This is a genomic window from Paenarthrobacter sp. 10L420, assembly GCF_056395385.1.
Genome location: NZ_JBFTJK010000001.1, coordinates 681,020 through 737,735, shown reverse-complemented (window position 1 = coordinate 737,735; position 56,716 = coordinate 681,020). Strand labels below are relative to the sequence as shown.

Below are 56,716 nucleotides of genomic sequence, written 5' to 3'. Positions count from 1 at the left end.
GCCGACATCGTCGAATCCCTCGCCGACGCCGGCATTACCCACCCCTTCCCCATTCAGGCCATGACGCTGCCCGTAGCCCTCAGCGGCCACGACATCATCGGCCAGGCCAAGACCGGTACAGGCAAGACCCTCGGTTTCGGCATTCCGGCATTGCAGCGCGTGGAAGGCCGGGATGACCCCGGCTACGCCAAGCTGGCCGTCCCCGGCGCACCGCAGGCCCTGGTCATCGTTCCTACGCGTGAGCTTGCGGTACAGGTGGCTAATGATCTCCAGACGGCATCCCGTAAACGCAACGCCCGAATCGCCACGATCTATGGTGGCCGCGCCTACGAGCCACAGGTTGACGCCCTGCAGAAGGGTGTCGAGGTAGTTGTCGGCACCCCAGGCCGTTTGATTGACCTCTACAAGCAGAAGCACCTCAGCCTGAAAAACGTCAAAATGGTGATCCTGGACGAGGCTGACGAAATGCTGGATCTCGGCTTCCTGCCGGACGTGGAAACACTCATCGCAGGTACGCCGGCCGTGCGCCAGACCTTGCTCTTCTCCGCCACAATGCCTGGCCCGGTCATCGCGATGGCCCGCCGCTACATGACGCAGCCCACCCACATCCGCGCTGCCGATCCGAACGACGAAGGCCTCACCAAGCGCGACATCCGCCAGCTCATCTACCGTGCCCACAGCATGGACAAGACCGAGGTAGTGGCCCGCATCCTCCAGGCCCGCGGACGCGGCCGCACCATTATCTTCACCAAGACGAAACGCACAGCTGCCAAGGTCGCCGAGGAACTGGTCGACCGCGGATTTGCCGCTGCTGCGATCCATGGTGACCTTGGCCAAGGCGCCCGCGAGCAGGCTCTCCGCGCGTTCCGCAACAACAAGGTGGACGTCCTGGTTGCCACGGACGTTGCCGCCCGTGGCATCGACGTGGACGACGTTACGCACGTTATCAACTACCAGTGCGTGGAAGACGAAAAGATCTACCTGCACCGAGTGGGCCGTACCGGCCGAGCCGGCAACAAGGGAACCGCCGTCACCTTCGTCGACTGGGACGACATGCCCCGCTGGGGCCTGATCAACAAAGCACTGGGGCTCAGCGTTCCCGAGCCGGTTGAAACCTACTCCTCCTCCCCCCACCTCTACAGTGACCTCGACATTCCCGAGGGCACCAAGGGCCGCCTCCCGCGCAACAAGCGTACGCTTGCCGGTGTCGATGCCGAGGTCCTCGAGGACCTGGGCGAAACAGGCAAGAAGAACTCCCGTTCCGGCGGTTCATCCCGTGACGGTGGACGCGATGGTGGCCGTGGCAGGGACGGCGGCCGTGGCCGTGGAAACGCAGCCAAGTCCAGCGAAGCCAACTCAGAATCCAACGGTGAAGGCGGACGCAACCGTACCCGCCGCCGTCGTACATCCGACGCCGATGCGGCGCCTGCTGCCGGTTCCTCCGAAACCCGCACAGCGACCGGCGAAAACGCCGAGAAGCCGGCCCGCACGCGCCGTACCCGCACGCGCCGTCGTAACGGCGAAGTGGTTTCCGGCGAGACCGCTGGCGCCCAGCCCGGCAACTCCGAGGCCTAAAGTCCTCAATGACTGATACTGTTTGGGCGCCGGACGGCGGCAATCTGGTGGTGCACGCGGACAACGCGGAATTCCTCCCGACGCTGCCGGACGGCGCCTTCACACTCATTTACGTGGACCCGCCCTTCAACACAGGCCGGGTCCAACGCCGCCAGGAAACACGCATGGTCCGCAACGCGGACGGCGACGGCGACCGCGTGGGGTTCAAAGGACGCTCCTACGACACCATCAAGGGTGCCCTTCACAGCTACGATGACGCCTTCAGCGACTACTGGTCCTTCCTGGAACCCAAGCTCGTAGAGGCCTGGCGGCTCCTCGCTGACGACGGCACGCTGTACCTGCACCTGGACTACCGCGAGGTGCACTACGCCAAGGTGATGCTGGACGCCATTTTTGGCCGGGAGTGCTTCCTCAACGAGATCATCTGGGCCTACGACTACGGCGCCCGGGCCAAGAACCGCTGGCCCACCAAGCACGACAACATTCTGGTGTATGTAAAGAACCCTGCGAAGTATCACTTCGACAACGCTGAAGTGGACCGCGAACCCTACATGGCCCCCGGTCTGGTCACGCCTGCCAAACGCGAGCGGGGCAAACTTCCCACGGACGTCTGGTGGCACACCATCGTTTCGCCCACCGGCAGGGAAAAGACCGGCTACCCGACCCAGAAACCCGAAGGCCTGGTGCGCAGGATCGTCTCTGCCTCAAGCCGTGAGGGCGATTGGTGCCTGGACTTCTTTGCGGGATCAGGAACCCTCGGCGCCGTTGCCGCCAAGCTGGGGCGCAACTTCGTCTGCGTAGACCAGAACGAGCAAGCCATCGACGTCATGCGGAAACGCCTTGGCACCAAGGCCGTCTTCCACAGCAGGGAGCCTTTGCCGGCAGGCGCGGTGGACCAGCCGGAAGGCACCCTGGATCAGGCAGTGCCCTTCACGAATGCCTGAACAGCCCCGACGATCCTGACCAACGGCACAACCATCAGCGAACAACCGTGCTGCCGGTGGCGAGTTCCTCGATCCTTGCCAGGACGTCCGGGGATGTCAGGTACTCTCCCAGCCGATTCGGTTTTCCGGCTCCGTGATAGTCCGATGATCCTGTGATAAGCAGCCCATGCTCGGACGCCATGTTGCGAAGGAACCCGCGTCCTTCTTCCGGGTTGTCGCGGTGTTCAATTTCCAGGCCAAGAAGTCCGGCGTCGATCATCTCCCGGTACGTCCGCTCCCCCACGATCCGTCCCCTCGCCGAAGCCACCGGGTGCGCGAAGACCGGCACACCACCAGCGGCACGGACAAGCTCGACGGCGATAGCGGGGTCAGGGGCGTAGTGCTGCACGAAGTATCGCGAATGCGATGTCAGGATGGACGTGAAGGCTTCGGAGCGGTCCGCGACCACGCCAGCAGCAACCAAGGCATCAGCGATATGCGGGCGCCCTACTGTAGCGCCGGGAGCCACATGGTGAATGACGTCATCCCACGTCAGAGGGTAATCCTCGGACAGCAGGGTGACCATGCGCTCAGCGCGCGTGAGCCGGGCGTCCTTTGACTTGGTGATCTCTTCAAGAAGCCCAGGGTGGGAAGGGTCATGCAGGTAGCTCAACAGGTGCACGCTGATCCCCTGCTCCGTCCGGCATGAGATCTCCATGCCGGGAACAAAAGTGACTCCGTGCTCCTTGGCAGCGGCGGCAGCAAGCTCCCACCCATCAGTGGAATCGTGGTCCGTCAACGCAATGACATCCAGGTCTGCAGCTGCGGCCGAAATGATCACCCCGGCGGGGGTCTCGGTTCCATCGGAAACATTCGAGTGCGTATGCAGGTCTATCCTCACTTTCCCAGCCTATGGGATGAGGACCGCCTTGGGGTGTTGCGCCGTTGGCCTCCTCACGAAACTGGTGGGACGATGTAACGGTGAATGATGCCGAAAACACCCCGTACGCGGAATCCACAGATTCCCAACCCCTGCAAGAACGCGTCAACAACCGTTCCCAGCGGCCCACATCCGATGCCTTCAAGGCATTCATGGCCAGCAACTGGGCGCCCGCACCGCAGGTAACCCCTGCTCGTGACGCCGTCGCAGACCACGCTGCCCGCCGCCGTCGTGCCATTTCCGAACTGTTCAAGGGCGAACGGCTCGTTATCCCGGCCGGTCCGCTCAAGGTCCGCTCAAACGACTGCGACTACCGCTTCCGCCCGCACTCCGGATTCGCCCACCTCACCGGGTTGGGCCTGGACCACGAGCCGGATGCCGTTTTGATCCTGGAACCGGTAGCTGAAGGAAAGGGCGACGACGGCGGTCACCACACTGCGACGCTGTACTTCCGTCCCTTGGCGGGCCGCGATACCGAGCAGTTCTACGCCGACTCCCGGGCCGGTGAATTCTGGATTGGCGCACGGCCCACGCTGGCAGAATTCAAAGTACGCCTGGGTCTGCCCACGGCGCACATTTCCGAACTTGAACTGGCCATCACCAAGAACGTGGGCGCCCCCGAAATCGGCGGCATCTCCATCCGCCTGGTCCGCAAGGTAGATGAGAACATCGATGCTTTGGTGGACACTGCCCGTTACAACACGGCAAAGGATCCTGAGAACCTTGACCTGGGCGAGCTCGATGCTCTGGACGAAAAGCTCAGTGAAGCACTCTCCGAACTCCGCCTGATCAAGGACGAGTGGGAAATCGAGCAGATGAAGATCGCCGTCGCCGCCACCGTGGAAGGCTTCGCCGACGTCGTGCGGGCCCTCCCACGTGCTCTGACGCACAAGCGTGGCGAACGCGTGGTTGAAGGCGCCTTCTTCGCCCGTGCCCGCGAGGAAGGCAACGAACTCGGCTACGACACCATCGCGGCCTCAGGCAACAACGCCACAGTGTTGCACTGGACCCGCAACTCGGGTGCCGTCAATGCTGGTGAACTCCTGCTGCTTGACGCAGGAGTGGAGGCTGATTCGCTGTACACAGCGGACGTCACGCGGACCCTGCCGGCAAACGGCACCTTCACAGAGGTGCAGCGCAAGGTCTATGAAGCTGTCCTGGATGCTGCTGACGCGGGGTTCGCCGCCGCACGGCCGGGCGTGAAATTCCGGGACATACACACGGCAGCCACCACGGTCCTTGCTGAGCGCCTCGCTGAATGGAGTCTGCTGCCTGTCTCTGTTGAGGAAGCCATCAGCCCCGAAGGCCAGCAGCACCGCCGCTGGATGCCGCACGGCACCAGCCACCACCTCGGCCTGGACGTACATGACTGCGCCCAGGCCAAGCGCGAACTTTACCTTGATGGAATCCTCACGGAGGGCATGATCTTCACGATCGAGCCAGGCCTGTACTTCAAGAACGAAGACTTGGCTATTCCCGCCGAATACCGTGGCATCGGTGTCCGCATCGAGGACGACATCCTCATGACGGCAGACGGCCCCGTGAACCTGAGCGCGGCATTGCCACGCAAGGCCGACGACGTCGAGTCCTGGATGGCCGGCATCTATCAGGAAGCCGCGGGCTAGCCTCCGCAAAGGCCCCCTCAGGCGACAACAGCACAAAGGGAAGGCCACTGGATCGATATCCGGTGGCCTTCCTCTTTGCGCTTCTTTTGAAGTTATTGCTTCTGGGAGTCGTCCTTCCCAGGCTGCTGTTCCTCGTGCCGTGGGGCATTCTGGCCCTCCGTGACCCGGACGCCGTACTGGGGGCGGCCATCGGGCAGGTCCGGATAGCGCACCGGTGACGGCGTAGGGTTCTGTACAGGCTGCGCTGCCTGCGCAGCAGGAGCCTGCGCGCCGGAAGCATCGGATTCGGTGGCCTCCGGTCCGCGCTGGCCATAGGGATCGTTCCAAGTGGCAGGACGGTCAGGTGCCTGGCCGGGCTGCTGGAAGGGCGCGTTTGGCGGACTGTAATTTTGTGCTTGTCCGGTGGCAGCCTGGGCGGAATTCATGGGCAGTTGGTGGAGCAACCGGCGGGCTTCGTGGGCTGCCTCGATGGCAACAATGACATCGTAGTTGGTGGCGACCACCTGGCTTGTGGACGTGAAGTCGCGCTTGCCGCGCTGAGTGGCGTAGGTGGCGATGCCGAACAGCATGAAGAACGCTGCACCCATGAGCACGGAGGTGATGATCGAGAACGTGCCGCCACCGGGCGTGAAGAAGGAGAGCATGACGCCGACGAAGAGGCCGAACCACATGCCGCTCAAAGCACCGGACAGGGCAACGCGTGGGTAGCTCAGCCGACCGGTTACCCGCTCCACCATCTTGAGGTCGTTGCCCACGATCGACACCAAGTGGACGGGGAACTGCTGGTCCGCGAGGTAGTCCACCGCCTTTTGGGCATCCAAATATGAGGTGTACGAGCCAACAGTGTCACCTTGGGGTACGCTGCGGGATTCCTCAACGGCTTTGGGAGCACCAAAAATGTTAGACATAGCCCCATTGTGTCGCATGTAGATGTGAAGCGGCTGGAATTCAGCTAAAAGAGAGCAGACTCGGTAGCCTGTAGACATGAGCACACATCCCTCACGCGTCTTTGTCGCGCGTCTGCTCGGCTTGGACGTTTTCGACCCCCTGGGCGATCGTTTGGGCCGGTTGCGCGACGTCGTCGTGCTCTCCCGGGGGACCCGCGGCGCCCCGCACGTTGTTGGCATCGTGGTGGAAGTGCCGGGCAAGAAGCGGGTATTCGTACCGATGACCCGCATCACCTCCATCGACCAAACCCAGATCATCTGCACGGGCCTGGTGAACCTGCGTCGTTTCGAACAACGGGGCGCTGAAACACTCGTGGTAGCGGAAATGTTTGATCGCCGCGTCACCCTTGCCGATGGCAGCGATGCAACGATCGAGGACATCGCGATGGATCAGCATCGGTCCAAGGACTGGTTCGTCAGCAAGCTCTTCGTCCGTCGCGGGCATTCCTTGTCGCCCCTGAGCAGGCTCCGCCGCAACGAAACCCTCATCATTGACTGGGCGGACGCGCAGACAGGCGGGCATAACGAGCCTCAGGCGGCCACGCAGTTTGTTGCAACGCACGAAGACCTCAAGCCCGCCGACTTCGCCGAAGCCCTGCAGGAGATGAGCGACAAGCGCCGTTTCGAAGTGGCCAGCGAACTTCAGGACGAACGGTTGGCAGACGTACTCCAGGAGCTCCCCGAGGACGATCAGGTGGAGATCCTCTCCGCGCTGGACGTGGAACGGGCCGCCGACGTCCTGGAGGAAATGGATCCCGACGACGCAGCCGACCTCCTCGCCGAACTCCCCTCCGCCCAAGCGGAAGAACTGCTCCAACTCATGGAGCCCCAGGAAGCCGAAGACGTCCGGCGTCTTTTGGAGTACGACGAAGACACTGCAGGTGGCCTCATGACACCCGTGCCCGTCATCCTGCCTCCTGAAGCCACGGTCGCCGAAGCGCTTGCGCACGTTCGCCGCGAGGAACTCTCCCCTGCCCTGGCGTCCTCCATCTTCATCACACGGCCTCCGCTGGAAACCCCCACCGGCCGGTTCCTGGGCGTCGTCCACATACAACAACTCTTGCGCTTCCCTCCGCCTGAACCGCTGGGCAACCTGGTTGATAAGAACCTTGAGCCGTTGTCGGACCAGGCGCACATCAGCGAAGTAGCCCGCACACTGGCCACGTACAACCTGAACTCGCTGCCCGTCGTCGACGACGACGGCCGCCTTGTGGGGGCGGTGACTGTTGATGACGTGTTGGATCACCTGTTGCCCGATGACTGGCGCGCTCACGAGGACGACGCCCCTATAAGGAAACTTGGAGGCCGCATTGGCTGATATCAACGTCACCCGATCCCCCAGGTCCACTGGACGCACAAACAATCCCGGCAGCCTTGACACGCCGCTAAGCGGGCGTCAGCGCATACTGCCCAAGTTCTCGCCCAACCCCGATGCTTTCGGCAATGCCACCGAGGGTTTCGCCCGGTTCATGGGCACGCCGCAGTTCCTCGTCTACATGACGATCTTCTGTCTCTTCTGGCTGGCCTGGAATACGTTTGCGCCCACGGAGTGGCAGTTCGACCGCGTGGAACTGGGCTTCACGCTCTTGACGCTCATGTTGTCGCTTCAGGCCTCCTACGCCGCACCGCTCCTGCTGCTGGCCCAAAACCGTCAGGACGACCGCGACCGCGTTTCGCTGCAGCAGGACCGCCAACGTGCCGAACGGAACCTCTCTGACACTGAATACTTGACCCGGGAATTGGCTTCCCTGCGAATCGCACTCCGTGAGGTAGCCACTCGTGACTACGTCCGCGCCGAACTCCGCAGCCTCTTGGAGGACATCATCGATGCCCAGGAGGAACTGCGGGAGAGCGAAGCCGCGGCAGACGGCACTGAGTCTCCAGGCGAGAAGGTCAAAGAGAAGCTCAAGGAGAAACGGGACAAGTCGCGGGGACCACGCACGCAGCAGATCCCGAAAGTACGTCCACAACGCCCGGGGCCCCAGCACTCCAGCGCGAAGCCGGCCCCTCCCGAAAATCCTGAAAGCCGAGCGTAACCCATGAGCACCCCATCCGCCGAGGCACTTAACGCTGCCCTGGCAACCGTCATTGACCCCGAGTTGCGGCGTCCAATCACCGAACTTGGCATGGTGGAGTCGGTGGCGGCCAACGACGACGGCACCGTCCACGTAGCAGTGCTGCTCACGATCGCCGGCTGCCCACTCCGCGACACCATTACGGCGGATGCCACCACTGCGTTATCAGGCATCGCAGGCGTCACCGGTGTTGACGTGGAGCTGAAGGTCATGACTCCCGCCCAGCGCGAGGCCCTGAAGGAACAACTGCGCGGTCCAGGTGGTCAGCGGGGCATCCCTTTCGCCAAGCCCGGGTCCTTGACGAAGGTCTACGCGGTAGCGAGTGGAAAAGGCGGCGTGGGGAAGTCTTCGGTCACCGTCAACCTTGCCTGTGCCTTGGCCGCCCAGGGCCTGCGGGTGGGCATTGTGGACGCCGACGTACACGGCTTCTCCGTCCCGGGGCTCATGGGCATCACACAAAAACCGACGCAGGTGGACGACATGATCCTGCCTCCTGTGGCGTACGGGGTGAAGGTCATATCAATTGGGATGTTCGTTGACGGAAACCAGCCGGTGGCGTGGCGTGGTCCCATGCTGCACCGGGCCTTGGAGCAGTTCCTCACGGACGTCTACTTCGGTGACCTCGATGCCCTTTTCCTGGACCTGCCTCCCGGAACAGGGGACATCGCAATTTCCGTGGCCCAGCTCCTCCCGGACGCCGAAATCCTCGTGGTAACCACCCCGCAGGCTGCCGCTGCGGATGTCGCCGAACGCGCCGGAACCATCGCAACCCAAACAGGCCAAAAGGTTGCCGGCGTCATCGAGAACATGTCCTTCCTGGAAATGCCCGACGGCGGTCGCATGGAATTGTTTGGAAGTGGCGGCGGTGCCGTCCTGGCTGAGCGGTTGAGTGCTGCTGTGGGCAACGACGTACCCCTTCTCGGCCAGATTCCCTTGGATATCCGGTTGCGTGAGGGCGGAGATGCCGGAAAACCTGTAGTCCTTGCCGCGAGCGAGACTGCTGCTGCGAAAGCGTTGGCAGGCATTGCCGGGATGTTGGCCACTCGTCCACGGGGATTATCCGGGATGCCACTGGGAATCCAGCCGCGCTGACCACCCTGGATTTCGGGAGAGCCTTCGAAAGGGCTTTGGCAGGCTAAGTAGCTTCGGTATCGAAGGGCGCAGCCTCGCCCTCGGCGAGCCGCTCAATAATGCGGGCCGGAGCCTTGGGCGTCGTGTCCACCACTGCCGCCGCAGCTGTTGCAGCAGCAGCCGGCGCGCCGGCGTTGACGGGCTTGGAATCATCGTCAAGCAACGCATCCTTGATGATGCGCCGCGGATCGTACTGGCGGGGATCGTACTTCTTCCAGTCGACCTCATCGATGTCGATGCCGACTTCTTCCTTGATCTGCTCACGCGCCCCCGAGGCCATCCGGCGGACTTCCTTCACCAGGTTGGCGAGCTTTTGAGTGTATTCGGGCAAACGGCTGGGACCGATGACGAGTACGCCGATAATCAGAAGGAGTATGAACTCCGGGCCGTTGATTCCAAACACGCTACGAAGATTACCTTGTCTGTGGTGCCGGTCATAAACCAGCGGGACGGAGCAGTGTCCGAAGGCCGCGGATCATCCGTTCGGACCACGTCTCGGATGCTTGCGGGGCTTTCAAGCCGATCACGGAGTCGCCTGCACGAACCAACTCGGGAACGGCGTCGTCGGCTACATCTGCCGGCAAGTCCGATGCATAGCTGAGGACGGCCGTCGAGGTCCTGTATACGGCCTCCCACGGGGTCCCCTGGGTGACAGAGAGCTGGGCCGATGGCGAGCGTCCAGTGAGCGCCATGTCTGAAGTCTGCAGGTGCTCTTCCACAACAGTCGCGTAATGGCCCTTGCTTTCCAGCCGGAGTTCTACTGCCGGGTGGCCGTTGTACATGGTGGCGTTGGCTGAGACCACGTGGAAGCCCAGACCACCAAGTTCAGGACACGCCCATCCCTGGTCCCGCAGGGCATCCAACTGCTCAGAGTTCAAGTTCACCGGTGTGCCGGCTCGGAAGTCCGGCGTTGCCACGAACTCCGGCCTCGTCATCAGTTCTGCCGGGCCGCCGGTGAGTGCACTGGAAAGGGACGAGGCATCGTTGCCTGCACGGATGCTTGCTTGTGGCGCGGTATCACCTGCCACCACATAAGCGGCAACCGCCAGTGCACCTGCACTTACCGTAAGAGTACCGGCGGCCAGGCCGGCAATCCGAAGGCCGCGCCACGCACCGCCCTCGGTAGCACCACTCCTGGTCCGGGAATTTGCGACCGGCGGGGCCTGCTCATTCGCGAGTCGTTGGGTGTGCTGGAGCAAACGCGTCGTAAGGTCCTGACTGGCTTCGGGCACCGCTGCTCCGCGAAGCCGTTCAAGATATTGCCGCTCCCGGTTCAGGGCAGCACGGCACTCGGGGCAATGCCGTAGGTGCTCAGGGTTCCGGGTGTGGCGAAGGGCAGCCAGTTTGTAACGTGCAGCCAGTTTGCGACGTGACAGGGCACCCGGACGAATGTGGCGTCGAGGCATCGACTACCTAAAGAATGCTGGCGATGCGAGGCATCTTCAGGCGGGGCTTGCGGGCCTCGGCCGGGCGTGGGTCACGGTGGGCGAGCTTCTCCCGCAGCATGGTGCGGCCGCGGTGGATACGGGACCTGACAGTGCCCAGCTTCACGCCCAGCGCCTCCGCCACTTCGTCGTAAGACAATCCTTCAAGATCGCACAGAACAACGGCAGCCCGGAAATCCGGTGGCAATTCTTCCAACGCACGCTGAACGTCAAGGTCCAGATTGTTGTGCTCGAAGCTCTGCTCCGGGCCTGGCTCACGGCCCGGCAGCCGCGACTCGGCGTCCTCGGCAAGGGCGTCAAAGCGGATTCTGCTCTTACGACGTGCCTGATCCAGGAAAAGGTTGGTGGTAATACGGTGCAGCCACCCATCCAGGGTTCCTGGCTTGAAGTTTTCCAGTGAACGGAAAACCCTGACGAAGACCTCTTGGGTGAGGTCCTCGGCGTCGAACTTGTTTCCGGTCAGGCGGTAGGCAAGGCGGTATACCTTGGCGGAGTGGTTGGCGACCACATCCTCCCAGCTGGGCATGACCCAGTCTGTAACGGCCTCAAGGCTCTCCGATGTCTGGACTGGCGCAGCATGCGATGCCGGCATCGTCCACTCCCCTCAAACTGTGGTTCACCGTACTTGTCCGGTGCCGCCCACCACGTGGATGACCGGATCAATATCATCCCAAGTTTTTCTGGGAATTTCCTGACTAAGGCACAATTTCCACGCAAGGCGAAATCCTGCTGCAGACACAATCCCGGGACGGCTGCGAACACAGGGTTTGCAGCACCGGACACAGTAGGCTGGTACAGACACCCCTACGCGCGGAAAGCGAACCCTTCATGAGTGCCGACAAGTCAACCAGCTGGTCCTATGCAGAAGATCTGCCTGCTGAGGATGACGTCTTGTTGCGCGCCCGGGAGAGGTCCTTCGAGTTGGGGGTTAAACCCATCAGCCCGGGCGTTGGCGCGGTGTTGACGGTCCTTGCCGCGGCTTCAAAGGCACAGACAGTAGTTGAGGTTGGTTCAGGCGCCGGAGTCTCAGGAGTTTGCCTGTTGCGGGGTCTGGGTCCACAAGCCGTCCTGACCACCATCGACGTCGACGTTGAACACCTCAAGGCCGCCCGCGAAGCCTTTCTGGAATCCGGCAGCCCCGCCAACCGGACCCGGACCATCTCCGGCAGGGCCGCCGACGTCCTCCCGCGCCTCACGGACTCCGCCTATGACCTTGTCTTCATCGACGCCGACAAGCCCAACTTCCCCCGCTACGTTGAACAAGCTGTCCGCTTGCTCAAGACGGGTGGCACCTTGGTGATCAACGACGCCTTGGATAAGGACCGCGTCTCAAATCCAGCAGCCCGCGACTCCACCACCGTGGTTCTTCGGCAAGTTGGCAAATCCATTCGCGACGACGACCGCTTGGCCTCTGCGATGCTTCCCACGGGCGATGGACTTCTGGTGGCTGTCAAAAAATAGGCAATTGCCATTTAGCGGACATTCTTAAAGAACAGCACCCAAGAAAGACGCTGCTGCTTAAACAAAAGCAGGGCTCCGGCTCTCGCCGGGCCCTGGTCTTTTGAATCCAGCCTGCCTATGAATCTATTCGGTAACGCCTACAAGGCATTCCTTGAGGTTCTCCGCCTCCGCGGCATTGAGCTCGACTACAAGCCGTCCTCCGCCTTCGAGCGGCACACGCATGATCAGGCTGCGTCCCTCTTTGGTTACTTCCATAGGGCCGTCGCCAGTACGTGGTTTCATAGCCGCCATTAGGAAAATCCCCTCCATTTGTCCCAAGTCACGCCCAACCCGGCCGGGCTGGATCCGCTTCGCAATTGCAGCCGGCGGCACCGCTTGGGAGGCCGCCTTGGCCGGGCACTTTTAGGTGCTTTTGTCCTTGCTCGTATTCCATTATCCCGTACTTACCCGTCCGTAGCGAATCAATGGACTAATTACCCCGACACGGAACAAAGACACTTCCCGACGGCGGGTGGTCCGGTTATGGCGGATAGTCTCCGCCTCCCGGCAATGGCGCCCAGGCCCAAAGCCACACCACCCAGACGATCTGCAGGAGGACAAACATGACCACGACGGTTCCCCTGTATGCCTTGGACTTGGACAGCAGCGCTGCACCCAGGGCAAGCGGGAAAAGGGGAAGGAGCATCCGGAAAGTACTGGTCTGGGGATACAGGAACACCAGCAAATAGCCCATGTAGCAGGCGCACCAAAGCCGCATTTCCGTTCCCAGTGCCCGGACAGGCTTTGAAACCATCAGCAGCACGAACAAACCGACGAAGACGAAGGGCGCCAACACGCCAAGAGCCGGACCGAACAGCATCCTTCCGGTATCGAACCACGGTTTGAAGGGCACCAGGTCATGACCGCGCCAGGCGGTTTCCGTACGCGTGTAGGCGCTTGGATCCCCGGTGACCGCCCAAGCCATAGCCGGCCAGGCCAGGGCTCCGAGTCCGGTTGCCAGCGCCAGGGTGCCCAGGGACAGGAGTTCTGGCGTGGACGAAGCCATTGCCCGGGGCTGGTCATCGACGTCGGATGGCCTCAAGCGCTGCCAGATCCGCCAAACCAGGAGGAGGCCCAGCATCGCGGCGAACGGGACTCCAGTGGGCCTGGAAAAACACATCAACAGCACTACCGGTATGGCTGCCAAGTAGCGTCGCCGGACCACCAGGAGAAGCGAGCCGGACAGCAGCAGGAGGTTCAACGATTCTGCGTAGGGCACCTGGAGAATTGGCGACACCGGGAATGTCGACACGAAGATGACGCCCCACATTGCGGTACGCCGGCTGGCCGCTTCCCTGAACAGTCTGAAGATCACCAAGGCAGCACCGAGGCCTGCAATCATTGCTATGGCGGTGAGGGACTGCAGAGTCCCGAGGCCCGTGACGGCATCGAGTCCCCGCCCCAGGAACGGGAACAGGGCATAGAAGGCCCAGGCATTCTCCTTGACTACCCCGTTGGCATCCACCGGAAGCAGGGAAGGGTAGCCGTTGTCCGCAACCTGGGCATACCAGCGTCCATCCCAGATAGTGATGAAGTTCCAGTAGTCCGGCACGGGTGGGAACCATGGATTCACTCCCTGATGAACGGCAGCCGCCATGAAGATAAAGGCACTGACCACCCGGGCCACTACAAAAACCAAGGAAACCTGCAGCCACCAAGGCCAACGTGCCATCCGGGCTCCCGCGGCGGAGATACCCCGCGAAAGGCGCGCGGTGGGTCCCTCCCCGCCAAAACGGGTAGGTGCAGGGGTGCTCACAGTGTGGTCCGCTTGGCGTCGCCATCCTCAAGCTTTGATTGGACCAAGGCACTGAGTCTCTCGATCTCGCGGTCCTTGGCTACCAGTTGGTCGCGCAGCTCATCAAGGACCTGGTCCACCTGGTCCATGCGGTAACCGCGCAACCCCAGTGCAAAGCGCACGGCGTCGATGTCCGTGGCTGCAGCCTTCTCCGGGAGCAGCACCGGAGGCAAATTGGGCAGGGAGTCATCCAGCCCCGCTCCCACGGAGCCGCCACGGATGATGCCGGAACCAAAATACAATGCGGCACCAATGAGGACAATCGCGACAAACACCAGGAAAAAGCTCACAGCCACCATCGTGCCAGAAACAGCCGCCTACTCCGGGCGCTGGTTTCCGTTGGTGGTGGCGGGAAGCGGAGCACCATGCAACACCCGGTGGACGGCATCGGCAGGGTCATCCACCAGCTGGATCAGGTCCAGGTCCTTTTCGGACACCATTCCTTCAGCAACCAAAGTGTCCCGGATCCACTCAATCATTGGGCCCCAGAAGCGAACACCCAACAGCACAATCGGGAACGATGTCACCTTGCGTGTCTGTACCAGGACCATTGCCTCGAAGAGCTCGTCCAGGGTTCCAAGTCCGCCGGGCAAGACGACGAAGCCCTGGGCGTATTTCACGAACATGGTCTTGCGGGCAAAGAAGTACCGGAAGTTGATGCCCAGGTCCACCCATTGGTTCAGGCCCTGCTCGAACGGCAACTCAATGCCCAGTCCGACAGATACGCCGTTGCCTTCCACAGCACCCTTGTTGGCGGCTTCCATGGAGCCGGGGCCGCCACCGGTGATCACGGCGACTCCGGCTTCGGCGAGCTTGCGCCCTACATCCACTGCCATCTCGTAGTACTCGGTTCCCGGTTTGGTACGGGCTGAACCGAAAACACTGACTGCCGGACCAATATCGGCCAATGCCCCAAAGCCCTCAACGAATTCGCTCTGAATCCTCAGGACGCGCCAGGGATCGGTGTGGATGAACTGCCCGGCACCGCTCGTGTCCAGCAAGTGCTGATCGGACATTCCCTTGTCTGCCTGTTTGCGTCGCAGTTCCAAAGGGCCCTTGTGCTTGGCCGGTGCGATCTCCGAAGGCAGGGGCACGTGGACGCCCGCGACGTGGCCATTCGCGTCCGGGCTGGGAATCGGGTGCTGGCTAATGCTCATTGCCCAAGGCTAGCGCGGATGAATGCAAGCGAAGACGCTACGACGCGGTTCTTGCATTGCAGTCTGGTATATCGCTGGAGAGCAGGTTTCTGTTCAGTCACGATCTGGAGGAACTTGCCGTGACCGTGGTCATAATTGTGTCTTTGTTCGCTAGATTCGTCCTATGACTACTCAAGTGTCCGGCGATGCGCTCGTCTCCCTGAACAGCGTCAACAAACACTACGGTCAATTGCACGTCCTCAAAGACATCAACCTCCAGGTTCGGAAGGGTGAAGTCGTCGTGGTCATCGGGCCGTCCGGCTCCGGTAAGTCCACGTTGTGCCGTGCCATCAACCGTTTGGAAACGATCGACGACGGCGACATCGCGATCGACGGGAAGAAGCTCCCGGAAGAAGGCAAGGAACTCGCCCACCTGCGTGCCGACGTCGGAATGGTCTTCCAGTCCTTCAACCTGTTCGCCCACAAGACGATCCTTGAGAACGTCACGCTGGGACCGATCAAGGTGAAGGGCGTTGCCAAAGGCACGGCAGAAAGGGAGGCCATGGCCCTCCTGGAACGTGTCGGCGTCGGCCACCAGGCTCCCAAGCTCCCCGCGCAGCTCTCCGGTGGCCAGCAACAGCGTGTGGCCATTGCCCGCGCACTTGCCATGAAGCCCAAGGTGATGCTGTTCGACGAGCCCACCTCGGCGCTGGACCCCGAAATGATCAACGAGGTCCTGGACGTCATGATCCAGCTGGCAAAGGAAGGCATGACCATGATCGTGGTCACCCACGAGATGGGCTTTGCCCGCAAGGCAGCCGACCGCGTCGTGTTCATGGCCGATGGCCAGATCGTGGAAGATTCAACACCCGAAGAATTCTTCACCAATCCGCAGAGCAACCGCGCCAAGGATTTCCTGTCCAAGCTTCTGACCCACTAGCTCCCTGCTGACCCGCATCCAGGCCCGCACGGACCGCATCCAGGCCGTACGCCGGCCAACCAATGAAAGGAATGTCATGAAGAAGGCTTTTATTACCCGGAGGAAATCTCTCCTGGTGGCCGCTTCGGCTGCACTGGCCCTCTCGCTGAGCGCCTGCGGTGGAGGCAGTGGCACCACCACTCCGCCTGTTGCCTCGGCGAGCTTCGACGCCGGTACCACGATGGCGAAGTTGAACCAGGCCAAGAAGATCACCATTGGTACCAAGTTTGACCAGCCGCTGTTCGGCCAGAAGGGCCTGGACGGCAAGCCTGTCGGCTTCGACGTCGAAATCGGCAAGGCCATCGCTGCCAAGCTCGGAATTGAACCTGACAAGATCGAATGGGTGGAAACTGTTTCCGCCAACCGTGAACCGTTCATCGAGCAGGGCCGCGTTGACATCGTCATTGCCACCTACACGATCAACGATGCCCGCAAGCAGAAGGTCGCATTCGCGGGTCCATACTACGAAGCCGGTCAGGCTCTGCTGGTGAACAAGGACGATAACTCCATCACCAAACCCGAGGACGTCAAGGGCAAGAAGGTTTGCTCTGTAACGGGTTCCACCCCGGCTAAGACCATCGTCGAAACGTACGGTGCAGAACTGGTCCCGGCCGCAAACTACACCGCTTGCCTTGAGCCGTTGCGCAACAAGCAGGTTGTCGCAGTCACCACGGACAACGTGATCCTCGCCGGCTACGTTGACAAGGAACCGGACGCCTTCAAGCTCGCATCGGACCAAACGTTCACAAAAGAGCCGTACGGCATCGGCCTGAAGAAGGATGACACGGTCTTCCGCAACTGGATCAATGACCAGTTGGAGGGATTCGCCAAGGACGGCACGTACAAGAAGGCTTGGGAAGCAACAGCAGGAAAGGTCATCAAGACCGCACCTGAACTGCCCAAGATCGACCGCTACTAGTCGGAAGCCGGTGGCTGCCGCACTCCCCCTTGGGGAAGGGCGGCAGCCACCGACCTTGAGGACTCCCTACCTTTCCGCAGCAGCCGAAGGAAGCCAATGGACGCCATCTTCGAAAGCCTCCCCCAATATTGGGACGGATTTCTCCGAACCCTGTTTCTAGCCGTCATATCTGGCGTCATCGCACTGACAGCAGGCACTCTGCTCGCCGCAATGCGTGTCTCGCCCGTGGCTGCCTTACGGGGCTTCAGCACGTTCTATGTTGAAGTCGCCAGAAACACCCCACTCACAATTATTTTCTTTTTCTCCGCAATCGTGCTTCCCCGGCTCGGCGTCAAGTTCGAACAGTTTGAAGTCGCCGCCATCATCGCATTGAGCAGCTACACGGCAGCATTTGTTGCCGAAGCCGTTCGATCCGGCGTCAACAGCGTCCCGGTGGGGCAAGCCGAGGCAGCCCGCAGTATCGGCATGACGTTCACGCAGGTTTTGGGCCTGGTGGTCCTGCCACAGGCTGTCCGGACCGTCATACCCCCATTGATCAACATCATGATTGCCTTGGTCAAGAACTCATCCGTCGCGGGTGCATTCTTTGTCCTGGAGCTTTTCGGCTATGGTCTGCAGCTGTCAAACAGCCATGGTGACGCGGTCATGTGGATCTTGATTGGTGTGGCATTCTTCTACCTGCTGATCACCGTGCCCCTGGGCTTGTTGGCCCACTTCGTCGAGAAAAAGGTGGCGATTGCCCGATGACTTCGGTTCTCTATGACGTACCGGGCCCCAAGGCCCGCCGCGTTTCCCTCATTGGTTCAGTTGTCGGGTCCATCATCATTGCCGGTGGCGTGGTGGGAGCCATCGTCATCCTGTCTTCGCAGGGCATATTCAACGCCTCCCGTTGGGAAGTCTTTGTTAACGAATCTGCCAAGGACGTTTGGACGCAGCTCGGCTATGGCGTCCTTGCCACCCTGCAGGCAGCCGGCGTCGCAGCCGTCATTGCCTTTCCCCTTGGAGTGGCGCTGTGCCTGCTCCGCATTTCCCTGATCTCGTGGATTCGCGTTCCCACACAGGTGGTGCTTGAGTTCCTCCGCGGCATGCCAGTGGTGCTCATGATCCTCTTCGTGCTCCTGGTGTTTGCTACGACCCCCTTCACTGCTGTCGTCAGTGGCCTGGTCCTCTACAACGCAGCGATCTTCGCTGAAATTCTGAGGGCGGGTATCCAGTCACTTCCCAAGGGACAACGCGAAGCCGGTTTGGCCATTGGACTGCGCAGCTTCCAGTCCAGGATGAGCATCGAATTTCCCCAGGCAATCCGCCGCATGCTCCCCTCACTTATTGCACAGTTGGTCGTTCTCCTGAAGGACACCTCGCTTGGCTACATCGTGGCCTACGAGGAACTGCTGCGTAAGGTGAAGCTGATCTCAGACCTGGAACCCAGCCTGTTGTTCTCCGCGTTTTTCGTCGGAGCGGCAATCTACATCCTGATCAACTTGTCGGTTTCCCGGCTTGCGATCTGGATCGAACGGCGAGGCTCCAAGAAGGCCGCAGGCGGCATGGCTTCGGCCATCAAGACCGTCGACCTCGAGGTCAACGTTCCTGGACCTGAAAAGAAGTAGCAAAGGGAACATTCCTTTAGTCATGAAGAGAAGGTCCGCAGCCGTTCATTCGGCTGCGGACCTTCTCTTCATGTGCTTTTAGAGCGCTTTTAGACCTTAGCGACCAGCCACGTCCGAAGTGCACGAAGGCACTCACGGACGGCATCGGCGTCGACGTGTTCATTGTCCTTGTGCGCCAGCAACGGATCGCCGGGCCCGAAGTTCACGGCCGGGATGCCCAACTCACTGAAACGCGCGACGTCGGTCCACCCGTATTTGGGCTTTGGTTCCGCGCCGACTGCGGCCACGAAAGACGCAGCTGCGGGGTGGTTCAGTCCGGGCCGGGCGCCGGCAGCAGCGTCGGTGCGGACGACGTCGAATCCCTCCAGGAGCTCTCGCACGTGGGCCTCGGCCTGGTCCGGGGTCTTGTCCGGAGCGAAGCGGTAGTTGATCTCCACCACGCAGCGGTCAGGGATGACGTTACCGGCCGTGCCGCCATTGATCTTCACCGCATTGAGGCTCTCCCGGTAATCGAGGCCGTCCACGTTGATCGTCCGCGGCTCGTAGGCCGCGAGGCGGGCGAGAATTGGTGCCGCCGCATGGATGGCGTTGCTGCCCATCCAAGCGCGGGCCGAGTGGGCCGCTTCACCGATGGTGGTCGCTTCGAACCGGCTGGTTCCGTTGCAGCCCCCTTCCACCGTGCCGTGTGTGGGCTCAAGAAGAATAGCGAAGTCCCCCAGGAGCAGGTCGCCATGGTTGCGGACCAGCCTGCCCAGGCCACTCTTGACGGCCTCCACTTCCTCGTGGTCATAGAAGACAAAGGTGACATCCTTGTCTGGCTCCCTGCCGTCGTCGAACAGGGTCGCCGCGAGTGCGAGCTGCACGGCAACGCCGCCCTTCATGTCGGTGGTCCCCCGGCCATAGAGCACACCCTCCCCGGGGATGCCTGATTCCCACGTTGCCGGAACGGTGCCCAGCGAGCCTTCCACCGTGGGCAGCGGAACAGTGTCCAGGTGTCCAGCGAGGATGACGCGCTCGGCGCGGCCAAGTTCAGTGCGTGCAATGATGGCGTCGCCGTCGCGCACCACGGTGTATTCGGGGATGGCGCGCAGGGCCGCCTCGACGAGATCGGCGAGCAGGGTCTCGTTGCCCGAGACACTGTTGATATCGATGAGCGCGGCTGTCAGCAAGGCAACGTCCTGGCGCAGGTCCAGTAGGGCGGGGGCAGGGTTAAGGGTCACCACTCCACCTTAACTCCCCGGGCAGCTGTGTTTCGGGCAACAAATGCGACCTGCCCGGGTGAGACGGGTTTCAGCCGTGCCACGGGCGATCGATACACTGGGGCCATGACTGAAACTGCTTCCTCTGCTGTGCCCGCAAACCACCGATCAGCCTACGGATTCGGCCTCGCCACCATCGCCACCTCGCCTTCCGGGGAAGCAACCGTGCTGGATGTCTGGTACCCGGCACCGGCCCTGGGTGTAGCCGCTGAAACCCTTCGCGACGTTGACAATGCCGATCCCGCGCTCACTGCCCTGGCTGACGACGGCAAAGACGCCGATCGCGGCACGGAGCAAAAAGTGGTCTTCGCACAGATCGACCTCGACGCCGCCCCGGCCGACACCGCCGATGCTTACCTGCGTCTTCACCTCCTTTCGCACCGCCTGGTCAAGCCCAACAGCATCAACCTGGATGGTGTCTTCGGCAAGCTCCCCAACGTCGTATGGACCAACTTCGGCCCAGCCGCCGTCGAGGGTTTTGAAATGACGCGTGCGCGCCTGCGTAAGCGCGGCAACGTGGTGGTTTACGGCGTGGACAAGTTCCCCCGCATGGTTGACTACGTGGTTCCAACTGGTGTGCGGATCGCCGACGCCGACCGCGTCCGTCTGGGCGCGCACCTCGCCGAAGGCACCACGGTGATGCATGAAGGCTTCGTGAACTTCAACGCTGGAACCCTCGGCACGTCCATGGTGGAAGGCCGCATCTCCGCTGGAGTAGTGGCCGGTGACGGGACGGACGTCGGCGGCGGCGCCTCCATCATGGGTACGCTCTCCGGCGGCGGCAAGGAAAAGATCGCTTTGGGCGAGCGGGTGCTGCTTGGCGCAAACTCCGGTGTCGGCATCAGCATCGGCGATGATTCCGTGGTGGAAGCCGGCCTGTACGTCACCGCAGGAACCCGCGTTCGGGTGCCCGGCCCCAAGGACGAAAACGGCGAAGACACCAGCAAGATCATCAAGGCCGTCGAGCTTTCAGGTGTCCCCAACCTGCTGTTCCGCCGCAACTCCACCACCGGCGGCGTGGAAGTCCTGCCCCGCAAGGGCCAGACCGTGGAGTTGAACGAGGCACTGCACGCCAATTAGCAGGAGACAAGCAATGCGCCGGTTCCGCCGCGCCATCGTTGCGGTGCTGGCGCTGGCCCTCGTGGCCGGTGCTATCTACGCGATAGTTGCCATACTGCAGCGCTCCGAGACCCTGGTCTCGGAGCGCTGCCTCGCCGTCATGGGGTCCGAAAGCTACGAGTTGGCTACCGACCAAGCGGCCAACGCCTCGCTCATCACTGCCATCTCCGTTCAGCGCGGACTTCCACCAAGGGCTGCAAGCATCGCCCTCGCCACCGCGATGCAGGAATCCAAGCTCCGGAACATCAATTACGGCGACGATGCAGGACCTGATTCGCGGGGTTTGTTCCAACAGAGGCCATCCCAAGGCTGGGGAACCGAGGCGCAGGTCATGGACCCTGTCTATGCGACGAACGCCTTCTATAACGGCCTCATCAAAATTCCCGGTTACGAGACCATGGAAATTACCCAGGCAGCCCAGCAGGTCCAGCGCTCCGCGTTCCCCCGGGCATATGCCCAGCACGAGAACATGGGGCGCGCCTTCGCTTCTGCCCTCACCGGGCATTCGGAATCCGCGCTGACCTGTGAACTCCGCATGCCCGAAGCGGCCGGTGACCCTGCCGCCGTCGTGGAGGAACTGACGACGGCGTTCGGCTCCCAGCCGGCCACAGTCCAGGGCCGCTCGGTGCAACTGGATATCAGTGGTACGCAAGCCTGGGCAGTTGCCCATTGGGCGGTAGCCAACGCCAAGTCCCTCTCCATCACGCAAGTGGATGTTGGTGGTCAGACGTGGAATCGGGAAAAACGCGACGGGTGGATTGCATCGGCCGCACCGTCTGAGTCAGTGACCATCACCGTCTCGGCACCTACCACCTGACTACTTAGGCGAGCATCTCCACCACGGGCTGGACATAGCTGCGGAAGACTTCAGGCTCGGACAGCAGCCTGTGGCTCATGATCATGGTGCTGGGCTCCAAGTACCAGGCCCGCGGCTCGTTGAGCGGCAACTCGATAATGGTGAGATCAAAGTCCCGCGAGCTCCGGCCAACTTCCAGGAGCCTGTCCTCCACCATCTCGTTCAGGACTCCCGTAACCCCATTGGCTTCGCGCTCTGCCTCGATCTTCGCGTATTCATCGATCCTGTCCGTTGCCCATCCCAAAGCCGAACCAAAGTGTGCCTGCAGGACACGCTGGAGGGCAGGGGAATTGCCGAAGGCCTTGAAACTGGGCGGTGCGAGCTCGAGGGCTGGATTTGGATAGGTCTTCACGAGCTTCTCCCACCAGGCCTCCCACTCGGTTTTGAGGGCGTGGATCCCACCCACATCCGAGGTGAGGTGGCTATGATCGGCATGGCGGACCTTGGGAGCAGCGTGGGACAGTAACGGTTTTCCGGCACCGTCGAGTCCAGCTACGTCGCGCAAGTACAGGGCGATGAGCATCGGCCCGGACGTGTCCATGGTGATGCGCCATCCAGAGCCGCCTGACTCATGCATCCGAATTCCTCCCTTGGCAGGTTCCCGACATGTCCCAGTCTATTCCCGTTGGCTTGCTACGGTAACGGTGGGGGAGGCACTGCTTGCTGGCGGCACATAGTCGTCCTGTGGGGAGCCCGGGAGACAAGCTACGGCGTAGCCGGCACCGGAGCGAAAGCCGCCAGATGTGCGGTGAGGACGTCACTGCACATTTCGGCCGTCATCCATTCGGGCTGGAGCAGGGCGTGCATGCACAGGCCGTCCATGGTGGCCAGGAGCCGTTCAGCCTCTGTGACAAGGCTTTGCGGGGCGGTGGCTTCACCGGGGCTCAACAGGATGATGAGGCGTCCCACAATGGCAGCGACCACGCGGTGACTGCGTTCGGCTTCGGGAGCAAGGACCGGCTTGATCCGGGCAGCGTGGCGGAAGGCCATCCAAACGCAGGCGTCCACGGCGAGTTCTTCGTCCAAGGGAAGGAACTGACCCAAGAGGTTCAACACCGCGGCGTGCTGCCCGGCGCTGCCCGGGGTTTCGCCTTCAACGGCAAGCAAAGCTGACTCCAGCCGACCGCTAAGACGGTCGATGACGGAGGCAAAGGAGAACACCAGAAGCTCGTCGCTGCTGGCAAAATAGTGCCGGACGGAGCCTACGGCCAGCCCGGCTTCATCAGCTACTTCACGAAGGGATGCCCGTTCCAAACCGTCGCTTGCGATGATCCTGAAGACAGCTTGGACAACTTCCTGGCGCCGGGCTTCGGCATCAACAATTTTGGGCACCAGTATTTTTTAGCACGAACGTGCTTCAACACCGCTCAACACTGAGCGGCGTGGCTCCGATTTCCGATAGCGTAGACATCATGAAAATTCTTGTCACGGGTGGCACCGGCTACATCGGTTCGCACACCGTTCTGTCCCTTCAGGAAGCCGGTCATGACGTCGTCGTGCTCGATAACCTCGTGAACTCCAGCGAAGAGTCCCTGCGTAGGGTTTCCGAGCTAACCGGCAAGACTGCAGCCTTCCACAAGGTTGACCTGGTGGACGAGCCCGCCGTCGAGGACGTGTTCGACCAGCACCAGATCGATGCCGTGATCCACTTCGCAGGACTGAAGGCCGTGGGCGAATCCGTTCAGGAGCCATTGGCGTACTACTACAACAACATCGTGGGCACACTGAACCTGCTCCGTGCCATGGACAAGCACAACGTCCGTTCGATTGTGTTCAGTTCTTCAGCAACCGTGTACGGCGAGCACAATCCCATCCCGTACATCGAGAAGATGGAAATCGGCGCAAACAATCCGTACGGCCGTACCAAGGAACAGATCGAGGACATCCTCTCGGACCTGGGCAGTGCGGACGACCGCTGGCATATCGCACTGCTGCGCTACTTCAACCCGGTTGGAGCCCACCCCTCAGGACGCATCGGCGAGGACCCCCAGGGCATTCCGAACAACCTCGTTCCCTTCATCGCACAGGTTGCCGTGGGCCGCCGGGAGAAGCTCATGGTCTTCGGTGGCGACTATGACACCCCCGATGGAACAGCCCAGCGCGACTACATCCACGTCGTGGATCTTGCTGACGGCCATGTGGCGGCACTGAACTTCATTGCTGACCGCGCCGGCGTCCGTCGCTGGAACCTTGGTTCCGGCAGGGGATCCTCGGTGCTGGAGGTACTGCGGTCCTTCGAAAAGGCCGTCGGACACGAGCTGCCCTACGAAATCACGGGCCGTCGCGCCGGAGACCTTCCCGCTTTCTGGGCCGACGCCTCTTCTGCCCTCGCAGACCTTGGATGGTCCACCACGAAGACTGTGGACCAGATGTGCGAGGACCATTGGCGCTGGCAGAAGAACAACCCCACCACGGGCGGGGGGGGGGGCCGCCGTCGTGATTGACGCTGTTGCCGTATCAGTTGGCCGGGTAGTTGCGCTCCGGCTCCCCTGTGTAGAGCTGCCGCGGGCGGCCGATCTTGGTCTGGGGATCGTTGATCATTTCGCGCCACTGGGCAATCCAGCCCGGGAGGCGGCCAATGGCGAAGAGGACGGTGAACATCTTCTCCGGGAAACCCATCGCCTTGTAGATCAGGCCAGTATAGAAGTCCACGTTCGGGTACAGCTTGCGCTGGATGAAGTAGTCATCAGCCAGGGCCTTCTCTTCAAGGCGCATGGCGATGTCCAGCAGTTCGTCGTTGCCGCCGAGCTTGCCCAGGACCTCGTGGGCCGTTGCCTTGATGATCTTGGCACGGGGATCGTAGTTCTTGTAGACACGGTGCCCGAAGCCCATGAGGCGGACGCCGTCTTCCTTGTTCTTGACCTTCTCCATGTAGTCCTCGGGCTTGATGCCGTCCGCCTGGATCTGGCGCAGCATCTTCAGCACGGCCTCATTGGCGCCGCCGTGTGCGGGGCCAAAGAGGGCGTTGATGCCGGCAGAAACTGACGCGAAGAGGTTTGCATTGGAAGAACCCACCAAACGGACGGTGGAGGTGGAACAGTTCTGCTCGTGGTCAGCGTGCAGGATGAGCAGCAGGTCCAAGGCCTTGACCACAACGGGGTCCAGCTCGTACTGCTCGGCCGGGAGGCCAAAGCTCAGCCGCAGGAAGTTCTCCACGAGGTTCATGGAGTTGTCCGGGTAGAGCATGGGCTGTCCGATGGACTTCTTGTGGGCGTAAGCGGCAATAACGGGCAGCTTGGCCATGAGGCGGATGGTGGAAACTTCCACGTGCTCCGCGTTGAAGGGATCCAGCGAGTCCTGGTAGAACGTGGACAACGCCGAAACGGCCGAGGAAAGCACCGGCATGGGGTGGGCATCGCGCGGGAATCCGCCGAAGAAGCCCTTCAGTTCCTCATGCAGGAGCGTGTGGTGCCGGATCCGCTGATCGAACGCTTCCAGCTCCGTGGGAGTGGGAAGGTTGCCGTAGATGAGCAGGTAGGAAACTTCAAGGAAGCTCGAGTGCTGGGCGAGTTGCTCGATCGGGTACCCGCGGTACCGCAGGATGCCTGCGTCGCCGTCGATGTACGTGATAGCCGAGGTGGTGGCCGCTGTGTTCATGAAGCCGGGGTCATAGGCAACGGCGCCCGTCTGCTTCAGCAGCTTGGAAACGTCATAACCTTCGTTTCCTTCTACAACCTGGATGCGCGGCAGTTCAAGTTCGCCGCCGGCATGGCGCAGTGTCGCGCTGGTGGTCTCAGTCATGGAGTCCCCTTCATGAGGCCTCTGGGCCTCTATAGAACGCTTGTCCAACCAACTTCTGGTGACGCCGTCTTCGGCCCCACTGTTGCAGGGCTCCAACGACCGCAGTGCTTTCTTATTGAAGGCCACCATTGATAGTCAGTTAAAAAGCTACCGCCAGTAACCCTCCGGAACTAATCCGTTCCGTCCGGTTACTGGCGGAATGACGCGACTTGTGGCACAAGTCACAGCATTGTTATGACCCTGAGCTTAACCTCTCCACGGCCGCGTCAATGCGTTCATCGCTGCCCGTCAGTGCCACCCGGATGAAGCCATTGCCGGCATCACCGTAGAAAACACCGGGTCCTACGACGATCCCCAGCTCAGCGAACCGGGCAACCGTGTCCCACGTAGCTTCACCGGCGGTAGACCATAGATAAAGGCCGGCGTTGGAGTCATGGATCTGCAATCCGAACTTCTCAAGTGCCGGGACGATTCTCTCGCGCCGCCCGCGGTAGAGGTCCTTTTGGGCAAGCACGTGGTTCGAATCGCCCAAAGCGACGCGCATCGCCTCTTGCACCGGGTAGGGCACGATCATTCCCGCGTGCTTCCGGCTGTTAACAAGGTTGGCCATAATCGCGGAATCGCCAGCTACGAAAGCAGCCCGATAGCCGGCGAGGTTGGACTGCTTGCTCAGGGAATAGACGCAAAGGAGGCCATCCGTGGAACCACCGGAAACCCGCGGGTCCAGGATGCTCGGGACAGCTTCTCCCCCACGCTGGACATCCCACTCACCCCAGCCAAGCTCGGCGTAGCATTCGTCGGAGGCCACTACGGCGCCGATTTCGCGCGCCTGGTTGACGATCTGTTGTAGAGATTCCACGCTCCGGACACTGCCCGTGGGATTGCCCGGTGAGTTGATCCAGACCAAGCGAACCCTTGCACGAGTAGCGGCATCCAGTTCGTCCAGGCTATCCGCCGCTACGGCGGTAGCTCCCGCCAGCATCGCGCCGATGTCGTACGTGGGGTAGGCAACGGTAGGCCTGACTACGATGTCCCCGTTGCCAAGGCCCAGCAGGAAAGGCAACCAGGCGACGAGCTCCTTGGAGCCCACCGTGGGCATAACGTCCTTTGGATCCAGGTTGGGGACTCCGCGGCGGGCCGCAAACCAGTCCACGACGGCCTGCCTCAAGGCTTGGGTGCCATGCACAGTCGGGTAGCCGTGGGCGTCCGACGCCGCAGCCAATGCGTCGCGGATCAGCCCTGGAGTGGGATCAACCGGGGTTCCGATCGAGAGGTTAACGGCACCCCCGGGATGTTTGGCGGCTGTGGCCACATACGGTGCCATGGCCTCCCACGGGTAGTCGGGCAGGTTAAGGCCAAAGGCCGGTGCCGCGGAAATCAAGGAAGCAACCGCCCTTAGTGGTCTTGGTTCTGCGGGGGCAGTGCGGCAATGAACGGGTGGTCCTTGCCGGTGTTGCCGATCTTCGCAGCGCCGCCCGGGGAGCCAAGATCGTCAAAGAATTCGACGTTGGCCTTGTAGTAGTCAGCCCACTCTTCCGGAGTGTCATCCTCATAGTAGATGGCCTCAACAGGGCATACGGGTTCGCAAGCACCACAGTCAACGCATTCATCCGGGTGGATGTAGAGGGAACGCTCACCTTCGTAAATGCAGTCAACAGGGCATTCTTCGATACATGCCTTGTCCTTGACATCTACACACGGCTGCGCGATTACGTACGTCACGTCCCAGACCTCTCCACGGTTTGTCCCGGCCAATAGCCGGGGTAATACGGCCGGCAGCATGCCGGACACTCAACTTCTGACCCTATTATCCAACAGTGCTATGACGCCAACCTAGCCCGCGTCTTAGTATGAAACGGTGACTCCCCCGCATTTGCCACCCAAACAATTTCTGCTCAAAGCCCAGCCGGGCATTCGGGTGGTGGTCCGCTACAGGATCCAGGACGGCCTGACCGATGCGTTGGGGTATCTGGTGACCACCACGGAAAGCAGCTGCACCGTACGAACGCGGACCTCCGACGTCGAAATTCCACTGGCGTTGGTCATCGCAGCGAAGGAAGTTCCCCCACCGCCGCCCAGGCACGGGTAGCACTACCGGCTGTGTGCCGCGCAGTACCTACTCAACAGCTGTCCGCCATCTCTTCACCAGGCGGCTGGCAACAACAAGCATGATCAACGTGACCACAGCTATGCCAAACACCCAGACGTTGCCCACGGCGTCGCCGAGCAACAACTGTTTGTCGCGGCCCCCGGACGATAAAGCACCAACGGTGGCATAAACCACCACGCCAGCTACCGCCGTCGGGATAACTGAACCGGACCAAGCCGCCAGCCACAACTGGGCCGACGCGAGCAGCAACAGTGCGACGCAGACGCCCCAAGGGATGTCGACGCCGGATATCGCAATGGTTTGCCGGTGCTGTGCCGTTCCTGCCACAGCAACAAAAAGAGCCGCCAGCACGGCCGCGGCGATGCCGCGGGCCGCACTGGCGACTCCCTTGTTCATTCTGCTCTTCCAGCCGGGTGCAACCGGGCCGGACTAGGCCTTTGCGCGGGCGCGGTTGGCCTTGGCGCGCTCGTTGGAATCGAGGATGAGCTTGCGGATACGGATGTCCTCCGGCGTCACCTCAACGCACTCGTCTTCACGCGCGAATTCGAGGGACTCTTCGAGGGTCAGGTCGCGCGGCGGCGTCAGGTTCTCGAAGGTGTCCGAGGAAGCTGCACGCATGTTGGTGAGCTTCTTTTCCTTGGTGATGTTCACGTCCATGTCGTCGGCGCGTGAGTTCTCGCCCACGATCATGCCCTCGTAAACCTCGGAGGTGGGCTTCACGAAGAAGGAACCGCGCTCCTGCAGGTTGATCATGGCGAACGGAGTCACAACACCGGCGCGGTCGGCAACCATCGAACCGTTGGTGCGGTATTCGATGGGACCGGCCCACGGCTCGTAGCCTTCGGAGATGGAGGCCGCGATGCCGGCACCGCGGGTGTCGGTGAGGAACTTGGTGCGGAAGCCGATGAGGCCACGGGCAGGAACGATGAATTCCATGCGGCACCAGCCAGTGCCGTGGTTGGCCATGTTGGTCATGCGGCCCTTGCGGGCGGCCATGAGCTGCGTTACGGCGCCGAGGTACTCTTCGGGGACGTCGATGGTCATGTGTTCCATCGGCTCGTGGATCTTGCCGTCGATGGTCTTGGTGACTACCTGCGGCTTGCCAACGGTCAGCTCGAAGCCTTCGCGACGCATCTGCTCAACGAGGATTGCCAGGGCGAGCTCGCCACGGCCCTGTACTTCCCAAGCGTCCGGACGCTCGGTGGGCAGAACCTTGATCGAGACGTTACCGATCAGTTCCTTGTCCAGGCGGTCCTTCACCTGGCGGGCAGTGACCTTGGCGCCCTTGACCCTGCCGGCCAGCGGCGAGGTGTTGATACCGATGGTCATGGAGATCGCGGGGTCATCCACGGTGATCAACGGCAGCGGCTGCGGGTTCTCGGCGTCCGTAAGGGTTTCACCGATGGTGATTTCCTCGATACCTGCAACGGCAACGATTTCACCCGGCCCGGCCGACTCGGTAGGAACGCGGGTCAGTGCCTTGGTGGCCAGGAGTTCAGTGATCTTGACGTTCTTGAGTTCACCGTTGGCACGGGCCCAGGCAACCGTCTGGCCCTTGCGGAGCGTGCCGTTGTAGATGCGGAGCAGGGCGAGACGGCCAAGGAACGGTGAAGCGTCCAGGTTGGTCACGTGCGCTTGAAGCACGCCATCCGGGTTGTAGGTGGGAGCGGGGATGTGCTCGATGATGGTCTTGAAAAGGGGCTCAAGGTCCTCGTTGTCCGGGGCGGAGCCGTTGTCCGGCTGGTCCAGGGAGGCGCGGCCAACCTTGGCAGCAGCGTAGACGACCGGAACTTCCAGGACCTTGTCCAGGTCCAGGTCCGGAACTTCGTCGGCAAGGTCCGAAGCCAGGCCCAGGAGCAGGTCCATGGACTCGTGGACAACTTCATCGATGCGGGCGTCGGGACGGTCCGTCTTGTTGACCAGGAGGATCACCGGGAGGTGCGCAGCAAGGGCCTTGCGGAGCACGAAGCGGGTCTGGGGCAGCGGGCCTTCAGAGGAGTCGACCAGCAGGACAACGCCGTCGACCATGGAAAGACCACGCTCAACCTCGCCACCGAAGTCGGCGTGGCCGGGGGTGTCGATGACGTTGATGGTGATGGTTTCGCCGTTGGACGACGGGCCGTTGTAGGCAACCGTGGTGTTCTTGGCGAGGATCGTGATGCCCTTTTCGCGCTCCAGGTCACCGGAGTCCATGACGCGGTCCTCAACCTCACCGTGGGAAGCGAAGGAGTTGGTCTGCTTGAGCATGGCGTCGACCAGGGTGGTCTTACCGTGGTCAACGTGTGCGACGATCGCGACGTTGCGCAGATCGCTCCGCGACGCAGTGTTGGTGATGGTTTCAGACATGCGTTTATGACTCGTTTCAGTGGTGAAGTCAGTTGTTTGTATCCGCGCGCATACCTGATCACGTGATCGGAACACACAACGAAAAAGACCCCGGGACACAGGGCACCTACAGCAAGTCTAAACGCAGTTGCATTTATCAGCCTAAAAAGCAAGCCATTTACCGTCCGATTGTGGCGTCCATCACAGCACATCACGCTTTAGTAACCGGCAGTCAAGATGCTGGATTTTCTGCTTCCAGTGCCCCATGATTGCTGCAGAACCAGTGCCACACGGAGACCAACGATGCGCAAAGCCTCGGCCGCGTTCCGCCTGCTCGCACCCTTGATCGCCGTTGGCGTTCTTGTGGTCGGCTGCGGACCAAACCAAGCAACCCCACAATCCACACCCTCGCGCTCAGCCGCGCCAGTTCCCGCGGAGACTTCAGCGGCGGACAAACCCCTTAGGGTGGCGCCTGCTCCGAGCCCCCTTGACCTGCCAGTGGGCTCCCTCTACAGGAATCCGGCGAACAACCGCGACGAAGTGGTCCTCGCCGATGTGCGCCACACCGCGGTGTTGATTGGCGATTCCCAGGCCATGCCGAAGGACTCATGGCCGCAAAGGGGAATCTCGGCGCTTGGGTACAAATTGCACGTCGTGGGCATGGGTGGCACGGGATTCGTAGCTTCCAACGGCAAGACAGGCAATTACATCGACGCGCTCCAGCGTGGGGACTGGCTGCTGCCTTACGGAGATCCGCCACTGATCGTGGTCCAGGGTGGTGGCAACGACGCCTCCCAAAAGGCCACTGACGCCCAGATCACGAGTAACGCCGACCGGCTCCTCGGTGCGCTCAAGAAGCGCTATCCGGGTGCCCGACTGGCAATGATCGGGACGTTGGCACGCGGAGCCGACAACGGTGGCGGCCGCCGTTCCGAGGTGGACGCACTCCTTGGCCGGATCGCCGCCAAGCAAGCGATCCCGTTTGTCAGCGCGGGCGACTGGCTCACCCGCTACGATGCCGTTGCCGATCTCCAGGACGGCGTCCACCTCAAGCCATCCGGGCACGCGAAGTTGGGCATCGTTCTGGCGCGCGAACTCACGGCACTTGGTCTAACGGCACGCCCGGACACCGACCCGTCCGTTTCACCCGAATAGAGGCCGTTGCGGGGCTTGCTTTGCGCCTTTTGTTGGTGATTTGGGATGCAGAGCAGGCCTAACAACGAGTGATTTAACGGCAAGAGCCGGTGGTTCCCTCTCGTGGGAACCACCGGCTCTTGCTTTTGTCTCCTCGGCTGCTGTTGTCTCCTCAGCAGAGAGTACGACGTCGGTCAGGCCACCGCGGGCGGCAGCAGCAGCGAACCGCCAGGAATGGCATCCAGCAAGGCCTGCGTGTAGGCCTCGCGCGGGTTGTCGAAGACATCGTCCGTGCTGCCCGTTTCTACGAGCTGGCCCTTTTCCATGACGCAGACGTGGTCGGCGATCTGGCGCACAACGGCGAGGTCGTGGGTAATGAACAAGTACGTCAGACCAAGGTTGTCCTGAAGATCTGCGAGAAGGTTCAGCACCTGCGCCTGGACGAGTACGTCCAAGGCGGAAACGGCCTCATCACAGATGATCACTTCAGGATCCAAGGCCAAGGCACGGGCAATCGCAATGCGTTGTCGCTGGCCACCTGAAAGCTCGTTCGGATACCTCTGCATCATGGACTGTGGCAAAGCCACCTGGTCCAACAGCTCGCGTACCTTCTTTTCGCGGCTTGCCCCATTTCCGATCTTGTGCACGCGGAGAGGCTCTTCGATGGTCCGGAAGATGTTGTACATGGGATCCAGGGAGCCGTAAGGATCCTGGAAAATCGGCTGCACCCGCCGCCGGAACTTGAAGAGGTCCTTGCCTTTGAGTCCAGCAGTATCGACGCCGTCGAACACAATCTGGCCCTCGGTAGGCTTCTCAAGTTGGAGGACCATTTTGGCCACGGTGGATTTACCCGAACCCGACTCCCCCACAATCGCCGTAGTGGTTCCGCGCTTGACGTCGAAGCTGATGTCGTCCACCGCAGCGAAGTCTGAGGTCTGGCCCAGGCCCTGCCGGAGCTTGTAGATCTTGCGCAGGTTTCGGATCTGCAGGACCTCGTCGGTTGCGTGCTTCTTAATTGCCGCGACAGGCGCCAAGAGGTCGCTGGCTTCCACGCCCAGCTCCTTCGCCACCTGAATGCGGCGGGAGGCGAGCGAGGGCGCCGATTCCACGAGTCGCTTTGTGTAGGGGTGCTGCGGGTTCTGCAGCAGTTCCAGTGAAGGACCCGCCTCCACAACGTTGCCCTGGTACATAACCACTACCTTGTCCGCGCGCTCGGCAGCAAGGCCGAGGTCGTGGGTGATGAGCAGCACCGATGTACCGAGCTCCGTAGTCATTTTGTCCAAGTGATCCAGGATCTTGCGCTGGACGGTGACGTCCAATGCAGACGTAGGCTCATCCGCGATCAGGAGCTTGGGCTGGCAACTCAGACCGATAGCGATAAGAGCCCGCTGGCGCATACCGCCGGAGAACTCGTGTGGATACTGCTTGGCTCGCCGCGCAGCATCGGGAAGACCCGCCTCCGCCAAAACCCGGGCAACGTCTTCGGGCCCGTCCGGACGACCATTGGCCTTGAGGGTCTCGCGAACCTGGTAGCCGATCTTCCACACGGGATTGAGGTTGGACATCGGGTCCTGGGGAACCATACCGATGTGGCTGCCGCGGAGTTCAATCATGCGTCGTTCCGGCGCATGCGAGATGTCCTCGCCGTCCAGCAGAATCTGCCCACCTGAGACGCGTCCATTGTTCGGCAACAAGCCGATGGCAGCCAGGGCCGTCGTCGACTTTCCTGAACCGGACTCCCCCACGATCGCGACGGTTTCGCCGGGCATGATGGTCAAGTGGGCGTTTTTGACGGCCTTCACTTCACCCGAGCCGGTCTTGAAGGTGATGGCCAGATCCTTGATTTCCAGGATTGGCCGTACCTGTGAGGTGACTTCGTTGATTCGTACGTTGGCAGAAGCCATGTTCGCCTCCTTAGCGCTGACGGCTCTTGGGATCAAGAGCATCGCGAACGGCGTCGCCAAGCATGATGAAGCTCAGGACGGTGATGGACAGGGCGGCTGCCGGATAGAGCAGGATTCCGGGGTTGGTTCGAATAGAGGCATTGGCCGCTGAAATATCGTTACCCCACGACATCACGCTGGTAGGCAGGCCCACGCCAAGGAAGGACAATGTCGCTTCCAGGACGATGAACACGCCAAGTTCCAGCGTGGCCAGAACAATTACCGGAGCCAGGGCATTTGGCAAGGCGTGCTTGACCAACGCCCCAAACTTGGAAACACCAAGAGACCGGGCCGCTGTAACGAAGTCCGCGTTGCGCACCTCAATCACTGCGCCTCTGGTAATACGGGCCATTTGCGGCCAGGCCAACAAGGATATCGTCAGGACGACCGTCCAAACGCTCCTGTTCTCGCGGAACAGCGGCAACTGAGTGATGACCAGGGCGCCGAGGATGATCGGCAAGGCAAAGAAAATGTCACCCAGGCGGGCCAGGACCGCATCCAACCAGCCACCGTAGTAGCCAGCCAGGGCGCCGAGAGTCACGCCGATGATGATCACTGCGAGGACGGACAGGATGCCGACAGACAACGAAGCTTGCGTGCCATGGACAACCCGGGAATAGACGTCACAGCCTTGCAGGGTGAAACCTAGCGGGTGCCCGGAGGTGGGGCCCGCCTCGGAGTTGGCCAACTGGCAATCGTTGTTGGGCGCCACGCTGGTAAACAGCCCTGGGAAGAGGGCAACCGTCAGCAACAACAGGATCAGTAGCGAGGAGACGATGAACATGGGACGGCGGCGCAGCTTTCGCCACGCATCGGCCCATAGGCTCAGGGGTGCCTGATCCGTCTTGACGGCGTCAGTGGCCAGCAGCGGGGTTTCATCGACAGGGGCAACGAAGTGTTCGGTATTACTGGTCATAGCGGATCCTCGGGTCAAGCCAGGCGTACAGGAGGTCAACCAGGAGGTTGGTCACGACGAAAACCAAGACCAGGACACTCACGATCGCAACAATGGTGGGACCCTCGCTGCGCTGAATGGCTTGGAAGAGTTTGTTCCCAACTCCGGGGACGTTGAAGATGCCTTCGGTGACGATGGCCCCTCCCATCAGGCCACCCAGGTTTGCACCCAGGTAGGTCACAACGGGGATCAGCGAGTTCCTCAGAATATGGGCCATGATCACACGCGGACGCGAAAGGCCTTTGGCCGTGGCAGTACGCACGTAGTCCGCGTTCATGTTCTCGCTGACAGACGCCCTGGTGAGGCGAAGGACATACGCGAAGGAGACCAGCCCCAAAACCACTGCCGGAAGTATCAGGTTTCCCCAGTCAGCATTGGCACCCACGGTGGGTTTGGCCCAACCGAGCTGGACACCAAAGATGAGCTGGAAAACGAAGCCGAGGACGAAAGTGGGAACGGCAATCACAACCAGCGACATAATGAGCACGGTGGAGTCGAAGAGTTTGCCTTTGCGAAGGCCGGCGAAGACGCCAAAAGCAATGCCAAAGACGGCCTGGATGATGAGCGCTTCAACGGCGAGCATCGCGGTAACCGGGAATGCCCTTGCCAGAGCGGCTGAGATGGGCTGCTGGGTGAAGTCGACACCGAGGTTGAAGGTGAACAGGTTCTTCAGGAAGATCCCGTACTGGACCCAGAACGGCTGGTCCAGGTTGTATTGGGCGCGAAGCGCGTCAATAACGCTCTGCGGCGGCTGGCGCTCACCGAACAGGGCGGCGATGGGGTCCCCCGGAAGGGCGAACACCATGTAGTAGACAAGGAGGGTGGTTCCAAGGAAAACGGGAATTACCTGAAGGAGCCTACGCAAGATATAGCGAACCACGGGTCACCCCTTTCCGCTTGATGGGCGTTGGTGTGTCATGTTTGCCTTCCTGCCGAAACAAGGCAATGGGGGCCCGGCTTTAAGGCCGGGCCCCCATGCCTCACGGCAAGGTCAGATCCTGGGGATTACTTGGCCTGGATGTTGTAGTAGAGGATTCCGCCATTCCAGCCAGTTTCAGCTGAGACAACGTTGTTGCTCCACACAATCGGGCGGTTCAAGTACCACAGCGGAAGGCCGGGGAGGTCCTGGAACAGGATCTCCTGTGCCTTGTTGAACTTGGTGTTGGCGTCCTCAGGCGTCTTGGCGGCAAGGCCTTCCTTGAGCAGCTTGTCGAACTCGGGGTTCGAGTACTTCTCGTAGTTCGACGATGCGTTGGTTGCCCATACCGGTCCAAGGAAGTTGTAGAGCGACGGGTAGTCACCCTGCCAGCCAGCACGCGTCAGGCCCGGAAGGGACTGCGACTTGCGGAGGTCCAGGACTTCAGCAAACTTGGCGAATGGCTGGATTTCAGCATTGATACCGAGGTTGTTCTTGAAGCCGTTCGCAACGGCGTCGATCCATTCCTTGTTGCCACCATCGGTGTTGGAAGCGATCTGCAGCGGCTTTGAACCGTCATACGGCTTGATCTTCTCAGCTTGAGCCCAAAGATCCTTGGCCTTGGCAACGTCGAACTTCAGGACGTCACTGCCCGGGATGTGGTCGTTGTAGCCATCCAGAACGGGAGCCGTGAATTCGGTAGCCGGAGTGCGCGTGCCGTTGAAGATCACCTTGGTGATCTCTTCACGGTTGATGGCGTGGGACAAGGCCTGGCGGCGCAACTTGCCAGCTTCACCCTGGAAGTTCGGGTTGTAACCCGGGATGTTCAGCGTGGAGTTGTTGGCGACCGGCTTGGTGGAGTTACGGTCTTGGAAGTCCGTCGTGTAGGTCTTCAGGGCATTGGACGGCAGGACGTCGGTGACGTCGAGGTTGTCAGCCTGGAGATCCGTGTATGCGGGGCCGGGATCGGTGTAGAACTTGAAGGTCACTCCACCGTTCTTCGCCGCACGGGGGCCGTTGTAGTCAGGGTTCTTGACGAGGGAGATGGACTGGTCATGGACCCATGCACCTTCCTTGGCGAACTTGTACGGGCCGTTGCCAATCGGGTTTTCGCCAAACTTCTTCGGGTCCTTCAGGGCCTCTGAAGGAAGCGGGTAGAAGGCGGAGTAGCCCAGGCGCAGTGACCAGTCAGCCTCAGGCTGGGCCAGCTTCACCGTAATGGTTTGATCGTCCTTGGCTGCCAACCCGGACATTGTCTGCGCGGTGGGGGCTGGAGTGGAAGTCTTCTTGCCATCAGCGCCTGTGGTCTGATTGACGGCGCTGACATCGGCGTAACCCTCGATGGACTCGAAGAAGAAGCCGTTGTTCTGGAGGTTGGTGCTCAGCGCCGCGAAGTTCCAGGAATCAACGAACGTCTTGGCTGTGATGGCCTCGCCGTTGGTGAACTTGGCTCCCGACTTGACCTTGATGGTCCAGTTCTGGGAATCGGAGGTATCGATCGACTCTGCCAGAGCATTGACAGGCTTGCCGCTGGGGTCGTAGGCACGAAGGCCTTCAAACAGCAGCTCGACGACGCGACCGCCATACACCTCGTTGGTGTTGGCCGGCAGCAGCGGATTCTGCGGTTCATTGCTGTATGCGGTGATGACCTTGTTGGGATCGGCTGCAGCAGAGCTGTTCGTGTTGCTGCCGGAGCCGCCGCCGCAACCGGTCATTGCGAGGGCGATTATCGCCGCTACGCCTAGAGCTTTGGAAGTGCGCGAGAAACGCATTCCGCCTCCTATGAGTCGTGGAGTTGATCAGGGGAAATTTGTGATGACCCCCAGGCGCAGACGCAGTTTTCCTACTGTGACGTTGCCTACATGTGTGTGTAAGCCTACCCACATTGTGTCCGGATGTTGGGACTCGCTGGCCAAACTGTAACCGTTCCGCAACCTCCAGATGCCTAAACTGGCGGGAATTTCAAGTCAAAAGCTACTGGGTGGTAATATTCGCTGTCTGACAGCAGGACAAGCCTGTTTTTGGGCAAAAAAGAACCCCGGTTGAGGCTGAAGGCTCAGCCGAACCGGGGTTCTTGGGCCAGTCGAGCGTCTGGCGCAAACCCGCCGACTGATCAGACTGCAGTACGCACGCCAGGCGTTGCGAACAAGGAGGAACTCCACGGGTCACCGCCTTTACGTTCCGGCCGGCTGCCCAGATCCATACACTTTCCGCAATCAGCGGTAGAGCCAGCATTGTTCCCTACCCGATCAGGTAGACCATGCCGCGGCCCGCGTCCGCGAGATTGGTGACGAAAACCCGCGCCCGTCGAAGATAGCCAACGGCATACTGGACGTCAGAGGCCCTATCGATGTGCGGCGAAACCGGCAGCCGCAGACTTAACTCAGCCTCAGAGATAATGTTCAAGTCCTGAGCAATAGCCACCACATCGGACGGAGTCAGTGCCTGCACCCACGGCTCCCAACCGTCGTCATGCATAGTCACACTTCCTTCAAACATACGAAACGCAGGTCTTGCCACCACTACAGACCCCAAAGGGGCAGTGAAGGCCTGCAGTTGCCGCCACGCCTTGTCCAGGTAGAGCATGTCGCGCTCAGGCACCGATTGCTCGAAGGTGGTACTACTGACCCCAGCCCCCGGTTCAAGACCCCAAGCATCAGCTAACGGATCCCCCGACACAACACTGTACGGGTCGGACAGCACCTGGTCAGTGATGGCGCCGTCGAAGGCATATGCGTAGTATCTGATTCCCATTCTCCAAGTATCGCCAGGGCGCCGCCTGCAGCGAGGAGGCCCGTGGCGTTATGTGGACAACTCATGAAATAGCCATGTTATCGGCGGGTGGAATGGATCGGGCACAATGGGTAGCCCGCTTGGCTGCCCTAAACGTTGAAGCGGAACTCCACCACATCGCCGTCGGCCATGACGTACTCTTTGCCTTCGATGCGGACCTTTCCGCGGGACTTTGCCTCAGCCATGGAACCGGCGTCGATGAGGTCCTCGAACGAGACAACCTCAGCCTTGATGAAGCCGCGCTGGAAGTCGGAGTGGATCACGCCGGCGGCCTGGGGTGCGGTGTCGCCCTGGCGAATGGTCCAGGCCCGGGTTTCCTTGGGGCCAGCCGTGAGGTACGTCTGCAGGCCGAGGGTGTGGAAACCAACGCGTGCCAACTGGTCAAGGCCGGATTCGCTCTGGCCGTTCATTTCCAGCATTTCGCGGGCTTCTTCCTCGTCCAGTTCAACGAGGTCGGATTCGAGTTTGGCGTCGAGGAATACGGCATCTGCGGGAGCGACGAGGGCACGCAACTCGTCCTGCTTTTCCTGGTCACCGAGAATGCCTTCATCGGCGTTGAAGACGTAGATAAAGGGCTTTGCAGTGAGAAGTCCGAGCTCCTTGAGGTGGCCCATCTCCAACTTGTCGCTCTTAATCGAAGAGAAGATGGTTTCGCCGCGTTCCAGCACAGCCTGGGCAGCCTTAATGGCAGCGAGTTCCGCAGCGTCGCGCTTCTTGATCTTGACTTCTTTTTCGATACGCGGGATCGCGTTTTCGATGGTCTGGAGGTCTGCCAGGATCAGCTCGGTATTGATGGTCTCCATGTCGGAGCGCGGATCAACCTTGCCGTCGACGTGGATGACATCAGGATCGTCAAAGACCCGAACAACCTGAGCGATGGCCTCTGCCTCGCGGATGTTGGCCAGGAACTTATTGCCCAGGCCTTCGCCCTCGGACGCACCCTTCACGATGCCGGCGATGTCCACAAAGGACACAGGAGCGGGAAGCAACTTCTGGGAACCGAAGATCTCCGCCAGCTTGGCCAGACGGGGATCCGGCAGGCTAACGACACCGACGTTCGGTTCGATCGTTGCGAAGGGATAGTTCGCAGCAAGCACCTGGTTGCGGGTCAGTGCGTTGAAAAGAGTTGATTTGCCGACGTTGGGCAGTCCGACGATGCCAATAGTAAGAGCCACGAGCATTTATTCTACCCGTTGCCGCGATGACCATGCCTGCTCGCTCCTGAAGACAACGCCGTCGACTGCCCTGCGCTAAAACTGTCGGACCCCTGTGACAGGGTTGCCACATGGATGGATTTGGATTTGTTTTGGCATTGCTCATGCTGCTGATCGGAGCGGCGGTGGGACTCAGCAGTGCATATGTGGTCTTTCGACGCCGGACGGCCAGCTTGGAGGAGGACTTCGACGCCGTTTCGTCGCGCCTTTCGGAGGTAACTGCCCAGCTCGCAGCAGCCGACGCCGAACGCCGGCTTCTGTTCGTACAGAACCGGGAGCTGAGTGAATCAAGGACCTCAGACGGCAGCGTGCTGCGGGCCTTGGGACCCGTGGCCGAGAAGCTCACGGCGGTACAGCAGCAGGTCTCGCTCCTGGAACGCGACCGGGTGGAGCAATATGGTCAGCTGGCACAGCAACTTCAGGACGCCAGGCTCTCCGACGAACAGCTTCTACGCTCCACACATGCGCTCGCTTCTGCACTCCGATCCAATAGTGCCCGCGGTCAGTGGGGCGAGGTTCAGTTACGCAGGGTTGTCGAAGCCTCCGGGATGCTCCGCCACGTGGACTTCCACGAGCAAGTGCACTCCGGCCGGAGCGAGAACACCCTGCGTCCGGACCTTGTGGTGCAATTGCCGGGCGGCAAGCAACTTGTGGTGGATGCCAAGGTCCCGTTGGCGTCCTATCTGGCGGCGCAGGAACAGGTACACGGTGAAGGCTCAATGGGTGAATCGGTTGGGCCAACGGCCAACCAGGATTCCAAGACGCTCCTGGCACAGCACGCCAAGGCACTCAAAGCCCACATCGATGCCCTCGCAGCCAAGAAGTACTGGGACATTCCGGGCAATTCCCCGGAGCTCGTCGTCTGCTTCCTCCCCGCGGAGTCGATTTTGGCTTCAGCACTTGAAGCTGATCCCGCGTTGTTGGAGCATGCCCTTTCCCGGAACGTCGTCCTGGCATCGCCGGGAACGCTGCTGGCGGTCCTCAAGTCGGTGGCCTTCACATGGCGCCAGGATGTCTTGACGGACAGCGCCCACGAACTCTTCGAACTGGCCAAGCAGCTCTACGAACGCATGGGCACGCTGGGAGAGAACGTCGGGAAGCTCGGAAGTTCACTGAAGACATCTGTGGATCGCTATAACGCGATGGTCGGCACACTGGAAGCACGCGTACTCCCCACGGCGCGAAAACTCAACACCATGGACGACGCCGGACTCGCCGCACCCATGTCCGTGGAAGCAGTCCCCCGGGCCTTGGCTGCCCCCGAGTTGCTCGCCATGGACTCCCAGGATTCAGCAGCCCAAGAGGAGTCTGCGGCTTAAAAGGAAAGGCCCGCTGTAGCAGCTTCCCAAGGGGAGGCTGCGACAGCGGACCTGCTAAATCCATCGAGGATAAATACGTCTAGGAGGTGGGACGGTTCCCGCGGCCACCAAGGGCCCGACTCACGTCGCCAGCCTCCTTCAGCGTGGCCCGAAGCTCCTTCGGCAAAGAGAAGAGAAGGTCTTCCTCGGCCGTGACTACTTCCTGGACTTCGCCATAGCCGTAGTCCGCCAAAAGCCGGAGGACGTCCTGCACGAGCACTTCCGGGACGGAAGCTCCGGAGGTCACGCCCACCGTGGCTACGCCCTCGAACCAGCTTTCATCCACCTCGTTCGCGAAATCCACGCGGTATGAGGACCGTGCGCCGTACTCAAGTGCCACTTCAACGAGGCGCACCGAGTTGGACGAGTTGGCCGAACCCACCACAATGACCAGGTCAGCCTGGGGAGCGATCTTCTTGATGGCCACTTGGCGGTTGGTGGTGGCATAGCAGATATCATCGCTGGGCGGGTCCTGCAACGTGGGGAACCGGTCCTTAAGCAGGCGCACGGTCTCCATGGTCTCGTCCACGCTCAGGGTGGTCTGCGAGAGCCAGATGGTCTTCTCGGGATTCCGCACGGTGACTTTGTCTACCTCGTGAGGGCCGTTGATGATCTGGATGTGCTCCGGGGCCTCGCCGGCCGTTCCTTCGACTTCCTCGTGGCCCTCGTGGCCGATGAGCAGGATGTCGTAGTCCTCCTTGGCGAAGCGCACCGCTTCACGGTGGACCTTGGTGACAAGGGGGCAGGTGGCGTCAATCGTGCGAAGACCGCGGTCTTCTGCCGACTGGACCACAGCAGGAGACACGCCATGCGCCGAGAAGATCACCAAGGCGCCTTCAGGAACCTCATCCGTTTCTTCGACGAAAATGGCGCCTTGCTCTTCGAGGGAGCTGACGACGTGCACGTTGTGGACGATCTGCTTGCGGACATAAACGGGAGGTCCATAGTGTTCCAGGGCTTTCTCAACAGCAATGACAGCCCTGTCCACGCCGGCACAATAGCCCCGGGGAGCTGCCAGCAGAACCTTCTTGGGTCCAGTAACCGGCGCCGCCGCCTGAACCTCTTCCGGTGATCGCCGTCTGCGGGGCACCGTGGGCATCGGAATGGAAACTGCTGTGCTGGTCATCCCTCCATGCTACCGGCCCGGCCCCGGCCCGCTGGCAGAAGGTGACGGCCGTCTCGCGGACAGGATCCAGCCGATGACACCCAATGCCAAGACTGCACCGGACACCACAGCAGCGATGACGATCCACTCACCGAAGCCTGTCCGGACCGCCGAAAAGAACTCCTGCTTGAACAGTTCTGCAACACCGTTGCCACTGGAGAGGCTTCCCATGAGTCCGCCCGCCAGATCCACCATCGCGGACCACATCGCCACAAGCACCAAGCCGCCGAGTCCGAGGGCGACCATCACGACGGAGCGGCGACGCGCTGCAGCGAGGGCCAACAGGACCGACACGACGGCACCCAGCGCTGCGAGCCACCAGAGCGGTGCGAAGGCGGCCACGCGCTCAACGAGTTGCTTCTGCGATGGTTCGCCCATGGTCACCAAACTTTCCGCCGGGACCTCGATCTGTAGTCCGCTGGCGGAGGACAAACGGTCGCGGATAAGCCTGATGAGTGGGCCAATGTCCAGGAGCAGGGCTGTATGGGATACCGTCTCCTCCGCCTGCTTCCCGCCTTCGAAGTTCAACCGATGACTGTTCCTGGCCGTTTCTTCCCATGCTTTGGGATATTCAGGCCATGACTGCATTCCGGAAGCGGCTTCCTTGAGGGCATCCGCCGCCACTGATTTGAGTGGTTCCGGAAGATTTACGGAGGACTCGAAGTTCCCCACTGCGGCTGTAGCAAGTCGGCTCTGGAACTCGGGATCCTTGCCCAGCGCGCCGGCCAGGTGGACGAAGCCGTCCTCCTTGACCACGTTGACGTCCGCCCAAGCGGCCGGAACTGCGACGGCCGTGAGCATCAAGGCGAGGACCACTGCCACCGCGGAAATGAAACTGCGCAAAAGTCATCCTCGGGGTAAGGGGCCAGTGCCACCATCCTAGGTCTGTCCACAGGATAGAAAAAATGTCGGGCTCCAGTGCTAAAGCTATGGATAGAGTTGGAAGGCCGGCCCAGGGACCGATTGGCCGGGACCACGGCCGCACAGCTAGCGAGGATATATACACATGCAGGTAAACGCACGGATAACCCATGGCAGCTGACGCGACCCCGGAATCGACACTGCCAGGTACCGCTGCGGAGACCAGCCCGGATAACCCCTGGCCCCTGCAGTTGCTGTCCAGGAAGCTAAAGGCCCACATCGAGCGCGCTCCCGCAGCGTGGATCGAAGGTCAGGTCATCGAACTCAACCGCCGTGGCGGGAACGCCTTCCTGACACTCCGGGACGTCGATGCTGAGATTTCCCTGCCGGCATCCGTGTGGTCCACGGTCCTCGATCGCCAGAAGATACCCCTTGAACGTGGTTCCCGGGTGGTCGCCCTGGTCAAGGCCGACTTCTGGGTCAAGACCGGACGCCTGAATATGTCCGTCAAAGACATCCGGCCCGTGGGCCTGGGTGATCTCCTGGCCAGGATCGAGCGGCTGCGTCAGGCTCTTGCCGCGGAAGGCCTGTTCGCCGACTCCCGCAAACGGAAGTTGCCCTTGCTCCCCCACCGGATTGGGCTCATCACAGGGCGGGATTCGGATGCCAAAAAGGACGTCCTCCGCAATGCGGCACTGCGCTGGCCAGCCGTTGAGTTCGACGTTCGCGAGGTAGCTGTCCAGGGCAATACGGCCGTTGCACAGATCATTGCCGCGCTCCGTTCATTGGATGCCGATCCACACGTGGACGTCATTGTCCTGGCCAGGGGTGGCGGCGCTTTGGAAGATCTTCTGCCCTTCAGCAATGAAGACTTGATCAGGGCTGTGGCCGCGGCAACAACGCCGGTGGTCAGCGCGATTGGCCACGAAGCTGACCGTCCCATCCTGGACGACGTAGCTGACCTGAGGGCTTCCACACCCACCGACGCCGCCAAACGCATCGTTCCTGATGTCACTGAGGAGCTCGCCATGGTCCGTCAGGCCCGGGACCATCTTCGCCGGAGCATTGGCAGGATGGTGGACAGGGAGGCGGACAGGCTCCACGCCTTAAGGTCGCGGCCGGTCCTGGCAACGCCGGACACCATCGTTGCAGCCAGATCGGAGGACATCACCCGTCTTCAGCGGAGGTCGCATGCTGCCGTCAATACAGCCGTGGTCCGCGCGCTTGACCAGGTCCATCACCTGCGTGCCCAAGTGCGCGCGTTGTCTCCACAAAAGACCTTGGACCGGGGCTACGCCGTTGTCCAGATCGTGGGTGAAGACCAAGCTGGACACACAGTGGTCAGTAGCCCGGCGCAGACTCCGGACGGCACGCCGCTAGCCATCCGTGTCGCCGAAGGCCGCTTCAGGGCTGTGTCCACCGGACAAGCACAACTCGTCGAGCGCTGATTTCACGGCAGCTGCACGGCATTAACACTGCACGGCACAAACACTCACCATCGAACGCGAAGGACCACCATGACAGAGAACAATCCCGCAGCACCTTCACCGGATTCCTTGGATTCCCTCAGTTACGAGGAAGCCCGCGAACAACTTGTGGCGGTGGTCAGCCGGTTGGAAGCAGGCGGAGCCAGCCTTGAGGAATCGCTGGCGCTGTGGGAGCGGGGCGAGGCGTTGGCAAAACGTTGCGAGGACTGGCTTGAGGGCGCCCGTAAACGACTGGCAACAGCGAGGGACGCAACCAACGACGGCGGAGCTGCCGCCAGCACAGACTAGACGGCCCAGACTAGACGACACAGACAAGCCGCCCCGGGACGAACCGGCACAGACCAGCCGCTCCGGGCGACCAGCTCACCCGACGAAAACGACAGCTCCGCCGTTCAGGATTCCTCCACAAGCGCACGTTCAGTAGCGACGTCGAAATCCGCCTTCGGCCACTCCAGGGACAAGCCCTCCAAAGCGTCCAAAAGCAGTTGCTGGACTGCGATCCGCGCGTACCACTTCTTGTTTGCCGGAACAACGTGCCAGGGTGCGATGTCCGTGGACGTCTTCTCAAAGGCCGTGTTGTAAGCATCCATGTAGTCATCCCAGAACGCCCGCTCCGCGAGATCACCCCGGTTGTACTTCCAGTGCTTGCTGGGATCATCAAGCCGCGCGAGAAGACGCTTCTTTTGCTCATCCTGGCTGATGTTGAGCATGACCTTGACGATGGTGGTTCCCTGCTGGACCAGCCTGGATTCGAAATCATTGATAGCGGCATAGCGCCGTTCCAATTCCCTGGCGTCCGCCCATGCATGGACTCGGTGGATCAGGACGTCCTCGTAGTGGGAGCGGTCGAAGACTCCCACCATTCCAGCGGCTGGCGCCTCTTTCTCGATGCGCCATAGAAAATCGTGCGACTTTTCCTCGTCAGTGGGTGCTTTGAATGCCGTCAACTGCACGCCCTGTGGATCCATGGCGCCCACGACGTGGCTGACGATCCCGCCCTTGCCGGCCGTGTCCATGGCCTGAAGAATCAGCAGCAGCCGCTTATTGCTGCCGAACTTACCCTCCGCGAAAAGCTTCTCCTGCAGTTCAGCGAGCCTGGCGTCCTGAGCAGCCAGCAAGGACTTGCCGTCGGCCTTTGCGCCGACAAAGCCCGGCGTGGCCTTGGGATCCACGCTGGCCAAGGAAAAACCGGGCCCAACCCTCAGTTCATCGGCTGGACTCTTGGCGAACTCAACTGCGACAGACATGGCTTGCCTTTCTGCATGGACGCGACCGCATGACGCGGCCATGGACCTCAGGCTAGTTCCCCGGGTACCTCGACAGGAAGTCCGCCATGCGGCCAATTGCCTCTTCAATATCCTTGACGTTGGGCAGCGTCACCATCCGGAAGTGGTCCGGCCGCACCCAGTTGAAGGCACGCCCGTGGGAGACCAGGATCTTCTGTTCCTTCAGCAGGTCCAGGACGAATTTCTCATCATCCCGGATGTGGTAAACCTCTGGATCCAGTTTGGGGAAAAGGTAGAGGGCGCCCCTGGCTTGCTGCGTGCTGACACCGGGGATCGCGTTCAGGAGATCGTACGCTTTGTTGCGCTGCTCCAGGAGCCTGCCACCGGGCAGGATGAGATCGTTGATGCTCTGGTAGCCGCCAAGCGCTGTTTGTATAGCGTGCTGTGCCGGGACGTTGGCGCATAAGCGCATATTGGCCAGCAGGTTGATGCCTTCAAGGTAATCGGCAGCGTCCTTCTTCGGACCGGAAATGGCCATCCAGCCAGCGCGGTAGCCGCAAACACGGTAGGCCTTGGACAGTCCACTGAACGTCAGGCACAGGACGTCGTCCCCAGTCAGTCCGGCAAGGTTTACGTGGACAGCGTCTTCGTAAAGGATTTTCTCGTAGATTTCATCCGCAAAGAGGACCAGGCCGTGCTTTTCGGCCAAAGCAACGATCTGTTTGAGCGTGTCCTCGGGGTAGACGGCGCCCGTGGGGTTGTTCGGATTGATGACCACGATGCCCTTGGTTCGCGGCGTGATCTTGGATTCGAGGTCCTCGAGATCAGGTTGCCACCCCGACTCCTCATCACAGAGGTAGTGCACGGGGCGACCCCCAGCCAGTGCAACGGAGGCCGTCCACAGGGGGTAGTCCGGGGTGGGAATCAGGACCTCGTCGCCATCTTCAAGGAGGGCCATGAGGGACATGGTGATGAGCTCGCTGACCCCGTTGCCGAGGTAGATGTCATCAACGTGGATGTTCTGGATTCCGCGGGTTTGGTAATACTGGGATACAGCGGTCCGGGCGGAGAAAATGCCGCGGGAATCGCTGTAGCCCTGGGCATTGGGCAGGTGGCGGATCATGTCCACCAAAATGGCGTCGGGCGCTTCAAAGCCAAAGGGAGCCGGGTTTCCGATGTTCAGTTTGAGGATCCGGTGACCCTCCGCCTCCATCTGCTGGGCGGCCTGAAGAATCGGTCCACGGATGTCGTAAAGGACATTATGAAGCTTGGTGGACTGCTTGAAATTCGCCATTCCTCAAATATGCCACACCGGGGATGGACTTCAGTTGAGACTTAACTCACAGATACGACGACGGCGGTGACAGCCCCGCACGGGTCCGTCACCGCCGTCGTACGCGGTTTACGTCAAGGGCTACTTGACGATGCCCTTGTCTTTCAGCCACGCAGCTGCGGCATCCTTGGGGCTCTGCTTTTGGTCGCCGCTGACTGCGCGGTTCAGGTCCACGAGATCATCGGTGGTCAGGATCTTGGACACGTTGTTGAGTGCGTCCTTGGCCTTGTCCGTCATTTTGGCCTTGTTGTAGAGCGGCAATACTTGCTGGGCCTTGAAGTTGTTTTTGGGATCTTCCAGGACCACGAGGTCGTTGTCGGCGATCGAGGGTGTGGTGGTGTAGATGTCAGCCACCTGGACCTTATCCTCCAACAACGCCTGGAGCGTCAGGTTACCGCCGCCGTCGCTGAATGGCTGCAGCCCCTTGAGCTCGCAGTTGTAATTCTTCTTCAACCCCGGGAATCCGTACGACCGGGTCTCGAACGTGGCCGGGGCAGCCATGGTGAAGTCCTTGCACACCTTGGCCAGGTCCTCGATGGACTTCAACTGATACTTCTCGGCTGTGGCCTTGGTGACCACCATGGCGTCCTTGTCCTCTGCCTTGGAAGCGTCCAGTACCGCCAAACCGTCCGGAAGCTTGCCAGGGAGCGCCTTGAAGACGTCCTCAGCCGAGACCTCCGTGGCCTCTGGATCCACGAAGGAGAGCAGGTTGCCGGAGTAGTCCGGGACCAGGTCCACGGACCCATCCTGGACAGCCTTGAAGTAGATCTCGCGCGAGCCGATGTTCGGCTTGGTAGTGGCCGTAACGCCGGCCGCGTTCAACGCGCCCGCGTAGATCTCGCCAATCACTTGGCTCTCTGGAAAGTCGGCCGATCCAACAACAAGCGGACCGCTGGATCCGCTGGATCCGCCGGAAGCAGAAGTGGATGGAGTGGCCAAAGGGCTGCCGCCACACGCGCTCAAGGCGAGGGCCATACCGACGCCAGCCGCGAGGCCGCCGAGTCCACGGCGCGTAAGGGTCATGGGAACGGGATTTTTCATGGTGTACCTCCTTGAACGGCAGCCGCGGCGGGAGCTGTGGCTGTGAGATCGTCGGCCGCCGTATGGCGTCCGCTTGAGTCGAGGGTGAGGCCGGGCGAGAGAACCAGCCTCTGTAAGGCGGCCAGAACGAGGTCCACCGCAATGGCAAGGGCAGCGATCAGGAGCGATCCACCAAGCATCCGCGGAAAGTCCTGCAGGACAAGCCCATCGAATAAATACCGTCCCAGGCCACCCAGCGGCAAGTAGGCGACTACCGAAACTGTGGCAATCACTTGCAGAACAGCCGTCCGAATGCCGCCGAACATCACTTGGAGGCCGTTGGGCAGCTCAACGCGGAACAGGATCTGAAGCTCAGTCATGCCCATGGCACGGGCCCCGTCCACCACTGCGGCATCCACGCTGGAGATACCCGCGTACGTCCCGGCAAGCAACGGTGGAACCGTGAGGATGACCAGCGCCCACACCGGCGGCATCAAACCGCTGCCCGCCAACAAGGCAAAGAGGACCAATAGACCCAGGGTAGGCAGGGCCCGCAGGGCACCGGCGAGGGCCACCGCAATCACCCTGCCTCGTCCTGTGTGGCCAATGTAGAGTCCCACGGGCACTGCAATAGCCGCAGCAATGAGGAGCACCAGCCCGCTGTACTGCAGGTGCTCGGCCAGCCGGGTGGGAATGCCGCCGCTCCCCGTCCAGTGAATGGGGTTCGTCAGCCAGCCGATGGTGTCCGTAAAAACGTTGCTCATGCCGATGCACCCGGGTCCGGCCGCACTGGGGCATGGGGCAAGGACGGTCCGGCCTTCGGCTCAGTGAGCAAAGCCGTGCCGTGCTGACGTTCGCTGCGTCCGCCACCTGCCGCACGTGTCCACGGAGTCAGCAGACGCTCCAGCACCACCAGGACTGCATCCATGATCAAGGCAAGGACAAGTATGGCGATGATGCCAACCACAACTTCGGTAACGAAGGTCCTCTGCAAACCATCGGTAAACAGGATTCCAAGGTTGCCAACTCCCAGCAGGGCGGCAACGCTGACCAGCGAGATGTTACTGACCGAGACCACGCGGAGCCCGGCAAAAAGAACCGGGAGGGACAGCGGGAGGTCCACCTGGAAGAACCGGGTCGAGGGCTTGAATCCCATGGCTACGGCAGCATTTCGGAGATCGTCGTCAACCGAGTCAAACGCATCCATGGCAGCACGAACCAGCAAGGCCACCGCATAGATCGTCAATGCGACTACGACGTTGAGAGGATCGAGGATGCGTGTGCCCAGGACGGTGGGCAGGATGATGAAGAGCGCCAGGGACGGGATGGTGTACAGCAGGGACGTAGCCGTAGCCACTACAGACCTCGAGGTGCTGTTGCGCCGGGCAAGCTGCGCCAAGGGAATTGAGATCAGCAGCCCAAGAAGCATCGGAACGAGTGCGAGCACAAGGTGCTGGCCGGCCAAGCCGAACACCATGCCAATGTTCGCCAGGAACCACTCCATCAGGTGGCGTCCTCCCTGTGGCGGCGCACTTCCTCGATCAGGGCAAGGACTTCCGGCGCCTTCAAGACTCCGGCCACCCTGCCGTCGTCGTCCACTGCAACGCCCAATCCCGACGGCGAAGACAACGCCGCATCCAGTGCCCGGCGCAAGGTGTCTCCCTTATGGAAGAGCGAACCACCGGGGATCAGTCCGGCACCGTCCCGGGGTGAGGACCATCCGAGGGGATGTGATTCGTCGTCCACCACCAGCGCCCACTCCCCCGTCTGACGTCCGGCGTTTTGACCCTCGGTTGGTCCCACCATGGTTACAGAGTGGAGCTTCACGGAGTCTGCGACGTCGAAGGCCAGGTGGCGGAAACCACGGTCCCTGCCCACGAACGAGGCCACGAAATCGTTGGCCGGTGCCCGGAGGATCTCTTCCGGGGCGGCATATTGGGCAAGCTTGCCGCCAACGGCAAAGACTGCCACCTTGTCGCCGAGCACCGTGGCCTCGTCAATGTCATGCGTGACAAACACGATGGTCTTAGCCAACTCGCGCTGCAGGCGCAGCAGTTCCTGTTGGAGTTCATCCCGAACCACAGGGTCCACGGCACTGAAGGGCTCATCCATCAGAAGCACCGGTGGATCGGCTGCGAGCGCGCGTGCCACTCCGACGCGCTGCTGTTGACCGCCGGACAGTTGCGAGGGATACCGCTTGCCGAGCACCGATGCCAGCCCAACGACGTCGAGAAGTTCTGCAGCACGTTTGCGCGCATCCGCTTTGGAGACGCCGTTGAGCCGCGGAACCGTGGCAATGTTATCCAGAACGGACCGGTGCGGGAGGAGCCCGGAGGACTGCATGACATAGCCCATGGAGCGGCGAAGCTGCGCGGCCGGCACTGTGGAGACATCCTTGCCTGCCACCGTGATGGTGCCCGAGCTCGGCTCCACCATGCGGTTGATCATGCGCAGGGAAGTCGTCTTGCCACAGCCCGAGGGACCGACGAGGACGGTAATGGCTCCCTTGTCGATGGACATGGTCAGGTTGTCGACGGCCGGCTGGCCGCCTTGGTATTGCTTGGTCACGCTCTGGAACTCAATCATGGCTTCAGCCATACCCGGGCCTATCTTCGGCGGACGATCTTCACCCAGCGTAGCCAGCACCACCGACGATGTCAGCGACGCCACGTATTCCGTAATGAATCGGCAATGTTCAGCGTTTGCGTCGTTTGCCGCCCTTTGCTGCGCGTTCCTGGGCCTGATCGTGCCGGTGTCTTTCTGCGGCGCGCTGTCCCCTGTCCGCGGACATCACCTTTTGATGCCATTCGCGCTGATAGGCACGCCTGGCTGCGGCATCGTGTTTCCGGTTCAGGGCCGCCAGTTCGCGTTGCAGTTTGAGGTAGCTTCCCCACCGGCGCGCGTCAAGGCTTTCGTCGGCGAGCGCCTCCTGCACGGCACACCCCGGCTCGGCTTGGTGGGAGCAGTCGGCGAAGCGGCAGCTGGCGAACAACCCCTCAAGGTCGCCGAACATCTCTTCCATTCCGTCCTCGGCGTCGAACAGCCCAAACCCGCGAACACCCGGAGTGTCCATGAGCACGGCACCGCCTCCCAGCGGCACCAGTTCCCGGGACGTGGTGGTGTGCCGCCCCTTGCCGTCACCGGCGCGCACCTCACCCGTTTCCTGGAGATCTCGTCCGGCGAGGGCGTTGATGAGCGTTGATTTGCCGGCACCCGAAGGACCGAGCAGCACCAGCGTGGCCCCTTTCGGGATGTGCTGCCTGAGCTCCTCGAGGCCATCGCCCTGCTCGGCGGACGTGGTGACCACCTCTACTCCGGCAGCTTGAAGAATGACTTCGCCTACGACGTCGTCTGCCAGGTCAGCGAGGTCGGCTTTGGTAATGACGACCAGCGGGGTTGCCCCGGAATCCCAAGCGGCCACGAGTGTCCGCTCCAACCGGTTATGGGTAAGAGGCCGGTCCACGGGCACTACTACCGCCACGATGTCGATGTTGCTGCCCAGGATTTGTTCTTCGGAGGATGCCTCGAACGCGCGCTTGCGGCTCAGCGCCGAATGCCGTGGAAGAACCTCGACGACGGATGGCTCACCTGCGCGGTTGTGCCCCAGCCACACCCAGTCCCCGGTGGCGGGAACCAAGCCGTGCCCTGGATAGGGCAGATGGAGCAGGCCGCTGTTGGACGCCACGAGCACCCGATTCCTATCGAGACGAACTACCCGTCCCGGAGTGTTGTCGCTTGTGTCGCCGCCCGTAGCCGGGTTGGTGCGGAAGAGTTCAGCGGTGCTTTCGGTATAGCCGTAGTCTGTTGGGCCTTTCAGGTGGTTGCCGTCGCCGGCGCTGCTGAAACTGATTTTTGGGTCGCTTGAAGAAGCGTAAGTTTTCACGTTGGAACCTCTGCTGAGGCCCGGCCGCCTAGTTTTGGCAGGCTGATGCCGGGACAGGAATGGTGGTGTGATGATGGTGCGCCGCGCTTGAGTGCGGGGCGCGCAGGATTATGGCAATCATCATTTCCACCTCCTCGGCATCCAGGCCGGCAGCTGGTGGGCCGGCAACGTTCTACAGCGTAGCCAAGCCAGTGGGCTTTGGCTAGGTCTTTGAAGTCGCGACTAGTTGAGCTTCCCGTCAGCAGGCCGCTCATTGTGTAGTCGCAACGCCACGTCCACCAGGGACACCCGGTTGAGTTTGCCGATGTCCTCCAGGGGAATCCACGCGGCATGGGTGGTGCTGCCGTCCACCTCGTGCGTCAACTCGCCACCGACGATCGTAGCTTCGTAGACCAACCGGAGTGCCTGGAAGTCCCGCAGCGTACCGTCCGCCAGGGCTTCCGCGGGCCAGTGCCCGACGTCGATGCCCAGCATGCGATCAATGCGGGCCTCGTAGCCGGTTTCCTCAAAGACCTCGCGGCGGCATCCGTCCACGGGATGCTCCGCAAGGTCCAGTCCCCCGCCCGGCAGCGTCCAGCCTTCCTTGCCGTCCTGCTTCCAGTAGGCCAGAAGAATCCGGTCCTCCTGAATGATGACGGCGTAGGCGGCAGGGCGGGTGTCGAACTCCAGGGTCATGGTGCCAGCTTAGTTGGCAGCTCCGTTGTCAGTCGGTCGGCAAAGGCGCTACGGCAATTCGGCCGCCGCTATCGGCCCCGCCTCTTCCGGGCCAAGGTCCGGCCCGTCGCGGAGCTCGACGACGGTCCCCGGCTTGGCGAGCTCCAACACCCTTGATGCTGTTCCGGCCAATCTTCACCAGAGGTGCCGGGGCGTACAAGGTGACCTGCGGCCCTTTGTCCCAGTAGCGACCCAACAAGAAGCCATTGAGCCAGACGAAGCCCTTTCCGGAATCAGGGAGTGCAATATACGTATCCGCCGGTTCCGCAACCTCGAACTCGGCTCCCGCCAGTCCTTCAAGGTCTTCGGCCGCCCATTCAGCCAAAGCCACGGGCGTCTGTGTCCAATGGAAGGTGTAGCGCTGGTTGATCAGGACGCCTCCAAGGATGCCTTTGCCATGTCCGGTCAGGGGCCCGTAATTGATGCGGCCGAGGTTCTCCACCAGGATTTCCACCTTGGCCGGGACGCCGGTTCCGGTGACAACCAACCCTTCGGCCGCGGTGATATCGTCAAGGACGCCGGCATACTGTCCGTCGACCCAGATGTAGGCGCGGTCATTCAACCCCGTGATTTTGAGGCGGCTCTCGGCTGGAGCTCCGGGGAGTCCCGGGAGGGTGGCTTGGGCTGCGTAGAGGACCATGCCGGCGTCGAGCCCCAGCTGTTCAAAAGTGAGCGGTTTGACGCTGGTTACTGGCTTGCCCGAATCGCGGACGAGCTCCAACAGGTCCCGGCCTTCTGTCAGGGCCAGGGACTGCACTGGAAGGACAGGGGCGTCCGCGAGCAACTCGAGGGGTAGTTCAGGAAGGTCCTCGATGCCCTGGGCGCGGTAGAACTCCTGGCGGAAGGCATGGAATTTCTCCGTCAAGGCTCCGTTCTCGGCAATGGGGGCATCGGAGTCGTAGCTGGTGACCGTTGGCTGGAGCGTGGTGCCATCGTGGTTGCTGCCGGAACCCAGGCCAAAGTTGGTGCCGCCATGTGCCATGTAGACGCATACCGATCCACCAGCATCGAGCATCTTCCGTGCTTCCGCAGCGGCGTCATGGGCGTCGCGGCGATGGTGGTGTTCGCCCCAGTGGTCAAACCAGCCACCCCAGAATTCGACATTGAAGAAGGGCTCGTCCGGTCGGCGCCGCTTCCAGATAGCGATGGCCTCATCACCCCGGCTTCCCAACGTGGCTGTCGCCCAGGTTCCGTCCACGGAGCCGCCGTCGAGGAAGTAGTCAGTACCGCCGTCGGCTGTGAACAGCAGCTCAGTGATCCCGCGCTCCTCCAACTCACGGCGGTTCCAGCGGATGTACTCGTGGTCGTCGCCGTAGCTGCCATATTCGTTCTCAATCTGAACGGCGACCACGGGACCATCCGCCGATGCCTGCCGGGATGCGATATGCGGGAGAAGGTGATCGAACCACCCCTCGATCGCGGCCGTAAACTGTGGATCCATGCAGCGCAGGCCAATGCCGGGGATTCCGGTGAGCCAGGCCGGGAAGCCGCCGTTGTCCCATTCCGCGCAAATGTAGGGGCCTGGCCGGACAATCACGTCCAAACCTTCCTCAGCGGCGAGGTCGATGAAACGGCCGATATCCCGCCAGCCTGTAAAGTCCGGTGCCTCTTCGCGCTTAGGCTGGTGGAAGTTCCAGGCAACGTAGGTGTCCACAGTATTGGCGCCCATGGCCTTGAGTCGACCCAGCCGGTCCTGCCACAAATCAGGGTGAACGCGGAAGTAGTGGATGGCTCCGGCAAGGATGCGATACGGTTCACCCGAACGGTAGAGGACGGCGTCGTGGTAGCTCAAAACGGCGTTGTTCACACGGAACAGATTAGCTCAACTTCCAACATTTATGCACAGGTGATGAACACATGACCAATCTTGATACTTCCCCGGCGGAGCAAGTCTGCCCCGCTGCCCCTGAAGGACAAGGCCCGTGCGTGCAGTTATGGCCTGAGCGTGAAGTTCCCCTGGGCGGAGTCCGGGCCATGAACGTGTTCCGCACGTTGCCCCAGCGCGGCTTGCCCACCGTTGGCGCCTGGTGCTTCCTGGACAGTTTTGGTCCGGACCGTGTGGCAATGAGCGTTCTCCCCCACCCTCACAGCGGCCTCCAAACCGTGACATGGCCGCTGGAAGGGGCCGTGCGGCACCGCGACAGCGTGGGAAGCGATGTGGTGGTCAAACCGGGTGAACTGAACATCATGACCGCCGGCCATGGAATCTCCCATTCCGAATTCTCGGTCCTGCCTGCAGCTACACTGGCCGGGGCTGATGACGAGATTCCCATGTCGCGGGGACTCCAGTTGTGGGTTGCACTCCCTGACGAACACCGGCACCGCGAACCCTCCTTCGAGCAACACACCGAGCTTCCAGTGGCTGTTGGCGAGGGCTACACAGCAACCGTGATGGTGGGCGGATTTGCCGGTCAACGCTCCCCGGCCACAATGTTCAGCCCCATCGTCGGCGCTGACATCACCGGCGCAGGTACACTCCAGCTTCCGCTGCTTCCGGAGTTTGAGCATGCCGTGTTGGTGCTGGACGGCCACTTGAACATCGACGGCGAAGACATCGAACCAGGCCCCCTGGCCTACCTCGGCGCCGGCAGGCAGAACCTGATCGTAGAGGCCCGACCGGATACCCGTTTCATGCTTTTGGGCGGCGAACCGTTCGGGGAAGACCTCTTGATGTGGTGGAACTTCGTGGGACGTACCCATGAGGAAGTGGAAAAAGCGCGTTTGGAATGGGAAGCCGAAGGCCTGCTCGACGACGACGCTGCCGCCACTTCACGCTTCGGGTTGGTCCAGGGCCATGGTCCAGACGCAGGGCCGGAAGCCGGACGAATCCCTGCGCCGCCGCTTCCGGGCGTTAAGTTGCGTCCCCGTACCCGAGGCTGAGGTCCTCGGGCCCGGGGCTGATGTTCAAACCGCTATGCCCGCTGCTCGGCCACAAGCATAGGGACGCCGAACACTGGGTCCTGCTGAAGAATCCGGACGTCGACGATGCCCCGCTCGGCCAGGCGCGCCTTGAATGATTCCTGCAGGCGGCGGACGTTCATGCCCAGTCCGCTGCCCAGAATTACGGGACCATCCAAGCCGAGTTGTCGAACGGCCTGTTCGGCCAAGTCAGCCAAGTCCCTGCCCGCTTGGTCCACCAGACATGAACTGGTTTCATCACCGGCGTCCGAAGCTTCGACGACGAGCCGCGCTTTTTGTGCCCAATAACGGCGACCCGTTTCCGGGGAGTGGAACAAGGCGATCAGTTTGCCCGGCTCTTCCACTCCACAGGAATTCAGCAAGGCACGGCTCAGGGTATCCGGCTCAAGTCCCTGGTTCATCCGCCGCAAGCTGTGACGCACGGCTTCGCGGCCCAGCCAGTAACCGCTCCCCTCGTCGCCCAGAAGATAACCCCAGCCTCCGGCCCGGGCCTCCTCACCGGCCGCGTTCCTACCCCACGCGGCAGAACCAGTTCCGGCAATCACGGCCACGCCCGTGCTTGCTCCCCCTGCGGCCAGGAGCAGCCGGGAATCGTGAACCACCGTGATGCGTGCCCCGGGGACATGCGGAGAAATGAGGTCGGCGAGCGCTTTTGCGTCCTCATCGGTATCAATTCCTCCGGCACCCGCGTAAACCTCGTCAATGTCACCGCCGCCGATCTTTCCGAAAAGCTCAGCGAGATTTGCCATGGCCTCTTCGCGGCTTACGTTCTGCACATTGGAGCTTCCGGCGCTTTCGTCCAGGACGGGAACGCCGTCTTCGAACCTCACACCCCGCGTTTTCGTTCCGCCGATATCCAACCCGATCACGGTACCGGTGAGTGCCTCCGGGGACGCGTGGGAATGCATGGCAGAGTCAAGATTGTTCACCGTGAAAGACTAACTTGGAGCGCCCCGAGGAGAAACCGCAATGTCGCATTCCCTGTTTGATACGCCTTTCATTGCAGCGCCCATGGCTGGTGGAACGTCCACTGCCGCCCTGGTGCAGGCAGTTCAAGCCGGCGGCGGTTTGGGTTTTCTCGCCGCCGGCTATAAAAGCCCCGAGGCCATGACGGCCGAGATCGCAACTGCGCGTGCAATGGGCATCCGGTTCGGAATGAACGTTTTTGTACCGGATATGGCGCAACTCTCCCCGTCCCCGGCGGCTCGCGCGAGGATGGAGGCGTACCGGACGGAACTTGAAGCAGAGGCGGCCCGCTACGGCGTGGCAGTCCCGGCCCTCCGATTTGATGACGACGACGCCTGGCAGGACAAAATCGACGCGTTGATCGCGGGTCCTGTGGAGTTCGTCAGCTTCGCCTTTGGGCTGCCGGGACGCTCTGTGGTCAAGGCCCTGCAGAAGGCCGGAACTGCTGTCATCACCAGTGTGACGAGTGTTGCCGAGGCCCTTGCCGCCGCGGAGGAAGGCCCGGATGCCCTTGCGGTGCAGCATAGTTCCGCAGGAGCACACACGGCGGCGTTCCTCGCCGCCGGCCCAGGAGAAAACACCACGACGGCGGGTCTCATCGCCCAGGTGCGTACCGCCGTCGACCTTCCCTTGATTGCAGCCGGCGCGATCAGCGACGGTTCAGCGCTTCGCGAAGTCCTCGCCGCTGGTGCGGCAGCCGCGCAAGTTGGTACGGCGCTGATACGCACGGAGGAAAGCGGTGCCCGGCAAGCGCATAAAGATGCCCTCGGCGATCCGCGCTATTCGGAGACAGCCAGGACCCGGGCCTTTACGGGGCGCTTC

The 56,716-nt window shown here is 61.5% G+C and carries 56 protein-coding genes (2 of these 56 cut by a window edge); 21 read left to right on the top strand and 35 right to left on the bottom strand.

What is annotated here, in order from left to right:
- Positions 1-1,575, top strand: the 3' portion of a protein-coding gene (locus tag AC1DD5_RS03595) for a DEAD/DEAH box helicase (RefSeq protein ID WP_442003704.1). The gene continues 135 nt to the left of window position 1, outside the view; only the last 1,575 of its 1,710 coding nucleotides appear in the window; its start codon lies beyond the left edge, outside the window; it ends in the stop codon at positions 1,573-1,575.
- An 8-nt stretch (positions 1,576-1,583) separates the two neighbouring features.
- Positions 1,584-2,519 (top strand): DNA-methyltransferase, encoded by a 936-nt coding sequence (locus tag AC1DD5_RS03590; RefSeq protein ID WP_477520635.1) that lies wholly within the window; start codon positions 1,584-1,586, stop codon positions 2,517-2,519.
- 34 nt (positions 2,520-2,553) lie between these two features.
- Here AC1DD5_RS03590 and AC1DD5_RS03585 read toward each other — a convergent pair whose 3' ends face one another.
- Positions 2,554-3,399, bottom strand: coding sequence for a PHP domain-containing protein (locus AC1DD5_RS03585; RefSeq protein ID WP_477520634.1), 846 nt, complete (start codon positions 3,397-3,399; stop codon positions 2,554-2,556).
- A gap of 80 nt (positions 3,400-3,479) precedes the next feature.
- Here AC1DD5_RS03585 and AC1DD5_RS03580 point away from each other — a divergent pair, with 80 nt between their 5' ends.
- Positions 3,480-5,063: an aminopeptidase P family protein gene (locus tag AC1DD5_RS03580; RefSeq protein WP_477520633.1), complete on the top strand. Its 1,584-nt coding sequence runs from the start codon at positions 3,480-3,482 to the stop codon at positions 5,061-5,063.
- 92 nt (positions 5,064-5,155) lie between these two features.
- On the opposite strand, the gene AC1DD5_RS03575 is transcribed toward AC1DD5_RS03580, so the two are convergent.
- Positions 5,156-5,971 carry a YflT domain-containing protein gene (locus AC1DD5_RS03575; RefSeq protein WP_477518232.1) on the bottom strand — a complete coding sequence of 272 codons (816 nt, stop codon included), beginning with the start codon at positions 5,969-5,971 and terminating at the stop codon, positions 5,156-5,158.
- A 76-nt stretch (positions 5,972-6,047) separates the two neighbouring features.
- Here AC1DD5_RS03575 and AC1DD5_RS03570 point away from each other — a divergent pair, with 76 nt between their 5' ends.
- Genes AC1DD5_RS03570 through AC1DD5_RS03560 form a run of 3 tightly spaced genes read left to right on the top strand, consistent with a single transcriptional unit; the run spans position 6,048 to position 9,177 of the window.
- Entirely contained in the window at positions 6,048-7,328 is a 1,281-nt protein-coding gene (locus AC1DD5_RS03570) for a magnesium transporter MgtE N-terminal domain-containing protein (protein ID WP_224164857.1), read from the top strand.
- Complete coding sequence (locus AC1DD5_RS03565) at positions 7,309-8,046, top strand: DUF1003 domain-containing protein (RefSeq protein WP_477520632.1); 738 nt, start codon at positions 7,309-7,311, stop codon at positions 8,044-8,046. The genes AC1DD5_RS03570 and AC1DD5_RS03565 overlap by 20 nt, the downstream gene beginning before the upstream one ends.
- Before the next feature lie 3 nt (positions 8,047-8,049).
- A complete protein-coding gene (locus AC1DD5_RS03560) occupies positions 8,050-9,177 on the top strand; it encodes an Mrp/NBP35 family ATP-binding protein (protein ID WP_477520631.1) in 1,128 nt (375 codons plus the stop codon).
- A gap of 43 nt (positions 9,178-9,220) precedes the next feature.
- Here AC1DD5_RS03560 and AC1DD5_RS03555 read toward each other — a convergent pair whose 3' ends face one another.
- Genes AC1DD5_RS03555 through sigE form a run of 3 tightly spaced genes read right to left on the bottom strand, consistent with a single transcriptional unit; the run spans position 9,221 to position 11,253 of the window.
- A complete protein-coding gene (locus tag AC1DD5_RS03555) occupies positions 9,221-9,619 on the bottom strand; it encodes a twin-arginine translocase TatA/TatE family subunit (protein ID WP_442003697.1) in 399 nt (132 codons plus the stop codon).
- A gap of 31 nt (positions 9,620-9,650) precedes the next feature.
- Complete coding sequence (locus AC1DD5_RS03550) at positions 9,651-10,622, bottom strand: hypothetical protein (RefSeq protein WP_477520630.1); 972 nt, start codon at positions 10,620-10,622, stop codon at positions 9,651-9,653.
- Between the two features lie 7 nt (positions 10,623-10,629).
- On the bottom strand, positions 10,630-11,253 hold the full coding sequence (gene sigE / locus AC1DD5_RS03545) for an RNA polymerase sigma factor SigE (RefSeq protein WP_442017637.1): 624 nt from the start codon (positions 11,251-11,253) through the stop codon (positions 10,630-10,632).
- A 236-nt stretch (positions 11,254-11,489) separates the two neighbouring features.
- Here sigE and AC1DD5_RS03540 point away from each other — a divergent pair, with 236 nt between their 5' ends.
- Positions 11,490-12,122, top strand: a complete 633-nt coding sequence (locus AC1DD5_RS03540) for an O-methyltransferase (RefSeq protein WP_223946472.1) — start codon at positions 11,490-11,492, stop codon at positions 12,120-12,122.
- A gap of 123 nt (positions 12,123-12,245) precedes the next feature.
- Here AC1DD5_RS03540 and AC1DD5_RS03535 read toward each other — a convergent pair whose 3' ends face one another.
- The 4 genes from AC1DD5_RS03535 to AC1DD5_RS03520 all read right to left on the bottom strand — a co-directional run bounded on the left by AC1DD5_RS03535 (position 12,246) and on the right by AC1DD5_RS03520 (position 15,113).
- Positions 12,246-12,413: a DUF3117 domain-containing protein gene (locus AC1DD5_RS03535; protein WP_064721643.1), complete on the bottom strand. Its 168-nt coding sequence runs from the start codon at positions 12,411-12,413 to the stop codon at positions 12,246-12,248.
- Positions 12,414-12,642: 229 nt separating this feature from the next.
- Positions 12,643-13,833, bottom strand: a complete 1,191-nt coding sequence (locus AC1DD5_RS03530) for a hypothetical protein (RefSeq protein WP_477520742.1) — start codon at positions 13,831-13,833, stop codon at positions 12,643-12,645.
- Between the two features lie 80 nt (positions 13,834-13,913).
- Positions 13,914-14,255 carry a DivIVA domain-containing protein gene (locus AC1DD5_RS03525; RefSeq protein ID WP_442003694.1) on the bottom strand — a complete coding sequence of 114 codons (342 nt, stop codon included), beginning with the start codon at positions 14,253-14,255 and terminating at the stop codon, positions 13,914-13,916.
- Between the two features lie 18 nt (positions 14,256-14,273).
- Entirely contained in the window at positions 14,274-15,113 is an 840-nt protein-coding gene (locus tag AC1DD5_RS03520; protein WP_431115818.1) for an LOG family protein, read from the bottom strand.
- 163 nt (positions 15,114-15,276) lie between these two features.
- On the opposite strand from AC1DD5_RS03520, the gene AC1DD5_RS03515 reads away from it, so the two are divergent.
- The 4 genes from AC1DD5_RS03515 to AC1DD5_RS03500 all read left to right on the top strand — a co-directional run bounded on the left by AC1DD5_RS03515 (position 15,277) and on the right by AC1DD5_RS03500 (position 18,597).
- Positions 15,277-16,032, top strand: a complete 756-nt coding sequence (locus AC1DD5_RS03515; RefSeq protein WP_216924118.1) for an amino acid ABC transporter ATP-binding protein — start codon at positions 15,277-15,279, stop codon at positions 16,030-16,032.
- Between the two features lie 76 nt (positions 16,033-16,108).
- Positions 16,109-16,990, top strand: coding sequence for a glutamate ABC transporter substrate-binding protein (locus AC1DD5_RS03510; RefSeq protein WP_442003693.1), 882 nt, complete (start codon positions 16,109-16,111; stop codon positions 16,988-16,990).
- Between the two features lie 96 nt (positions 16,991-17,086).
- Entirely contained in the window at positions 17,087-17,737 is a 651-nt protein-coding gene (locus tag AC1DD5_RS03505; protein WP_442003692.1) for an amino acid ABC transporter permease, read from the top strand.
- Positions 17,734-18,597 carry an amino acid ABC transporter permease gene (locus AC1DD5_RS03500; protein WP_477520629.1) on the top strand — a complete coding sequence of 288 codons (864 nt, stop codon included), beginning with the start codon at positions 17,734-17,736 and terminating at the stop codon, positions 18,595-18,597. Before AC1DD5_RS03505 ends, AC1DD5_RS03500 begins: the two co-directional genes overlap by 4 nt.
- An 89-nt stretch (positions 18,598-18,686) precedes the next feature.
- Here the strand turns inward: AC1DD5_RS03500 and dapE are convergent, their stop codons facing one another.
- Positions 18,687-19,817 carry a succinyl-diaminopimelate desuccinylase gene (dapE, locus tag AC1DD5_RS03495; RefSeq protein WP_477518226.1) on the bottom strand — a complete coding sequence of 377 codons (1,131 nt, stop codon included), beginning with the start codon at positions 19,815-19,817 and terminating at the stop codon, positions 18,687-18,689.
- A 105-nt stretch (positions 19,818-19,922) separates the two neighbouring features.
- On the opposite strand from dapE, the gene dapD reads away from it, so the two are divergent.
- A complete protein-coding gene (dapD, locus tag AC1DD5_RS03490; protein WP_431115824.1) occupies positions 19,923-20,936 on the top strand; it encodes a 2,3,4,5-tetrahydropyridine-2,6-dicarboxylate N-succinyltransferase in 1,014 nt (337 codons plus the stop codon).
- Positions 20,937-20,949: 13 nt separating this feature from the next.
- Entirely contained in the window at positions 20,950-21,792 is an 843-nt protein-coding gene (locus AC1DD5_RS03485) for a transglycosylase SLT domain-containing protein (RefSeq protein WP_477520628.1), read from the top strand.
- 4 nt (positions 21,793-21,796) lie between these two features.
- On the opposite strand, the gene AC1DD5_RS03480 is transcribed toward AC1DD5_RS03485, so the two are convergent.
- Positions 21,797-22,408: a hypothetical protein gene (locus tag AC1DD5_RS03480; RefSeq protein ID WP_442017629.1), complete on the bottom strand. Its 612-nt coding sequence runs from the start codon at positions 22,406-22,408 to the stop codon at positions 21,797-21,799.
- Positions 22,409-22,536: 128 nt separating this feature from the next.
- Complete coding sequence (locus AC1DD5_RS03475) at positions 22,537-23,163, bottom strand: TetR/AcrR family transcriptional regulator (protein ID WP_477520627.1); 627 nt, start codon at positions 23,161-23,163, stop codon at positions 22,537-22,539.
- A gap of 80 nt (positions 23,164-23,243) precedes the next feature.
- Here AC1DD5_RS03475 and galE point away from each other — a divergent pair, with 80 nt between their 5' ends.
- On the top strand, positions 23,244-24,275 hold the full coding sequence (gene galE / locus AC1DD5_RS03470; protein ID WP_477520626.1) for a UDP-glucose 4-epimerase GalE: 1,032 nt from the start codon (positions 23,244-23,246) through the stop codon (positions 24,273-24,275).
- A 13-nt stretch (positions 24,276-24,288) separates the two neighbouring features.
- Here the strand turns inward: galE and AC1DD5_RS03465 are convergent, their stop codons facing one another.
- The 3 genes from AC1DD5_RS03465 to fdxA form a co-directional block, all read right to left on the bottom strand.
- The gene (locus AC1DD5_RS03465) at positions 24,289-25,572 is read right to left on the bottom strand and encodes a citrate synthase (protein ID WP_442003685.1); all 1,284 of its coding nucleotides are present in this window, start codon (positions 25,570-25,572) and stop codon (positions 24,289-24,291) included.
- Positions 25,573-25,804: 232 nt separating this feature from the next.
- Positions 25,805-26,953: a succinyldiaminopimelate transaminase gene (dapC, locus tag AC1DD5_RS03460; protein WP_477520625.1), complete on the bottom strand. Its 1,149-nt coding sequence runs from the start codon at positions 26,951-26,953 to the stop codon at positions 25,805-25,807.
- Between the two features lie 14 nt (positions 26,954-26,967).
- Entirely contained in the window at positions 26,968-27,294 is a 327-nt protein-coding gene (gene fdxA / locus AC1DD5_RS03455) for a ferredoxin (protein ID WP_018776555.1), read from the bottom strand.
- Positions 27,295-27,430: 136 nt separating this feature from the next.
- On the opposite strand from fdxA, the gene AC1DD5_RS03450 reads away from it, so the two are divergent.
- Positions 27,431-27,661 (top strand): putative acetyltransferase, encoded by a 231-nt coding sequence (locus AC1DD5_RS03450; protein WP_477520624.1) that lies wholly within the window; start codon positions 27,431-27,433, stop codon positions 27,659-27,661.
- 27 nt (positions 27,662-27,688) lie between these two features.
- Here the strand turns inward: AC1DD5_RS03450 and AC1DD5_RS03445 are convergent, their stop codons facing one another.
- A complete protein-coding gene (locus tag AC1DD5_RS03445; protein ID WP_477520623.1) occupies positions 27,689-28,078 on the bottom strand; it encodes a hypothetical protein in 390 nt (129 codons plus the stop codon).
- A 33-nt stretch (positions 28,079-28,111) separates the two neighbouring features.
- Entirely contained in the window at positions 28,112-30,028 is a 1,917-nt protein-coding gene (gene typA / locus AC1DD5_RS03440) for a translational GTPase TypA (RefSeq protein WP_442018821.1), read from the bottom strand.
- 282 nt (positions 30,029-30,310) lie between these two features.
- On the opposite strand from typA, the gene AC1DD5_RS03435 reads away from it, so the two are divergent.
- A complete protein-coding gene (locus AC1DD5_RS03435; protein WP_477520622.1) occupies positions 30,311-31,162 on the top strand; it encodes an SGNH/GDSL hydrolase family protein in 852 nt (283 codons plus the stop codon).
- Positions 31,163-31,335: 173 nt separating this feature from the next.
- Here AC1DD5_RS03435 and AC1DD5_RS03430 read toward each other — a convergent pair whose 3' ends face one another.
- The 6 genes from AC1DD5_RS03430 to ychF form a co-directional block, all read right to left on the bottom strand.
- Positions 31,336-33,045, bottom strand: a complete 1,710-nt coding sequence (locus tag AC1DD5_RS03430) for a dipeptide ABC transporter ATP-binding protein (protein WP_477520621.1) — start codon at positions 33,043-33,045, stop codon at positions 31,336-31,338.
- 10 nt (positions 33,046-33,055) lie between these two features.
- On the bottom strand, positions 33,056-34,000 hold the full coding sequence (locus AC1DD5_RS03425) for an ABC transporter permease (RefSeq protein ID WP_442003678.1): 945 nt from the start codon (positions 33,998-34,000) through the stop codon (positions 33,056-33,058).
- On the bottom strand, positions 33,990-34,919 hold the full coding sequence (locus tag AC1DD5_RS03420; RefSeq protein ID WP_442018818.1) for an ABC transporter permease: 930 nt from the start codon (positions 34,917-34,919) through the stop codon (positions 33,990-33,992). Before AC1DD5_RS03420 ends, AC1DD5_RS03425 begins: the two co-directional genes overlap by 11 nt.
- 125 nt (positions 34,920-35,044) lie before the next feature.
- Complete coding sequence (locus AC1DD5_RS03415; protein WP_477520620.1) at positions 35,045-36,727, bottom strand: peptide ABC transporter substrate-binding protein; 1,683 nt, start codon at positions 36,725-36,727, stop codon at positions 35,045-35,047.
- Positions 36,728-37,196: 469 nt separating this feature from the next.
- Positions 37,197-37,709 carry a hypothetical protein gene (locus AC1DD5_RS03410; RefSeq protein ID WP_442003677.1) on the bottom strand — a complete coding sequence of 171 codons (513 nt, stop codon included), beginning with the start codon at positions 37,707-37,709 and terminating at the stop codon, positions 37,197-37,199.
- Between the two features lie 128 nt (positions 37,710-37,837).
- Positions 37,838-38,923, bottom strand: a complete 1,086-nt coding sequence (gene ychF, locus AC1DD5_RS03405) for a redox-regulated ATPase YchF (protein WP_477520619.1) — start codon at positions 38,921-38,923, stop codon at positions 37,838-37,840.
- 110 nt (positions 38,924-39,033) lie between these two features.
- Here ychF and AC1DD5_RS03400 point away from each other — a divergent pair, with 110 nt between their 5' ends.
- The gene (locus AC1DD5_RS03400) at positions 39,034-40,281 is read left to right on the top strand and encodes a DNA recombination protein RmuC (protein ID WP_477520618.1); all 1,248 of its coding nucleotides are present in this window, start codon (positions 39,034-39,036) and stop codon (positions 40,279-40,281) included.
- Positions 40,282-40,360: 79 nt separating this feature from the next.
- Here AC1DD5_RS03400 and AC1DD5_RS03395 read toward each other — a convergent pair whose 3' ends face one another.
- Both AC1DD5_RS03395 and AC1DD5_RS03390 read right to left on the bottom strand, forming a co-directional pair.
- Complete coding sequence (locus AC1DD5_RS03395) at positions 40,361-41,446, bottom strand: 4-hydroxy-3-methylbut-2-enyl diphosphate reductase (protein WP_442018813.1); 1,086 nt, start codon at positions 41,444-41,446, stop codon at positions 40,361-40,363.
- A 9-nt stretch (positions 41,447-41,455) separates the two neighbouring features.
- The gene (locus AC1DD5_RS03390) at positions 41,456-42,328 is read right to left on the bottom strand and encodes a hypothetical protein (RefSeq protein WP_477520617.1); all 873 of its coding nucleotides are present in this window, start codon (positions 42,326-42,328) and stop codon (positions 41,456-41,458) included.
- Positions 42,329-42,516: 188 nt separating this feature from the next.
- Between AC1DD5_RS03390 and xseA the strand changes: the two genes are divergently transcribed.
- Positions 42,517-43,794 carry an exodeoxyribonuclease VII large subunit gene (gene xseA / locus AC1DD5_RS03385; RefSeq protein ID WP_477520616.1) on the top strand — a complete coding sequence of 426 codons (1,278 nt, stop codon included), beginning with the start codon at positions 42,517-42,519 and terminating at the stop codon, positions 43,792-43,794.
- Between the two features lie 69 nt (positions 43,795-43,863).
- Positions 43,864-44,121: an exodeoxyribonuclease VII small subunit gene (locus AC1DD5_RS03380; RefSeq protein ID WP_477520615.1), complete on the top strand. Its 258-nt coding sequence runs from the start codon at positions 43,864-43,866 to the stop codon at positions 44,119-44,121.
- 104 nt (positions 44,122-44,225) lie between these two features.
- Here AC1DD5_RS03380 and AC1DD5_RS03375 read toward each other — a convergent pair whose 3' ends face one another.
- The 9 genes from AC1DD5_RS03375 to AC1DD5_RS03335 form a co-directional block, all read right to left on the bottom strand.
- A complete protein-coding gene (locus tag AC1DD5_RS03375; protein WP_477520614.1) occupies positions 44,226-45,080 on the bottom strand; it encodes a polyphosphate kinase 2 family protein in 855 nt (284 codons plus the stop codon).
- Positions 45,081-45,132: 52 nt separating this feature from the next.
- Complete coding sequence (locus tag AC1DD5_RS03370) at positions 45,133-46,353, bottom strand: pyridoxal phosphate-dependent aminotransferase (RefSeq protein WP_442003669.1); 1,221 nt, start codon at positions 46,351-46,353, stop codon at positions 45,133-45,135.
- Between the two features lie 120 nt (positions 46,354-46,473).
- Complete coding sequence (locus tag AC1DD5_RS03365) at positions 46,474-47,433, bottom strand: ABC transporter substrate-binding protein (RefSeq protein ID WP_442018808.1); 960 nt, start codon at positions 47,431-47,433, stop codon at positions 46,474-46,476.
- Positions 47,430-48,176 (bottom strand): ABC transporter permease, encoded by a 747-nt coding sequence (locus AC1DD5_RS03360; RefSeq protein ID WP_477520613.1) that lies wholly within the window; start codon positions 48,174-48,176, stop codon positions 47,430-47,432. Before AC1DD5_RS03360 ends, AC1DD5_RS03365 begins: the two co-directional genes overlap by 4 nt.
- Positions 48,173-48,916, bottom strand: a complete 744-nt coding sequence (locus AC1DD5_RS03355; RefSeq protein WP_477520612.1) for an ABC transporter permease — start codon at positions 48,914-48,916, stop codon at positions 48,173-48,175. The genes AC1DD5_RS03360 and AC1DD5_RS03355 overlap by 4 nt, the downstream gene beginning before the upstream one ends.
- Complete coding sequence (locus AC1DD5_RS03350) at positions 48,916-50,010, bottom strand: ABC transporter ATP-binding protein (RefSeq protein WP_442003972.1); 1,095 nt, start codon at positions 50,008-50,010, stop codon at positions 48,916-48,918. Before AC1DD5_RS03350 ends, AC1DD5_RS03355 begins: the two co-directional genes overlap by 1 nt.
- Positions 50,011-50,107: 97 nt before the next feature.
- Positions 50,108-51,295: a ribosome small subunit-dependent GTPase A gene (gene rsgA / locus AC1DD5_RS03345; protein ID WP_477520611.1), complete on the bottom strand. Its 1,188-nt coding sequence runs from the start codon at positions 51,293-51,295 to the stop codon at positions 50,108-50,110.
- Between the two features lie 222 nt (positions 51,296-51,517).
- The gene (locus tag AC1DD5_RS03340) at positions 51,518-51,970 is read right to left on the bottom strand and encodes an NUDIX hydrolase (RefSeq protein WP_477520610.1); all 453 of its coding nucleotides are present in this window, start codon (positions 51,968-51,970) and stop codon (positions 51,518-51,520) included.
- 28 nt (positions 51,971-51,998) lie between these two features.
- The gene (locus AC1DD5_RS03335) at positions 51,999-53,816 is read right to left on the bottom strand and encodes a glycoside hydrolase family 35 protein (protein ID WP_477520609.1); all 1,818 of its coding nucleotides are present in this window, start codon (positions 53,814-53,816) and stop codon (positions 51,999-52,001) included.
- Between the two features lie 50 nt (positions 53,817-53,866).
- On the opposite strand from AC1DD5_RS03335, the gene AC1DD5_RS03330 reads away from it, so the two are divergent.
- Positions 53,867-54,889 carry a pirin family protein gene (locus AC1DD5_RS03330; RefSeq protein WP_477520608.1) on the top strand — a complete coding sequence of 341 codons (1,023 nt, stop codon included), beginning with the start codon at positions 53,867-53,869 and terminating at the stop codon, positions 54,887-54,889.
- 32 nt (positions 54,890-54,921) lie between these two features.
- Here AC1DD5_RS03330 and AC1DD5_RS03325 read toward each other — a convergent pair whose 3' ends face one another.
- Complete coding sequence (locus AC1DD5_RS03325; protein ID WP_477520607.1) at positions 54,922-55,857, bottom strand: N-acetylglucosamine kinase; 936 nt, start codon at positions 55,855-55,857, stop codon at positions 54,922-54,924.
- A gap of 40 nt (positions 55,858-55,897) precedes the next feature.
- On the opposite strand from AC1DD5_RS03325, the gene AC1DD5_RS03320 reads away from it, so the two are divergent.
- Positions 55,898-56,716, top strand: partial view of a nitronate monooxygenase gene (locus tag AC1DD5_RS03320; protein ID WP_477520606.1) — the 5' portion only. It continues 210 nt past the right edge of the window; 819 of the gene's 1,029 nt are visible here — the first part of the coding sequence; it begins with the start codon at positions 55,898-55,900; its stop codon lies off the right edge, out of view.

Coding starts and splice junctions, on each gene's coding strand:
- AC1DD5_RS03590 (WP_477520635.1), top strand. CDS start 1,584: ATGACTGATACTGTTTGGGCGCCGGACGGCGGCAATCTGGTGGTGCAC.
- AC1DD5_RS03575 (WP_477518232.1), bottom strand. CDS start 5,971: ATGTCTAACATTTTTGGTGCTCCCAAAGCCGTTGAGGAATCCCGCAGC.
- AC1DD5_RS03570 (WP_224164857.1), top strand. CDS start 6,048: ATGAGCACACATCCCTCACGCGTCTTTGTCGCGCGTCTGCTCGGCTTG.
- AC1DD5_RS03560 (WP_477520631.1), top strand. CDS start 8,050: ATGAGCACCCCATCCGCCGAGGCACTTAACGCTGCCCTGGCAACCGTC.
- AC1DD5_RS03550 (WP_477520630.1), bottom strand. CDS start 10,622: ATGCCTCGACGCCACATTCGTCCGGGTGCCCTGTCACGTCGCAAACTG.
- sigE (WP_442017637.1), bottom strand. CDS start 11,253: ATGCCGGCATCGCATGCTGCGCCAGTCCAGACATCGGAGAGCCTTGAG.
- AC1DD5_RS03540 (WP_223946472.1), top strand. CDS start 11,490: ATGAGTGCCGACAAGTCAACCAGCTGGTCCTATGCAGAAGATCTGCCT.
- AC1DD5_RS03535 (WP_064721643.1), bottom strand. CDS start 12,413: ATGGCGGCTATGAAACCACGTACTGGCGACGGCCCTATGGAAGTAACC.
- AC1DD5_RS03530 (WP_477520742.1), bottom strand. CDS start 13,833: ATGGCACGTTGGCCTTGGTGGCTGCAGGTTTCCTTGGTTTTTGTAGTG.
- AC1DD5_RS03525 (WP_442003694.1), bottom strand. CDS start 14,255: ATGGTGGCTGTGAGCTTTTTCCTGGTGTTTGTCGCGATTGTCCTCATT.
- AC1DD5_RS03520 (WP_431115818.1), bottom strand. CDS start 15,113: ATGAGCATTAGCCAGCACCCGATTCCCAGCCCGGACGCGAATGGCCAC.
- AC1DD5_RS03515 (WP_216924118.1), top strand. CDS start 15,277: ATGACTACTCAAGTGTCCGGCGATGCGCTCGTCTCCCTGAACAGCGTC.
- AC1DD5_RS03510 (WP_442003693.1), top strand. CDS start 16,109: ATGAAGAAGGCTTTTATTACCCGGAGGAAATCTCTCCTGGTGGCCGCT.
- AC1DD5_RS03505 (WP_442003692.1), top strand. CDS start 17,087: ATGGACGCCATCTTCGAAAGCCTCCCCCAATATTGGGACGGATTTCTC.
- AC1DD5_RS03500 (WP_477520629.1), top strand. CDS start 17,734: ATGACTTCGGTTCTCTATGACGTACCGGGCCCCAAGGCCCGCCGCGTT.
- dapD (WP_431115824.1), top strand. CDS start 19,923: ATGACTGAAACTGCTTCCTCTGCTGTGCCCGCAAACCACCGATCAGCC.
- AC1DD5_RS03485 (WP_477520628.1), top strand. CDS start 20,950: ATGCGCCGGTTCCGCCGCGCCATCGTTGCGGTGCTGGCGCTGGCCCTC.
- AC1DD5_RS03480 (WP_442017629.1), bottom strand. CDS start 22,408: ATGCATGAGTCAGGCGGCTCTGGATGGCGCATCACCATGGACACGTCC.
- galE (WP_477520626.1), top strand. CDS start 23,244: ATGAAAATTCTTGTCACGGGTGGCACCGGCTACATCGGTTCGCACACC.
- AC1DD5_RS03465 (WP_442003685.1), bottom strand. CDS start 25,572: ATGACTGAGACCACCAGCGCGACACTGCGCCATGCCGGCGGCGAACTT.
- AC1DD5_RS03445 (WP_477520623.1), bottom strand. CDS start 28,078: ATGAACAAGGGAGTCGCCAGTGCGGCCCGCGGCATCGCCGCGGCCGTG.
- typA (WP_442018821.1), bottom strand. CDS start 30,028: ATGTCTGAAACCATCACCAACACTGCGTCGCGGAGCGATCTGCGCAAC.
- AC1DD5_RS03435 (WP_477520622.1), top strand. CDS start 30,311: ATGCGCAAAGCCTCGGCCGCGTTCCGCCTGCTCGCACCCTTGATCGCC.
- AC1DD5_RS03430 (WP_477520621.1), bottom strand. CDS start 33,045: ATGGCTTCTGCCAACGTACGAATCAACGAAGTCACCTCACAGGTACGG.
- AC1DD5_RS03425 (WP_442003678.1), bottom strand. CDS start 34,000: ATGACCAGTAATACCGAACACTTCGTTGCCCCTGTCGATGAAACCCCG.
- AC1DD5_RS03415 (WP_477520620.1), bottom strand. CDS start 36,727: ATGCGTTTCTCGCGCACTTCCAAAGCTCTAGGCGTAGCGGCGATAATC.
- AC1DD5_RS03410 (WP_442003677.1), bottom strand. CDS start 37,709: ATGGGAATCAGATACTACGCATATGCCTTCGACGGCGCCATCACTGAC.
- AC1DD5_RS03400 (WP_477520618.1), top strand. CDS start 39,034: ATGGATGGATTTGGATTTGTTTTGGCATTGCTCATGCTGCTGATCGGA.
- AC1DD5_RS03395 (WP_442018813.1), bottom strand. CDS start 41,446: ATGACCAGCACAGCAGTTTCCATTCCGATGCCCACGGTGCCCCGCAGA.
- xseA (WP_477520616.1), top strand. CDS start 42,517: ATGGCAGCTGACGCGACCCCGGAATCGACACTGCCAGGTACCGCTGCG.
- AC1DD5_RS03380 (WP_477520615.1), top strand. CDS start 43,864: ATGACAGAGAACAATCCCGCAGCACCTTCACCGGATTCCTTGGATTCC.
- AC1DD5_RS03375 (WP_477520614.1), bottom strand. CDS start 45,080: ATGTCTGTCGCAGTTGAGTTCGCCAAGAGTCCAGCCGATGAACTGAGG.
- AC1DD5_RS03370 (WP_442003669.1), bottom strand. CDS start 46,353: ATGGCGAATTTCAAGCAGTCCACCAAGCTTCATAATGTCCTTTACGAC.
- AC1DD5_RS03365 (WP_442018808.1), bottom strand. CDS start 47,433: ATGAAAAATCCCGTTCCCATGACCCTTACGCGCCGTGGACTCGGCGGC.
- AC1DD5_RS03360 (WP_477520613.1), bottom strand. CDS start 48,176: ATGAGCAACGTTTTTACGGACACCATCGGCTGGCTGACGAACCCCATT.
- AC1DD5_RS03355 (WP_477520612.1), bottom strand. CDS start 48,916: ATGGAGTGGTTCCTGGCGAACATTGGCATGGTGTTCGGCTTGGCCGGC.
- AC1DD5_RS03350 (WP_442003972.1), bottom strand. CDS start 50,010: ATGGCTGAAGCCATGATTGAGTTCCAGAGCGTGACCAAGCAATACCAA.
- AC1DD5_RS03340 (WP_477520610.1), bottom strand. CDS start 51,970: ATGACCCTGGAGTTCGACACCCGCCCTGCCGCCTACGCCGTCATCATT.
- AC1DD5_RS03330 (WP_477520608.1), top strand. CDS start 53,867: ATGACCAATCTTGATACTTCCCCGGCGGAGCAAGTCTGCCCCGCTGCC.